A 57,671-nucleotide genomic window follows, 5' to 3' on the forward strand; every position below is an offset into this window, starting at 1 on the left:
GAGTATAATGAAGAAATGAAAAATGGTACTTTATTAGAAAACTCTCCATCTGTAAACGAATATGTTATGGATAATTTTACAGAAGAAGAACGTAAAAACTTAAAAGAGCCTAAATACTTTTATAGCATTACTTTCGATAAGCCAGGAGGACTAGTAATGCCAATTATTGTGGAATATACATTTGCTGATGGTACTACTAAAACAGAAACGTATCCAGCTCAAATTTGGAGATTAAACGATAAAGAAGTAAGTAAATCATTAGCTTCAGATAAAGAATTAGTTTCGATAACTGTAGACCCTAAATTAGAAACTGCAGATGTGGATACATCTAACAATTCTTGGCCTAAAGAAGTAAAACAAAGTGATTTCGATAAGTTTAAAAATGAAGTAAAAGATTAACACAAAACGTTAAATATTTAAAAGCCGACTATAAAAATAAGTCGGCTTTTTTTATTCTCATCAATCAACTCACTATATTTGCATCGTGATACAAGCAAGCATTCTTTTATTTATAGGTACAACCGAAATCATGTTTATACTATTTATAGTAGTTATGGTTTTTGGTGCAGACAAAATCCCTGAAATTGCCAAAGGCTTAGGGAAAGGGATGCGTATGCTTAAAGATGCTTCAAATGATATTAAAACGGAAATCACCAAAAGTGCTGAAAAGAATGGCATAGATACTAGTATCACTAAAGATGTGCAAGACGAACTCAATAAAGTAAAAGACGATTTAGAAGATTTTACAGGTTCTGTAAGGAGGAAGATGTAAAAATTCCTTAGAAGGCAGGAATCTCTTCGTTTTAAGATAATTATATTTTTATTTAAGATTTTTTACTAACTCAATAATATCTTCTTGAGTATATTCTCCACTTTTTTTCTTAAAATCTCCATCTTTATTAATTACCAGAATCCCAAAGCAGGATCGATTTTTAACAAAAAAATTCTCAAGAAAAAAGTTATTTATATCTGAAAAATAATTTTTAGAATCAATAACTGCTTTAGCTTTATTACTATCTGAATACACGAATATATTATGAATATTTTCGAGATCCATTTCAGAATAAAACTCAGTCCACCAATCTGAAGATTGTTTCAAGTTTTCATAATTATCGTAATGGCAACTACTTTTAGGCTGTCTAAAATTTATAATCATTACATCTTCAGAATTCCATTGATAGTTTTCTATGACGAATTTTAAATGTTCTTCAGATAATTTTTCATTTGTTTGACTTTTTGCATTACTGAAACTCAAAAGAGTGATAAAAAATATTAGAAGTTGAAAAGTTCTTATCATTTGATTTGGGTGCATTAAATTAAATTTATTTCTTTCTACTAATAGTTAATCCATCTCTTATAGGTAATATAACCGTATCAATTCTCGAATCTTCTTTTAACAATTTATTGTAAGCAATAAGAGCAGGTGTAGAGGTGTCTTCTTTTTTGAATGTAGTATCTAAAATCTTTCCACTCCATAAAACGTTATCAGATAAGATGATGCCTCCAGGATTTAATTTATCTATAACTAGTTGAAAATATTTAGCATAGTTTTCTTTATCTGCATCTATAAATACAATATCAAATGTATCTTCTATCTGAGGGATAATTTCTAATGCATTTCCTAAATGCTGATGAATTTGATTACCATATGGTGATTTATCAAAATACTTTCGCTGAAAATCTACTAATTCTTCATTTACATCAATAGTATGTAGGGTTCCATTTTCACGAAGCCCTTCAGCTAAACATAAAGCAGAATAGCCTGTATAAGTGCCAATTTCAAGAATGCATTTAGGGTTGATTAACTTCGAAATAATACTCAGCACACGACCTTGATAGTTTCCACTTAACATTCTAGGCTGTAATATTTTTTGATATGTTTCTCTGTGGAGTTCTTGTAATAATATCGGTTCGTCCTCCGAATGTTGAACTATATAATCGTCTAAATCTTCAGAAAGAAAATGCATTATCCTAAAATTCGGTTAACTAATTTTTGTTTTGCAACTTCATCATCTCCACACAACCATTTAATGACATTGTCTTCCCAAATGGCATCTCTTTCTTCTTCAGTAATAATACTACGTTCTATGGCTAAATCTAATATCTTTCCAGGGTAGGAGGATTGTTTAGCACTCTCCATTTCACCTAAAGGATATGGGTCATCTAATCCCATAATAACCTGTTTTGAGCCTTGATTTTTGATTAATAGTTGTAAACCTCCAGTATCGTGAACTAAGGTGTCAAAGAAGATATTTTTATGTCCTACAGCTTTTCTTGGATGGCTCTTCCCTTCAAATAAATCTGGTCTGCCATCAAAACCTTGAATACGTCTACCTAAATTTATTTGTGCCAATTGTCCTCCATGTGCAAAACAGGTACGCATGTTTGGATATTTATCTTGATAACCGTTTAATGTTAAGAAATGATAAGCATCAGCACATTGTGCTAGCATCCAGATCAAATGAAAACGCCAAGATGTGTTTTCTAGTTTGATAAATTTTTCACCATCGTATGGATGTATTTCTACTGCTAAATTATATTTATTCGCTAATTCGAAAATGGGCTCATTTTCTTCATCAAAAATACAACGCCAAGTACCAATAGTGTCCATGTAATGGGTTGGTAGACAAAGCAACTGCATGCCTAATTCTTCCACACAACGTTCTATTTCCCAACAAGCACCACGAACAAATCCAGGATGCACCACAAATCCACAAGTGAATTTACTTGGGTTTTCGCATTGGATTTTTGCATTGAAATCGTTTTGAAAACGTAATGCTTGTTTCATTTCCTCGACACGCAATCCATTTCCATATAATTGGGACAAGTTTAAAACTACAGCATGATCAATTTTAAAACGTTCCATCCAAGCTAGTTTTTCATCTAAAAAGAAACTGGAATCCGTTACTGGACGACTCCAATCTTTTTGAAGCATAAATTTTCTGTCTTTATCAACCCAAAAAATCCCTTTGTCTTTCATAAACTGAGGGATTTCTTCAGGATATGGAAGTAAATGAGAATGGCCGTTAATTCGAAGTTTAGGTTTCATAAATTAATCTTCTATTTGAACTTTTTTAGGTGGTTGCATGACTTCTCCACAGTTTGGACAGGTTCGTTTTTCTTTATCTCCATAATATTTGTCAAATATGCCTGGCATATCGGTTTCAATATTATCTAAGGTAAAGTCTTCTTCATATAATTTAGTTGTACAATTTTCGCAGAACCAAAGTAAAGCATCTTGAACGCCTTTATCTCGAGGATATTCTATTACTAAACCAACAGTGTTTGCTCCACGTTGTGGTGAGTGTGGTACTTTTGGAGGAAGAATAAATATATCTCCTTCTTTAATATGAATGTCTCTTGGCTTGCCTTCATCAATCACTTTTAAAACCATATCTCCTTCTATTTGATAGAAAAATTCAGGTGTTTCGTTATAGTGATAATCTTTTCTACTATTTGGGCCACCAACAACCATGACAATAAAATCGCCATCTTTCCAAACAACTTTATTGCCAACAGGTGGTTTTAAAAGATGTCTGTTTTCTTCAATCCAAGCTTTGAAATTTAAGGGTGATACTAATTTGCTCATGATTTTGTGTTGTTAATTTATTAAAAATATAAAGTTACAAACTTTTTGTTCTTCCACCATCAACAGGAAGATTAATTCCATTTATATAGCTAGCACGTTCACTCGCTAAAAAGGTAATAGCGTCTGCTAATTCTTCAGGTTTAGCAAAACGCTTGGCAGGAACTGCATTTTTCATAGCATTGGCAGCTTCTTCTTCTGTGTTTCCTGTCTTAGTAGATTTGTTTTTAATAATTTCTGTTAAGCGTTCTGTTCCTGTAGCTCCTGGAAGAACATTGTTTACAGTAATGCCAAAATGACCAAGTTCATTGGCTAAAGTTTTACTCCAATTTGCTACAGCACCACGAATAGTATTACTCACACCTAAACCATCTAGAGGCTGTTTAACAGAGGTTGAAATAATATTGATAATACGTCCATAACCAGTTTCTTTCATAAAAGGAACAACTGCTTGAGCTAATACGTGATTACATTTTAAATGTTGTGTAAACGCATTTTCAAATTCATTTAATTCTGCTGAAAAAACGGGTCCACCTTTTGGTCCACCAGTATTATTTACCAAAATATGAAAACCATGATTTTTAGAAATATATTCTGAAATCTTAGTTTTTAATTCATCAGGTTTTGAAAAATCTGCTACAATATAATCGTGATTTCTTTGTTGAGGTAATTCGTCTAAAACAGCTTTTAATTTATCTTCATTTCTTGCAATTAAGGTCACTGTTACACCTTCAGAAGCCAAAGACATGGCTGTTGCTTTTCCTATTCCAGCTGTGCTACCACAAACTAATGCGTATTTGTTGTTTAGATATAGATTCATATTAATTTTATGCTTTTTTTAAAGGCTTCAAATTCAATATCTGCTTTTTCGTTCATTTCTAAAGATTGATGACAACTAAACTGATAATATAAATTTTGATGTTCAAATTTAATGCTCTTTTGTTCTACTTTTATTGATTTTTCGAGTTCTTTATGTTCAAATAAATATTCTGAGTCATCTTCAAAAAACTGACAATTATTTAATGTATAGGGGTCATAAATATTAACAATTTTATAATCTTTTAAAACAGAGTTATCATTTTTTCTAGACATTTTAATTAATTCTTCAAAATTCTTATGGCCATAACTATCAAACTCTGATTTAGGTGTCATTTTAAGAATTATAGAAGGAGAAAACAAGCCATCATGTTCGGGAAGGTCTTCATAATATTTTGTAACAATACAAATTGGATTTCCTAAATCTTCATAAACCTCATTCTTTATCGATTCATAAAAACTATCAAGTATTTGTTCGTCTTTTATTTTACCAAAATCTTTAATTTTAACAAAACCCCATGATTTAGGAATGGTAAACATGATCCCTAATTTTTTATTTATATAATATTCATTATATGTCACGACTGCTTGAAGAGGATCGATTATTACACCTGTTAGTGCTAAACCAATTAATTTTGTAAATTCTCTTCTGCCAATTCCCATCTTTAATATTTTATACAAACATTCTTTGCTTCAGTAAAAAAGCGTAAGGCTTCAAAACCACCTTCTCTGCCAACTCCTGAAGCTTTAATACCTCCAAATGGCGTACGTAAATCACGCATCATCCAAGTATTTACCCAAACAATTCCAGCTTGTAATTGATTGCTCATTCTCATAGTTCGTTTAAGGTCGTTAGTCCAAAGTGTTGCTGATAAACCATATTTTACTTTGTTTGCCATTTGAAGAACTTCGTCTTCACGATTAAATGGCATGATGGTAACTACTGGTCCAAAAATTTCTTCTTGGTTGACACGACATTCATCGTTTGGAACTTCTATAACAGTAGGTTCTAAATAATAACCGTTTTCAAATCCTTCAATTGTAACTTTATTTCCACCACAAAGAATTTTTCCGTTTTCTTTTTTTGCAATGTTTATATAATCCATCACTTTTTCTAGATGAGGTTTGGAAACCAATGCCCCAATATTAGTAGATGATTCAGATGGATGACCTACTTTTAAGTCTTTAATTTTATTAACAAAATCTGCTTTGAATTTATCGTATATTGATTGTTCCACAAAAATTCTGCTACCACATAAACAAATTTGTCCTTGATTGGCAAAGGATGATCTAACAGTAGTTTCTAACATTACCTCATAATCACAATCTGAAAAAATGATGTTTGGGTTTTTTCCTCCCAATTCCAACGATAATTTCTTAAACATTGGAGCTGCAACTTTAGCAATATGAGCTCCTGTGGCAGTTCCTCCTGTAAATGAAATAGCTTTAATGTCTGGATGTTCGATAATGGCTTGTCCTGTTGAGGTTCCTAAGCCATGAACAATATTTAAAACCCCTTTTGGTAGTCCAGCTTCGTTGCATATCTCACCTAATAAATAGGCAGTCATGGGTGTGACTTCGCTAGGTTTGGCAACCACACAATTACCAGCAGCTAATGCAGGAGCAATTTTCCAGGTAAATAAATAGAGTGGTAAATTCCATGGTGAAATACAACCAACAACACCTAAAGGTTGACGTAACGTATAATTAACAGCATCTTGTCCAACACTTTCATGGCTTTCACTAGCAAATTGTGTAATGGCATTTCCGAAGAAACGGAAGTTATTAGCTGCTCGAGGAATATCAACAGATTTAGCTAAAGAAATGGGTTTGCCATTGTCTTTACTTTCGGCTTCTGCAAAACGTTGCAAATTGGTTTCAAGTAATTCTGAAATCTTAATTAGAATTCTACTACGTTCATCTAATGTAGTTTGTGACCAACTAGGGAATGCTGATTTTGCTGCTAGGTAGGCATTTTCAACATCGTCTTTTGAAGAGTTTGGAATTTGTCCGTAGATTTCACCATTGGCTGGACAATAGTTGTCTATCCAATTATCTTGAACAGGATTATGAAAGTTGCCGTTTATGAAGTTTTGGATGTTCATTTAGTAAATTTATAGTATTTTTATATTTTTATTTTCTTTGAATAGTGAATTCCATATTTGACAAAAGAAATTAATCATCTAATCTTTTGATTTCTTTATCAATACGATTATTCAAGCTGTCAATTTTTACTATTAGTTGTTCTTTAAATAACATACTATAATTTCTTAAAGAAATATTTTCACTGATAATATTTAGAAATTCAGCATCATCTAGTAGTGCATTATAATTAATAGGTTTAGCATATTCATCATAAAATTCATTAGTTGAATAAGGAAAGTATTTTTGGAAAAACTTCACATGATTTGGATATATAATGTTTGCCAAATAATCCTTTTCCCATTGCTCATGTTCATTTTTTATTTGTCCAAAAAAATCTTCAAATACATAAATCAATTCTTTTCTTAGTGAATTATTTGTAATAAGATCAAGACCATCATTTTTTAATTGGTCATAAGCTGCTGTAGTTAATTGAGCTTTTCCAGTCCAGTAATAAGTGCCAAAACAAATATCCAAGGACTTATCATAAGCTTTTTTATTCTCTAAATAATCCTTAATTTTAAAATTGTAAGATTGCCATCTTTTATTATTGTTTACAAGACTTATTAAGTTTTGTTTAGATATTTCTAAAGCTGATTTTAACTCTTTTAATGTGCTAATTTCTGTATTCTGAATTTTGCGTTGTTCATTCCAGTTATTAATCTGAAGTGCAATTAAAATTCCAATTACTACCAAAATTATTTCTCCAATGGCATAAAGTAAATACTTACTGAATTTATTTTCAGGAAGCATTTTAAATCTGATGCGTCGGAAAAATTTGAACATGATTTAAATTGGTTTATAAGCCATTACTTTAATCTCAACTACTAAATCTGGATGTGGCAATTGGTGTACAGCAACTGTGGTTCTGGTTGGGCCAGTTTCTTTATCAAAAAATTCTGCATAAGCTTTATTATAACCAGCAAAATCATTCATATTCACTAAAAAGGAAGTTACATCTACAACATCTTTTAATGTAGCATCTTCTTTAGCTAAATTCTTTTCAATATTTAGGATTACTTCACGAGTTTGTACTTCTACATTTAGTCGTTTGGTTCCCATTTCGTCAATAATATCTACTCCTGCAATGGTATTATCTGCTCTTCTAGAACTGGTTCCAGACACAAATATAAAATCTCCTACACGTTTTGTGTGTGGATAAGCTCCTCTAGGTGTTACTATTTTTTCACTCATAATATTTATTTTAATCCAGCAATTTTGTCATCTTCTAAAATGGCTTCGGTTGCTGCTTTTACTTTTTCTAAGGTGTTTTTTAATGCTTCATTTGTCAGATTATTAACATCTGAAATATCTCCATCAGCAAGCATATTTAAAATAGCTTTGTCTTGAGCACGACCTCTTAACATAGCTTCTCTATAACCAATATTCTCGTTAAAAGTAACTAATGAATATTTTGATGAATACTCATATGGGAAGGTTTTTTCAAAAGCCATTTCTAAGCTACGTTTCTCTCTGAAATTTGCATGGTTGACATGTCCTTTCATTTCATGGAAATTATCGATTGCTAAATCGGCTATAGCATCAGTGTCTTTTTTACGAGACTCTTCATATTGCTTGAAAACGGTTTCCCAATCTTTGTGCTTTTCGTCTAAAACTTTATCAAATTCCGTAACATCTTCAAAAGAAGCATTCATACCTTGTCCGTAAAATGGTACAATTGCATGTGCAGCATCTCCCATTAAAAGGGTATTACCTTTATAATGCCAAGGAGAACACTTAACAGTTCCAAGAGGAGAAGTAGGATTTTCGAAGAAATCATCAACAAGATTTGGCATCAATTCTAAAGCATCTTTAAAATATTTTTCAAAGAATTCTATAACTCTTTCTTTAGTTGTTAAATTGTTGAAATTATATTCTCCTTCATTGAAATTTAAAAATAAAGTGACAGTAAAACTGCCATCTAAATTAGGTAATGCAATAAGCATAAAAGCTTCTCTCCCCCAAATGTGAAGTGCATTTTTATAAGTTTTATAATCACCATTTTCTGATGGAAGAATACTTAATTCTTTATAACCATGAGTTAAATAATCTTGAGAAAAACTAAATAAGAATTTTTTACCTAAATAATAACTTTGTCGCATAGCAGAACCTGCTCCATCAGTTGCAAAAATGGCATCTGCATCTTCTATAAATTCTTTATTTGAGTTGTAATCTTTAAATAAAGCTGTGGTTTTTTCAAAATCAACAGATTTGCATTTTCTGTTAAAATATATTTTAACATTTTCATGTTTTTCAGCTTCATCTAATAATAACGCGTTTAATTGACCTCTGGAAATAGAGTTGATATATTCATTTTCACGACCACTATAAGGAGCTAAAACCGTGTTACCTTCAATATCATGAAGCATTCGTCCATTCATGGGAATACATAAGGGTTTTACCTTCTCTTCAAGTCCAACTAACTTCATGGCCTTGATACCACGATTTGAAAAGGCTAAATTTATGGATCGACCAGCAGAAATATCAGTAGTTCGTAAATCTGGACGCATTTCCATAACGGTAACATTATAACCTCTTTGTCCAAGTCGCAAAGCAAGAAGGCTTCCACAAAGACCAGCTCCAATAATGAGTATGTTTTGCTTTTTATTCACTTAAAATAGATTTTAAATTTTCAACCATTCTATACACATCTTCAAAAGTATTATAAAGTGGTACTGGAGCACAACGTATCACATCTGGTTCTCTCCAATCTGTTATTATATGGGCTTCGGTTAGTTTTTTATGTAAATTTTTATCAGCATCTTTTACCTGAATAGAAAGTTGACAGCCTCTCTCTTTAGGGTTTGAAGGTGTGATGATTTTTATTTTATCATTATTCAATTCTTTCAATAAGTATTCAAAATATCCTGTAAGTTTTTCAGATTTTGCTCTAAGCGCATCCATGCCAACTTCATTAAACATATCTAAGGATGCTTTTATAGCTGCCATTGATAGAATTGGAGGATTGCTAAGTTGCCAGCCTTCAGCTCCTGGAATGACATCTAAGGGTTGACGCATATTAAATCTCGTGGATTTATTATGACTCCACCAACCTGCAAAACGTTTTAGTTTTTTATTATGCGCATGTTTTTCATGAACAAATAAACCTCCTAAACTTCCTGGCCCAGAATTTAAGTATTTGTAGGTACACCAAGCTGCAAAATCGACTCCAGAATCATGAAGTTCTGGTTTGATGTTTCCTGCTCCATGTGCCAAATCTATTCCTACCATGCAGTTTTTAGCATGACCTAATTTGGCAATTTTTTTGATATCTAAATATTGTCCAGTGTAATAATTAACGCCTCCAATTAAAAGCAAAGCAATTTCATCTCCTTGTTCTTCAAGAATAGTTTCTAAATCTTTTATATTTAAAAGTTCTTCACCTTGTCTAGGTTTCCATTCAATCAAACCTTCATTAGCATCAAAACCATGAAATTCTAATTGGGTTTGTACAGCATATCTATCTGATGGAAAAGCATCACTTTCAATAACAATTTTATATTTCGTTTTTGTTGGTTGGTAGAACGATACCATTAACAAATGTAGATTGGTTGTTAAGGTATTCATTGTAACCACTTCTATAGGTTTTGCACCAACAATTTTAGCCATAGATTCTGTTAGGAATTCGTGGTATGGCATCCAAGGATTTTTGGCTTCAAAATGACCTTCTACACCAAAATTTGCCCAATCATCTAACTCTTGTTGAATGTATTTTTGAGTACTTTTAGGTTGTAATCCAAGAGAGTTTCCAGTAAAGTATAACCAATCATTTCCTGCTCTATCTTTTGGAATGTGAAATTGCTCTCTGTATTGAGATATAGGGTCGTTTTGATCTTGTTCTTTTGCGAATTCAAGACCTAATTTATAGTTAGACAAAGTGTGTTGTTTTTCTGTTTCAACAAAAATAAGAATTATAAGTTTAGGAATGAAGTCTTAAAACCTACTTATATTATACAGCTCCTTTTTTTGTATCTTTATTAAAAACAAAATGGTATGAGCAAAACTAAGGAATATTCAAATGGTGAAGTGACTATTGTTTGGAAGCCAGATGCATGCATTCATTCAGGAATATGTGTCAAAGGATTAGGTGATGTTTTTAAACCAAAGGAAAAACCTTGGATTAAAATTGATGCAGCTTCAACCGAAGATTTGGTGGATCAAGTTAAAGCCTGTCCTTCTGGTGCTTTGAGTTATTTTATGAATGCTGAAGGAGATAAAACTATTGAAACTTTAGAAACAAAAGTTGAGGTTTTGGAAAATGGGCCATTATTAATTTATGGAACTTTAAATGTAACACATAAAAATGGTAACCAAGAAGTGAAAAATAAAACAACTGCTTTTTGTAGATGTGGTTTATCCAATAACAAGCCTTTTTGTGATGGAACTCACGTAAAAGAAAATTTTGCTGGTTAAAGAAAAAGTGCTCCAACTTGTTAGATGAAGCACTTTGAATATATATAGACGCATATAGCGGAAAATTTATATAATATATACGTCTAATAAAGGTGTTTTGGATGTTTTCATTTTAGTTTGATAAAAAATTGAAAATCTCTTTAGTTTGTTCTCTAATTGGTCTAAAGGTTGTTTTAGAGTCTGGGAATTCAGGAAAAAAGTAAGTTATTACACCATTTTCATTCATTAGCATGTATCTAGGTACTACATGAAAGTGATTTGATTTTGACCAATCAGCAGTGTCTTTTAAGATAGGGAATTCTATTTTATTGAATGATGATTTATTTGCTTCTGAATTAACTATAAATGCTACCACATGGTATTGATTATTTTTGTTTAAAGCATTTAGTTTTTTAATCTCTTTTCTGGAAGGTTGAAACTTAGGATGTATAAAACAAACAACCGTTGGTTTCCCTAAGAAACGAGATTTAGCGTACCAATTATTGTTTAAATCTTGAAATTTAAAATCAGGAAACGGTTTGTTAAGTAACATTAAATAAAGATTTGAAGAAGTTGCTCTATTTTTGTTATTAATAACTGATCTAAAATTTTTTATAATAGAATCATTTCTATTTACTTCTTCAAAAATTTCAACACTTATATAATTTGGTTCATTTTCTTTTTTTACTATTTCTAAATCTGAATGGTATTCGTCTTCTGTCATCAGTTTATCTCCAACTTTATAATAATTTTGAGATAATGACAAAAAAAATGATAATAGGAAAATGAAAAGGAGTAGGTTTTTTTTCAAAGTAGTTGGATTAGAATCATAAAGCCATAAATATAAGGAGTCTTAATTAGATATGATATCTTCGTTTTTAAAAACATAGAACAATGAACAAATACGATTCTTATTTTAATACCAACAAAGCCACTTGGAATGAGAAAGTAAAAATTCATTCTAAGAGTAACATGTATCAACTTGAGGATTTTAAGAATGGTAAATCTTCTTTGATGCCTTATGAGTTAAAAGCTCTTGGGAATGTTGAAGGGAAAAACCTGTTGCATTTACAATGTCATTTTGGGCAAGACACGTTGAGTTGGAGCAGGTTAGGAGCAAATTGTATTGGTATAGATTTAAGTGATGAAGGCATTAAACTTGCTAAAGCATTGAATAAAGAATTAAAGCTTGATGCAGAGTTTGTATGTTGTAATGTGTTAGATACTTCTAAGCATGTTAAAAGTACTTTTGATATTGTTTTTACAAGTTATGGTGTAATAGGTTGGTTGCCAGATTTAAAGCCTTGGGGAAAAATGATTGCAGAAAGATTAAAAAAAGGTGGCATTTTTTACATGGTTGAATTTCATCCAATAGTTTGGATGTTCGATTACTTAGATGACAAACCTATTATGACATATGGTTACATGCAAGACGGAGTGATTTATGAAGAGTATGAAGGCACTTATGCCAACACAGAATCTAAAATGATAAGTAAGGAGTATGGTTGGAATCATGGATTAAGTGAGGTGATTAATGCCTTAACTGAAGCTGGATTGCATATTGAATATTTGAATGAATATGATGGAAGTCCATATAACGTATTACCAGATTTAATTGAAAATACATCAGGTATGTTTACAACAAAAGACAAACTCTATCCTTTGATTTTTGAGATAAAAGCGACTAAAATCTAAAGGCCATAAAATATTAGTGTTTATTATCCTTCAATAATTCCGGAAATTTAGATTTAAACTTGTTTAGCCTTGGAATAGATACATTTTGGACATAAGGATCTTCTGGGTGGAGTTTTTCATAGTTTTGATGATAGTCTTCAGCTACCCAAAATTTTTGAAATGGATACACTTCGGCTGCAATAGTTGCATTCAATTTTTTGGATAAATTCTCTTTTTTAGATTCTATAATCTGCTTTTGTTCTTCGTTTAGATAGAATATTATAGAGCGATATTGTGAGCCTGTGTCTGGGCCTTGACCATTTACTTGAGTTGGGTTTTGTGAACCAAAATATACATCTACCAAAGTAGAGAAATTAATTATATCTGGATTATAAATTACTTCAACGGCTTCTGCATGTCCTGTTTTTCCAGTATTACTTGATGCGTATGTTGGGTTTTTGGTATGTCCTCCAGCATAACCAGAAATTACTTCCTCAACACCAATAACACTTTCATAAACAGCTTCCACACACCAAAAACAACCACTAGCAAAATAGGCTTTTGCTAATCCATTTTGTATTGGAACTTCAACTGGTTTAGCATTTATTATGGATTGCTGCTTAGGGTTTTCTTGAGCTAAGTTGTTACAGCTAAATAGTAACATAATAATGATTGAAGAAAATATAGATTTTAGGTAAGGCATCTTATAATAATTTTGTTTGGTAAGTCGGAAGATGGTTGAATTCCTATCAAAAAGTATGAAAAAAAAGCCTTCATTTTTATGAAGGCTTTTAAATATATTGTTTGTTTGGTTTATAGTTTTGCAAACATTTTTTCCATTTTAGCTTTTTCTTCTTCAGCTAATTCTGCATCAACAAGAATACGTCCACTATGCTCATCTGTAATAATTTTTTTACGAGAAGCAATCTCCATCTGTACTTGTGGTGGAATGGTAAAGAAAGAACCACCAGAAGCACCTCTTTCAATAGCTACTACAGCAAGACCGTTTTTTACATTGGTTCTAATTCTCGTGTAAGCTTTTATTAAACGTTCTTCAATATTAGCTTTATAATCTTCAGATTTTTTAATTAAAGCAGCTTCTTCTTTTTCTGTTTCAGCTAGAATAGCATCAAGTTCACTCTTTTTGTGTTTTAAGTGAGTTTGACGCGCCTTTAAACGTTCTTTAGTTTCAGAAATAACCACTTTTTTCTGTTCTATTTGAACTTTAAACTCTTTAATGTGTTTGTCTGCTAATTCAATTTCTAATTCTTGAAATTCAATTTCTTTAGTAATCGAGTTGTATTCTCTGTTATTTCTAACATTTTTTTGTTGCTCGCTGTATTTTTTAATTAACGCTTTAGATTCTTCAATAAGATTCTTTTTGTCGCCAATTTGATTGTCTATAGAGTCTAAACTTGATTCAAGTTTCTCTAATCTGGTACTTAATCCAGCAACTTCATCTTCTAAATCACGAACCTCTAAAGGAAGTTCTCCACGAACATTTCTAATTTCATCGATACGAGAATCGACAAGTTGTAAGTCGTATAAATCTCTTAAACGCTCTTCTACAGTTGCTTCTTTCTTTTTTGCCATAGTTTAAAAATACTTAACAGGATTGGTGTTTGTCCTTGATAAAACGATTGCAAAATTAGTAATTTTTTTTGTAAGATATGCAACTAAAAGGTTTTTTGTGAATTGTTCGCTTTCATAATGTCCAATATCTGCCAAAACAATCTGATTTTCAGCCCTAAAAAAGTCGTGATACTTTAAATCTGAAGTAATAAAAACATCGGCATTTGCAGCTTTGGCAGCAGCAATAGCAAAACTACCTGAACCTCCTAAAACAGCAATTTTTTTAATGTTATTTTGAAGCAGTTTAGAATGTCTAATACATTCTGTATTCATGTTGGTTTTTAAAAGATTAAGAAACTCCTTTTCTGACATGTCATTTTCAAGCTCTCCAATCATTCCCATACCAATATGTTGGTTTTTGTTTTCTAGTGTTGTTATTTCATAAGCCACTTCTTCGTAAGAATGTGTTTTAAAAAGTGATTGAAGGATTTTAGACTCTAAATGTTTAGGAAAAGTGACTGAAATTTGTGTCTCACTTTCAAAGTGGGTTTCTCCTTTCTTTCCTTTTTTTGGATTGGAATTTTCGTTGCCTTTATATGTGCCAACACCTTCTGTGTTAAAACTGCAATTATTGTAATTGCCAATGCTTCCAGCTCCTGCTTTAAACAATGCACTTCTAAGTGTTTCAGCTTCATCCTTAGGAACAAAGGTGATGAGTTTTTTTATGGTTTGAGGTTGAGGTATTAATATGCTTTTATTTATTAAACCTAATTTTTCGCAAATCATGTGGTTAACGCCTTGATAAGAGTTGTCTAATGCTGTATGCATGGCATAAATGGCAATGTCGTTTTTTAAGGCTTTCATAACAACACGTTCTACATAAGTTTTACCAGTAAGTTTTTTTAGTCCTTTAAAAATAATTGGATGAAAACTCACAATCAGGTTACATTTAGCTTTAATAGCTTCATCAACAACACTTTCTAAAGTGTCTAAAGTTACTAATACGCCTTTTAATTTTGAATTTTTATCGCCAACAAGAAGACCAACGTTATCAAAATCTTCTGCGTAAGCCAATGGAGAAAGAGTTTCAATATGATCTATGACATCTTGAACAATCATAATTTTATGTTATTAAGTTTCAAACAAAGATAAAATTTTTAATTTCGCTTTAATGAAATTCTTACGTTACATCTTATTTCCTATAGTTCCAATTTATTTTGTAGTAACTTGGACTAGAAATATATTGTATGATTTTGGATGGAAAAAAAGTAAATCTTATAAGTTACCAATAATTTGTGTTGGGAATTTAAGTGTTGGAGGAACTGGTAAATCTCCAATGATTGAATATTTAATTAGATTATTAAAAACAGATTTTACGCTGGCAACTTTAAGTAGAGGTTATAAACGTGAAAGTTCTGGATTTAAATTAGCTAACAATTCGGATTCTGCAAAGAGTATTGGTGATGAACCTTTTCAGTTTTATAATAAATTTGGACAAGATATATTAGTTTCTGTTGATGCAAACAGACAACATGGTATTGAAAGTTTAAAAGATCTAAATGTAAAACCAGAAATTATATTATTAGATGATGCTTTTCAGCATAGAAAAGTAAAAGCTGGATTTAATATCTTGCTTACTACCTATAATAATTTATACTGTTTTGATATGGTGCTTCCTACAGGAAATTTAAGAGAACCAAGAAGTGGAGCAAAAAGAGCTAATATAATTGTTGTAACTAAATGTCCAGTTTCTATTACAGAACAAGAAAAGGAACGTATAGTTTCAAAGTTAAAACCAACTAATAAGCAACTGGTATTTTTTAGTACTATTAGCTATTCTAATAAGGTGTTTTCAATAGACAAGGAGTTAGAAGTATCTCTTTTAAGACACTTTACTTTGGTTACTGGTATTGCCAATGCTAACCCTTTAGTAGATTATTTAAAAACTAAAGGATTAGAATTTAAACACTTTAATTTTAAAGATCATCATGTGTTTACTGAAAAGGAGGTTGATGATTTATCTGATTTTGAATGCATAGTAACAACAGAAAAAGATTTTATGCGTTTAAAATCTGAAAGAAAATTACAGAACAAATTATATTACTTACCTATAGAAATTTCAATTGATAGAGCAGAGGTGTTTAATAATCTGGTTTTAGATTATGTAAAAAATTAAACAGTTTCAGAATCTTGTTTAATTAATGCTTCAAAAAGTTTCTTTTCAAAATCTTCTTGTTTAAAAGGTTTAGAGATAATATCGTCAAAACCAGCTTCATCAAACTCATGCATTTTATCTTCTAGAGTTACAGCAGTAAGAGCAAAAATGGTTATTTCTTTATTGAATGTTCTAATTATTCTAGTGGCTTCAAGACCGCTAATTCCAGGCATATGAATATCCATTAAAACAACATGGTATTTTTTGTTTTTAACCATTTCAACGGCATCTTCTCCATTGTCTATGACATCACAATTTAATTTCATTTTATTAAGGATTTTCTTAGTAATCATTTGATTGATTTTATTATCCTCAACAACTAGAATATTTATGTCTTTTAAATCTATCTCATTAATATCTTTAAAATAATTAACCTGTTTAACTTTTGCTACTTTTTCAGCATATTTAAGAGGTAATTCGAAAATAAATTTGGAACCTTTACCAAGCTCACTTTCTAAAGAAATGGTTCCTTTTAAAATTTGAATTAATCCTTTAACAATAGAAAGACCTAATCCAGTACCTCCATATTTTCTGTTAATTTGAATAGACCCTTGTGAAAAACTCTCAAACAATTGATTTTGCTTTTCTTGACTAATACCAATTCCATTATCTTCTATTTCAAATCTAACAGTAAATTGATCATTATTTTTTGCAATTTGATAAGCTCTAACCCAAATATCTCCATCTTTTGTAAATTTTATTGCATTACCAATTAAATTTATTAGAATCTGAGAGATTTTAATTTGGTCTGCAAAGAAATTCTCAGGAAGATTAGTGTCATATTCCAGATGAATATTAATATTATTATCTGTAGCAGAATTATTAAGTGCTGCAATAATATTGGTTATTTTCTTCTTAAGGCTAAAAGCTTCAGGTTCTATCTCTACTTTATTTGCTTCAATTTTATTAATTTGAAGTATATCGTTAATAAAAGTCAATAAATAATCACCTGAAAACTTAAGCGATTTTAAATGTTGTATTTGATTTGGTTTTGGGTTTTCTTCTAACAACATGTTTGTTAATCCAGTAACTGCATATAGAGGAGTTCTTAGCTCATGTGTAACAGTTGACAAGAAATTAGCTTTTGTTTTAGAAGCAAGCTCTGCTTTTTCTTTAGAAACAATTAATTCTGCATTTTTTTTGTGCAGCATATTATTTGTCTTTAACCTAATGTTATTGTTTTTATATAAAGACAAGGTTAATAAAGATAAAATAGTAATAAGTGCAATACTTAAAATAGTAGTAAGTTTATTTAAATTGTTTGCAGCTTTTTGTTCTTCTAGATTAGCAAGTTGTTCTTTTTGATACTCTGTTTGATTTTCAATAAGTAATTGCATTCTCTTTTCTTGAGACATATTACTTCTTTTAACCTCAATAAGCGAATCTGATAATGCAATATGTTTCTTTAAATATTCGTTTGCTAATTTATAATTACCAGTTTCTTGGTTTAAATTACTTAAAACTAAATATCCATTATTTATTACATTATTAAATTTGTTTTTTTTGGCTAGGGCTAAACCTTCATTTGCTTGATTGATAGCTCCAGTGGCATCATTTAAATAAAATAATGAAGTTCCTAAATTTATTTTAGCACTGCTTAAAATTTTATCTAAATCATATCTTCTTGCTACTGTAATGGATTTTAATAAATGCTGCTTTGCATTTTCATAATCTTTTAAGTGGATATATGTAATACCTTCATTTAATAAGACTTCAGCAACAAAATTATTTAAATCTTCTTGTTCAAAAAGAGTTTTTGAAGACTTATAATAATCAAGAGCTTGTTGGTATTGTTTTTTGCTTGTGTAAACGTTACCTAATGTTTTGTAGGTTTCAGCTAGATTGATATCGTCTTTTGCAAAACGTTGTACTTCATTTGCCTTAATAAGAGATTTAATAGCTTCATCAGGCTCTTCAATAATGTATTGTAGCTTTCCAATTTTGGAATAAATAATACCAATACTTTTCTTATTGTCTATTTTTATTGCAAGTTGTAGTGCCTCGTTATATTTTTCACGAGCCTCATAATAGGCGTTTTTGTCTATATCTTGTTGTGCTTGATCAATTCTAAAATTGATTGTGTTTTGGATTGTTTCTTCATCTTCATCAATAGTGGATTGAGATGAAGCACTAAAGCTCAACAACATTATAATAGCACATATGTAATTGTTGATTCGGGACATTTTTTAAATCAATAATAAAACAAATATAAATATTTATTCGATAAAAGTTACATTTTTATCGATAAATTGCAAATTAAATCAATAATTCTACTCGAATAGCCTGTTTCATTATCGTACCAACCAATTATTTTTACCATATTTCCTATAACAGAAGTCATTTGAGAATCGAAAATACAAGAATTAGTATTTCCTACAATATCAATTGAAACAATTGGATCTTGAGTATATTCTAAAATCCCCTTATAGTTGTTCAATGAAGCATATTTGAAAGCCTTATTAATATCTTCAATTGTAACTGTTTTTTCTACATTAAAGGTGATGTCTGTTAAAGATCCATTGGCAACAGGAACTCTAATGCCACAACCACCTATAACATCTGATAATTCTGGAAATATTTTTGTTAACGCTTTTGCAGCTCCAGTTGTAGTTGGTACTATAGATTGCCCTGCTGCTCTAGCGCGACGTAAATCTTTATGTGGTTGATCGTGTAAACTTTGATCTGATGTATAAGAGTGTATAGTTGTTATATATGCTTGTTTAATGCCACATAAATTATTTATTATATCAATCATTGGAGCAGCATTGTTGGTTGTGCAAGATGCATTTGAAACAATTGTTTCTTTTCCATTAAGTGAATTATCGTTTACACCTAATACTATGGTTTTAATATCATCTTCTAAAGGAGGAACACTTAAAACAACCTTTTTTGCTCCATTTTTTATATGAAATTCTAAATCTTCTCTTGTTTTAAATTTTCCAGATGCTTCAATTACAAAATCAACATCAAATGGTTTCCAGTTGATTTCTTTAGGATGAATTATTCTTGAAAATGGTATCTTTCTATTATTAACAATCACATGTTTCTCATCAAAAGAAATCGTTTCTTTAAATATACCATGTATGCTATCGTATTTTAATAAATGACTTAAGGTTTTAGTATCTGCAAGATCATTAACTGCAACAACCTGAATATTTTTGTTGTCTTGCAATAATCTAAAAACGCGTCTTCCAATACGTCCAAAACCATTTATAGCAATACGAATCATTAATTGATATGTTTTTGAGCTTTATAAGAAGATCTTACTAAAGCACTACTTTCCACATGTCTAAACCCTAAATCTAGTCCAATTTGTTTGTATTCATCAAATTGATCTGGTAGAATAAACTGCTTTACTGGTAAATGTTTTTTACTTGGTTGTAGGTATTGACCAATAGTAACCACATCTACATTACTATCTTTAAGGTCATGAAGCGTAGCAATAACTTCTTCACGAGTTTCCCCTAGACCTAACATAATTCCAGATTTTGTTCTGCGTTGTCCTTGTTCTTTTAAATATTTTAAAACACCTAGACTTCTATCATATTTTGCTTGAATTCTGACTTCTCTAGTTAATCTTCTAACAGTTTCAATATTGTGAGAAACAACTTCTGGAGCTACTTCAATAATTCGATCTATGTGTTGTTCAATACCTTGAAAGTCTGGAATTAAGGTTTCCAATGTTGTATCAGGATTCATTCTTCGAACAGCTTTAACAGTTTCAGCCCACATAATGCTGCCCATGTCTTTTAAATCGTCTCTATCAACACTTGTTAAAACAGCATGTTTAATATTCATTATTTTAATAGAGCGAGCTACTTTTTCTGGTTCATCCCAATCTACAGTTTCAGGCCTTCCAGTTTTTACTCCACAAAATCCACAAGAACGTGTGCAAATATTTCCAAGAATCATAAAAGTTGCAGTTCCTTCTCCCCAACATTCTCCCATATTTGGGCAACTTCCTGAAGTACAAATGGTATTTAGTTTATATTTATCTACAAGACCACGAAGTTCTGTGTATTTTTTACCAGTAGGTAATTTTACACGTAACCATTTAGGTTTTGCTTCTCTTTCTGGTAAAATATTTGAAGCTGTTTTAGTGTTCATTTACAAATTATTTTTGAAGAGCAAAGATACAAAAGTAATATGTTACTATTGCTTTAAGGTGTTAAAAATGAAAATGAGAAGATGTCTTCTAATTAAGAGGTTTTATTTTTAATAATTTCTGCTAACAGTTTTTTAGCTCTTAATAATTTAACTTTCACATTACTAATAGGCTCGTTAAGTTCTAATGAAATATCTTTATAACTTAATTCTTGAAAGTACCTTAGATTAATCACTTCCTGATAATGAGGTTTAAGCTTTTTAATATCTCTAAGCAATTTAGCTAAATTTTGTTCTGTAATTAATTTATCTTCAGCAGAAGGACTTTCATCTAAAATTTGATGAAAAGAATCTTCATCATCATTAGAAAGTGATTGAGACAATTTGTTTTTCTCTTTTCTAATTAAATCAATGTGAATATTTTTAGAAATAGTAATTAACCAAGTTTTAAAAGTGTAATTCTCATCAAATGTATCTATTTTATCAAAAGCTTTTGAAAAGGCTTGAATGGTAATGTCTTCAGCGTCATTTTCATTTTCAATACGCTTTAATTGAAAACCATAAACATAATCCCAATAAGTATCTAACAGGAAGTTAAATGCTTTTTGATCATTTTTTTTAGCTTTTTTAATAGCTTCTTCTATTTCCAATGTTTAGGTTTTGATATTAGGTTTGTTATAAAGATACTTAATTGGATTCCAATTAAAAAAAGTTCTAAGAAAGGAATGTAAGTTACTAAATCTCTTTCATTAAGTTTTGTTGAAGCTTTTCCAATTACTATAAATTGAACAATAATTCTTAATAAAATGAGACACGAAACAACTATCCAATTAAATAAAGTTATGAGAAGGATGATTGATAATAACCAAAATAGTAATTGTGTTATATAAAATAAGATTAATGGTAATTTATGTTTTGTTTTATAATGATTTGCTGTGGTTATGTGCCTTCTTTTCTGCTTAATCCATTTACTAAAAGTAGTTTTTGGTACAGATTCAGTAAAACTATCTGGAGAAATACAAATTTCAGTATTTTGTGAGTTTGCTATCTGATTTATAAACAAATCGTCATCTCCAGAACGTATATACATATGGTTCATAAATCCATTAGCCTCAAAAAATTCTTCTTTTTTGTAAGCTAAATTTCTACCAACTCCCATATAAGGTTGTCCAATTTTTGCAAAAGAAAAGTATTGAATGGCAGTTAAAAGAGTTTCAAAACGTATTAATTTATTTAGAAAAGAATTCTTTATTTTAGAATACGCACCATAACCTATAACTATGGATTTTTTGTTGTTAAAACAAGCACTCATTTCTGAAATCCAATGTTTTGAAATTGGTTTGCAGTCTGCATCAGTAAACAAAAGATGTTCGTGTTTTGCAGCTTTAATCCCTAGAGTTAAAGCGTATTTTTTATTTGCCCAAAAAGCTTCGTTATTTATTACGTTTACAATTTTGATGTTGTTATGCATACTGGCAAAATCTTCCATGATTTCTAAAGTATCGTCATAAGAAGCATCGTTAATTAATACAATTTGAAAATTTGGATAGTCTTGATGAATGATTGAAGGTAGAAATCTTTTCAAGTTTTCAGCTTCATTTTTTGCACATATAACAACCGAAATTGGAATATTATTTGTAGCTGATTTGTTTTCTTTTAAGAATACAAATTTTCCAAAAATTAAAAGATAATATAACACTTGAGCACATACTACAAACAGAAAGGTGTAGAATACCAAATCAAGTAAAACCATTAAATACTAGGAGTGTTTAGGTTCGTTACAATCGCTAAACTGGTCAGGCGTTTTACCACAAAAACCACATGCTTCACCATCTTTGTTAAGCATTGGGTTTTGACTGGCACAAGTTCCTGCAAATTTACCATCTTTTTTAGCCCAAAGTTTAATAGCAATTCCAGCTATTGCTAAACCTAATAAAATTAAAGTTATTAAAAGTAATTTCATGTAATTATAATGCGTTTTGAAAGTGTATTTAAAGCCTAAATGGGCTTCGATTTATTTTTGCAAATTTACGATTTATAAATGAGAATAAAATAATAAAGCCTCACTTTATAAACTTAAGTGAGGCTTTATAACTAATTAAGATTAATTAATTATTAGTTATGCTTTTGTAGAGAAACTTCTGCAACAGCATTTTCTTTTGATGCACTATTATTACCACCTTTTGGTTCTATGGTTATACTTAAACCTAGAGCATTTTCTGTATATGGAATTTGTTTTAACTCTCTATCTGTTTCGCTTAAAATACCAAGACTAACCATTTTGTCTTGAACTTCAGCCCAAATTTGATAGCATTGCTCTTCTGGGAGTTGTGGTAGAGAAACCACATCTATCATAGAAGTTTTTTCCTTAGGATTTATGTAGGCAACAGTTTTTAAATTTTTAGCTCTATAATTTCCTTTAATAATATATTTCTCAGTTTCAGGATTATTAAGCTGTTTAAACTGTTGCATAATATCATCTAACTTACTGTTGTTAGACGTAATATCATCTCTTAAATCGTAAATTTCGTCTACAATTTTCTGGTTTTCAGTTTTTAAATTTTGATTTTGTATATAAAACACAAAAGAACTTCCAGCAAAAATTAATGCAGAAACGCTTGCAGCAATACTAAAACGATACCATTTTTTATATCGTCTAGTTGGTTTTAACGTAACAACTGGAGTGTCATCAAGCGCATCTAAAATGTTATTTAGAATAGCTTTTGGAGCTTCAACAGCATTCTTTTTAGACACAATTTCTAAATTAGTTTGAATGGTGTTGTATGCTTTCTGTACTTCTGGGTATTTTGAAATGTAAGTTTCAACTGTTTCTGTTTCAGCAGAAGTAGTTTCACCTATAAGATATTTTTCTAATAGGTCAGAATTTAAAAATGTAGTTATTTTATCATTCATGACTTGTTTTATTCAGGATCGTAAATTTTTTTCAATTCACGTAATCCAATTTTTAATCTTGATTTAATAGTTCCAAGTGGAATTTCTAATTCATCACTTGCTTCTTGTTGTGTCATGCCTTCAAAAAAGAGAGCATTTATAACAATTTGATATTTTTTATCTATTGATTTTAGATGGGTTTTAATATCCATAACATCTTGGTTTAATCCTTCCGATGTTAACTTATATACGTTTGAAGCTTCTATTTGGATTTCCTTTTGATCTTTATTTGATTTAGATCTTACTTTATCTATAGCTGTATTGTAAGCAATTCTATAAAGCCATGTAAAAAGTTTTGCTTTATCAGCATCATAAGATTTAGACTTTTTCCAAACTTTTATAAAGGTTTCTTGTAATGCGTCTTGAGCGAGTTCTTCGTTGTTTAACACCTTTAAAATAACGCCATACAACGTGTCTGCATAATTTTCATATAGCAAAGAAATGGCTTTTTTATCTCCTTTTTGAAGTAGCCTAACTATTTCCTTTTCGATTGGTGTAGTCAAGGTTTGAGAATTAAATGTTTTAGTTGTCTATTATACCAAAGTTAGAGATTTCTTTTTAATTAAAGAATATTTACTTCAGCTTCAATGGTTATATTAAAGATCTGTTTAATGGTATTTTGGATTAAAATAGATAATTCTAAAATATCAGAACCTTTTGCATTTCCATAATTAACTAGAACTAAAGCTTGTGCTTTATGAACGCCATAATTACCAAATTGTTTTCCTTTAAAACCAGCTTTTTCAATTAACCATCCTGCTGGAACTTTAATTTCGGTTTCTGAAACTGGATAACCAGGAATGTCTTGAAAGTTTTCTTTCAATTTAGAATAAGCTGATTTTAAAATTACAGGGTTTTTAAAAAAACTTCCACTGTTACCTATTTTTTTTGGGTCAGGAAGTTTACTTTGTCTAATTTTAATAACAGCATTTGAAATATCTTGAATGGTTGGATTTGTAATATTCATTCCTGCTAATTCATCGGAAATGGAGCCATAAGATGTATGAAGAGTATGATTTTTCTTAGATAGTTTAAAAGTTACATTACAGATAATAAACTCGCCTTTCTCTTCCTGTTTGAAAACGGAATTTCTATAGTCGAATTTGCAGTCTGTTTTAGTAAAGGTTTTTAATGTTTTGGTAGCAATATGTAATGCTTCACAAGAAATAAAAGTATCTTTTAACTCAATGCCATAAGCGCCAATATTTTGAATTGGAGCAGTTCCTACATTTCCTGGAATAAGTGACAAGTTTTCAAGCCCACCAAAATCTTTTTCTAAACACCATAATACAAATTCGTGCCAATTTTCTCCAGCATTCGCTTGGACTAAAACGGAATCTTCATTTTCTGAAAGAATTGAAATTCCTTTTAAATTAACATGTACAACTAGTGTTTCAATATCTTTGGTAAGTAGCATATTACTTCCACCACCTAATATAAAAATATTTGAATATTCTTCTAATGATATTACTTGTTTAAGGGCATCAATGTTTTCAATAGAAATAAAATGTTTTGCAAGAACATCTATGCCAAAAGTATTAAAAGGTTTTAAGGATATGTTTTGTTTTATTTGCACTAATCTTTATATACTTTAAGAGCTTCTTTTAAAATGTTAACAGCCTTAACAAGACTATCTTTGTTTAGTACATAAGCTATTCTTATTTGATTTAAACCAACACCTGGAGTTGAATAAAAACCAGCAGCAGGAGCAACCATAACAGTTTCGCCATTAATATCAAAACTTTCTAATAACCACTGTGCAAAATTGTCTGCATTTTTTATAGGTAATTCAACAATGCAGTAAAAAGCTCCTTTTGGTTTAGCTACTTTTATACCTTCAATTTTTTCTAATTCAGAAATCAAGATGTTTCTTCTTTCAACATATTCAATAATTACATCGTCAAAATAACTTTGTGGTGTTTGTAAGGCAGCTTCACTTGCTATCTGTGCTAATGTAGGAGGACTTAATCTAGCTTGAGCAAATTTTAAGGCTGTAGAAATAACTTCTTTATTTTTTGATACTAAACAGCCTATTCTTGCGCCACACATACTATACCTTTTAGAAACAGAATCTATCATTATGGCATGCTCAGCTATTTCATCTTCTTGCATTATGGAATAGTGTTTTGCTCCATCATATGCAAATTCTCTATATACTTCATCCGAAATTAAAAATAAATTATGCTTTTTAACAATGCTAGCTAATTTTTTAATTTCTGCTTTAGAATATAAGTATCCAGTAGGATTTCCAGGGTTGCAAATTAAAATGGCTTTAGTTTTTGGAGTAATTAATTTTTCAAATTCCTCAATTGGAGGTAAAGCAAAATTATCTTCAATTTTAGAAATAACAGGAACAATATTTACACCTGAAGCTGTAGAGAATCCATTGTAATTAGCATAAAATGGTTCTGGAATAATAATTTCGTCATCTGTATCCATGATAGTTCCAAAAGCAAATAATAAAGCTTCACTACCACCAGTTGTAACAATAATATCATCTTTTATAACATGTATGTCATGAATATTATAATAATTGGCAATTTTATTTCTATATTCATCAGATCCTTCAGATCTAGTATAAGCTAAAATATCTAAAGAATGCACTTTAACAGCATCTAAAGCTATCTCTGGAGTTTTAATATCTGGCTGTCCAATGTTTAAATGATAAACGGTTTTACCCTGTTTGTATGCAGCTTCAGCATAAGGAACTAGCTTTCTAATTGGTGATTGTGGCATGTTAAGCCCTTTATTTGATATTCTTGGCATGATACTATTATATTAAGTAGCAAAGTTCCGAAAATTATCTTAAAGTTTTTTTAAAATACTTGACTAAATATAAAAGGTAGACTAAAGTTTTGTAAATTGATTAAGAATGCCAATTCTGTTGTTAATGAAAAAATATATCTGGATTATAATAATTTTTTTTTCTTTAAATAATCTAGGTTATTCACAAAGTAAATTTGTAATTCAGAACAAAAAAGGCTCTGATAAAATTCATTTTAAACTCATTAATAATTTAATTATAATTCCTGTTGAAATAAATGGTGTCGAGTTATCATTTCTATTAGATACTGGAGTTAATAAATCTATCATTTTCAATTTTTTAAACATTACAGATACACTTCAAATAAAAGATACTGAAACTATTTATCTAAGAGGTCTAGGCGAAGGAGAAGCCATTAAAGCTTTAAAATCTAAAAATAATATTCTAAAAGTAGGAGATGCTATAAATATAAGCCAAGAACTATATGCAGTATATAACCCAAATTTAAATTTTGCGCCAAGATTAGGGGCTCCTTTGCATGGTATTATTGGATATGATTTATTTAAAGATTTTGTAGTTGAAGTTAATTATACCACTAAAAAATTAACATTAACAAACCCTAAGGATTATATATATGAGAAGTGTAACTCTTGTGAAACTTTAAATATGCAATTTTATAAAAACAAACCTTATATCTATACAAATGTTAAAATAAATGATAAGCATATTCCAGTTAAAATGTTAATAGATTCTGGAGGGAGTGATGCTTTATGGCTATTTGAAGAAGATAGTCTTGGTATTCATCTAGATAACAAATATTTTGAAGATTTTTTAGGACATGGTTTAACAGGAAGTGTTTATGGTAAAAGATCCAGAATAGAAGAATTTTCAATAAAAAACTTCACTCTTAAAAATGTGAATGTATCGTTTCCAGAACCAACTTCTTTAATTTATGTTAAACAACATAAAGAAAGGAATGGAAGTATAGCTGGGAATGTTTTAAAACGATTTAATTTAATTATTGATTATCAAAACAGCTCAATTACTTTTGATAAAAATAGGATGTTTTCTGAGCCATTTAATTATAATAAAAGTGGTATAGAATTAGAGCAAGATGGAGTTAGGCTTGTTAGGCAAAAAGATTATAATTATGCAAATACTGGTGATTTTTTAGGAAGTGAAAGCAATACATCAAAAACAACTGTTGTTTTAAGTACTCAATATAAGTTAACTTTAAAACCTGCTTATTCAATAGTGGAATTAAGAAAAGACTCTCCAGCAGAAAAAGCAGGTTTGAAAGTTGGAGATTACCTGTTGTCTATAAATAATAAATCTACTGATAGATATAGTCTTCAAGAAATTATGCAAATGTTTTATGAGGATAAAGATGAACGAATTAAGATAGTAATAGAAAGGGATGGTATTCCATTAACTTTTGTTTTTTATTTAGAAGATATTTTTAAACAATAAAAAAGCCTTAAGAGTTTTCTTAAGGCTTAAATATATTTGTTTAGAAAAATAATTATTGTTCCATAACACTTTCGCTCTTTTTCTCAAGAACACTAGTTTTACTAGGGTCAATGACTTCTCCTTTAATTTTTAAAGCTACAGTAGGTGTGTCAGCATTAGAAATTACTGTAATTGTCTTTCTAATAGGATTTACTCTATTAGTGTCGTACTTAACTTCAATTTGACCAGTTTCACCTGGTTGGATAGGTCCTTCTGGTTTTTTAGGAACTGTACAACCACAACTTGAATTTACTTTTGAAATAATTAAAGGTGCATCACCTGTGTTTGTGAATTCAAAAACACGAACACCATCAGCTCCTTTTTCAATAATACCATAATCTATAGTATCAGTCTTAAATTCAATTTTAGCTACTTTTTCTTGAGCATTTACCGAAAAGCTTAATAATCCGATAAAAAATACTACTACTAAATGTTTCATAATTTTATTATTTAATACGTTGGTAAACATACTTACTTTTTATTCATTTTGCAAAATTATTAGCTATAATACACTTTCAAAATAATATAAAACCTAATAAAATGTATATTATACGCTCATATAATTTTCCTTAAAAAAGAAATATAAGTACTTTTGCATGTTATATTTCAAAAACTATTCCAAAGTATGCAAATTCCATCAAAATATGATGCCAGTCAAGTAGAGAGTAAATGGTACAACTACTGGATGAAACACAATTATTTTCATTCAACACCAGACGAAAGGGAACCATATACCATTGTTATTCCTCCGCCAAACGTAACTGGAGTCTTGCATATGGGACACATGCTTAACAATACCATACAGGATGTATTAATCCGTCGAGCACGTTTATTGGGTAAAAATGCTTGTTGGGTTCCTGGAACCGATCATGCTTCTATTGCTACAGAAGCTAAAGTAGTTGCTAAATTAAAGGAACAAGGAATAGATAAAAATGACTTGACTCGTGATGAATTTTTAGCACACGCTTGGGAATGGACTGAAGAATATGGAGGCGTGATTTTAGAACAACTTAAAAAGCTAGGGTGTTCTTGTGATTGGGACAGAACCAAATTTACGATGGATGACGATATGTCTGAAGCTGTAATAAAAGTGTTTGTTGATTTATACGAAAAAGGATTGATTTATAGAGGATATAGAATGGTAAACTGGGATCCTGAGGCAAAAACAACCCTTTCAGATGAAGAAGTTATTCATGAAGAACGTCAAGGAAATCTATATTATATCAATTATAAAATAAAAGGAAGTGATGAAACGTTAACAATTGCTACCACACGTCCAGAAACAATATTTGGAGATACAGCCATTTGTATTAACCCGAATGATGAGCGTTTTACGCATTTAAAAGGAAAAAATGCTATTGTGCCAATTTGTAATCGTGTGATACCTATCATAGAAGATGAATACGTAGATGTAGAGTTCGGAACGGGTTGCTTAAAAGTAACACCTGCACATGATGAAAACGATAAAAACCTTGGAGATAAGCATAAACTAGAAGTGATTGATATCTTTCATGAAGATGCAAGTTTAAATAGCTTTGGAATGCAATTTGAAGGGCAAGACCGTTTTGAAGCAAGAAATAACGTAGCTAAAGAATTAGAAGCAACTGGTGTTTTAGTTAAAACCGAAACACATTTAAACAAAGTTGGTACTTCAGAACGTACCAAAGCAGTCATCGAGCCAAGATTAAGTGACCAGTGGTTTTTAAAAATGGATGAATTGGTAAAACCTGCAATAAAGGCCGTTTTAGGTGAAGAAGCAGAAATTAAGTTGTTTCCTAAAAAATTCGAAAACACTTATAGACACTGGATGGAAAACATTCGCGATTGGAATATTTCCAGACAATTACTTTGGGGACAGCAAATCCCTGCTTATTTCTATGGCGAAGGAAAAGAAGATTTTGTAGTTGCTGAAACTATCGAGCAAGCCCTTAAACTTGCAAAAAAGAAAACCAACAACCAACAACTAACAGCCAACGACTTAAAACAAGATACTGATGCTCTTGATACTTGGTTCTCTTCTTGGTTATGGCCTATGAGCGTGTTTGATGGCATTCGTAATCCTGAGAATGAAGACATAAAATATTACTATCCAACCAACGATTTGGTAACTGGTCCAGATATTCTATTCTTTTGGGTAGCACGTATGATTATAGCTGGTTATGAATACAAAGGTGAAAAACCATTTAACAATGTTTATTTAACTGGTTTGGTTCGTGATAAGCAACGAAGAAAAATGAGTAAATCCTTAGGGAATTCACCAGATGCTTTAAAACTTATTGACGATTATAGTGCAGATGGTGTTCGTGTAGGTTTGTTGTTAAGTTCTGCTGCTGGAAACGATTTGATGTTTGATGAAGCCTTATGTAACCAAGGAAAAGGCTTTGGAAACAAAATTTGGAATGCATTCAACTTAACCAACTTATGGGAAGTTAATGAAACTATTGAGCAACCACAGTCTAGTAAAATAGCCTTAGAATGGTATGAAGCCAAGTTTCAAGAAGCATTAGTAGAGATTGATGATCATTTTAGTAAATACCGTTTAAGTGATGCTTTAATGAGTATCTATAAATTGATTTATAATGATTTCTGTGGCTGGTTATTAGAGATTGTGAAACCAGCTTACCAACAGCCTATCGATGCTAAAACATATCATTCTGTGATGGCTTGTTTTGAAAATAATTTAAAAATTCTTCATCCGTTTATGCCATTTTTAACTGAAGATATTTGGCAATATATTACTGAACGTACTCCAGAAGAAGCATTAATTATTGCTAAATGGCCTGAAGCGAAACCAATTAATAAAGATTTAATTTCTCAGTTTGAATTTGCTTCTGAAGTCATTTCAGGAATTAGAACATTTCGTAAAGAAAAGAACATTGCTTTTAAAGATGCTATTGGTTTTTCAGTAATAAATAATGAAAATACGATTAAAACTTTTGATGCCGTTATTGCTAAACTAGGAAATCTTGAAAGTATTAATTATACATCAGAAGCTATAGAAGGTGCTTTAACTTTTAGAGTGAAATCTAATGAATATTTTATTCCAATGGCTGGAGCGATTGATGTTGAAGCAGAAATCACTAAAATTTCTGAAGAATTAAAATACACAGAAGGCTTTTTGAAATCTGTTCAAAAGAAATTATCAAACGAACGTTTTGTAGCAGGAGCTCCAGAACAGGTTATAGCTAACGAACGTAACAAAGAAGCCGATGCATTGGCTAAAATTGAAACTTTAAAAGCTAGTTTAGCTTCTTTAAAGTAGAATGAAGAGAAAAACCCAATATATAATAATTGCAGTTTTGCTTATAGGAGGTATTTCTTTTTATGAGATTTATTTAGAGGACAAAGAACAACAAGTAGTTGTAGATTCTGGTAAAACAGTTAAAAGTAATACCAATGAATTCTTTTTACCAACAAGCACCACAGGACAAATTGTTCATCATAATAGCTATTCTTTGTCTTATAGTGAGCCACATGAACAGGCAGAATGGGTTGCTTACGAATTAAAAAAAGAACATCTTTCAAATTCCAATTTTAAACGGCCTTATTTTGAAATAGATCCAGCTGTAAAAACTGGAGCTGCACATTGGCGAAATTATAAAAAGTCTGGTTTCGATAGAGGACATTTATGTCCAGCAGCAGATAGAGCTTATAATCAAAATGCATATAATGAAACCTTTTTAACTAGTAATATCAGTCCTCAAAGACACGATTTTAATTCAGGAATTTGGAATACTTTAGAGCAGAAAGTGAGATATTGGGCAGATAAATATAATGGTGTTTATGTTATTACAGGAGGTGTTTTGGAAGATGATTTAAAAACTATAGGTGAAGAAGAAGTTTCAGTTCCAAATCAGTTTTATAAAATACTGATAGAATACAATTCAGGAAAAACAAAAATGATTGCTTTTTTAATACCTCATGAGAATTCTAGTTTTCCTTTATATGAATTTGTGGTTTCTGTAGATTCTATTGAAACACTTACTGGAATAGACTACTTTCCAGAATTAGAAGATAGTTTAGAAGATAAACTTGAAGCTTCCTCAGATTATAAAAATTGGAGTTTTAATTGACGAAGTCATTTCCACGAAGGTGGAAATCTCATCATTTAAATTTAAAAAAGATACCCTTCCAACGTAAATTCCTAATAAATTCACCCTGTTCTTCAGAAACTAAAAACGGAAGTTTTTCTTTTTTCGCTTTAAAAAAGCCAATCATATAATCTTTAAATAAACCGAAACTTTCTTTTTTGTAAGCTAATTTTAAAGCTGAAATTAAAGTGATTATAAATCCATAACGCATTTTGTACATAGCTTCACCTTGAAGGTGTTTAGATGCTTTATTATAACTGATTCCTGTAGGTTTCAGATGTTTTACTTGAAGAGATTCATCTGTTGTAATTTTCCAACCATAAAATTTGGCTAGAAGCTCGTCAATGGTATCCCAACCCATGGATGGTTTAAGTTTGCCTATTTCAAGAAAGCATTCTTTTCTATAAGTTTTTAAAGCGCCTCGAATATGGTCTTTTCTGGTCAAGTTTTCTAAAACCCATTCCTTGTTTTTTTCAATGTAGCAATACCCTGAAGCCATCCCAAGTTTATCATTTGCCTTAAAATGAAAAGCTAGCTTTTCTAAATAATTTGTCGGAAATATTAAGTCTGCATCAAACTTACAGATGACGTCATAGTCTTCATCTAAAATTTCAAATCCTTTATAAAAAGCATGGATAATTTTAGAGCCTGGTAAATGTGTATCTGATGAGGTGGTGTTTATTAAAGAAATCCATTCATATTTTGAAGTAAATTCTTCAACAATTTGCTTTGTCTTATCTGTAGAATTATCATTTACTACCACTACTTGTTTTGGTAATAAGGTTTGAGCAACCAAAGAATCTAAAGTCTGCTTGATGTAAGCTTCTTCGTTATGTGCAGGAATGATAATGTAGAAATTCAAAGTTTAAAAGTTTAAAATTCAAAGTTAAACTCTTTCAGCGTAAACTATATAATATCTTGGCGTAAACCAACGTAGAATTGGTCGGAATCCAATTTTTTTTGTTGGATTGGTCCATTTTTGTCTATCTATTATTTTCCAACCAGATTTTTCTAAAAGCCAATCGAATTGCCAGTCTTCAAATTCGTGATAATGTCTATCTAACATATCTGTTTTACTTCTATAAGCTGAGGAAAACCATAATTTTAATGGAATACTTGCAACAAGTTTATCAGCCTTAATAGATTTTAAAACAGTAAAAGGAGAGAGAAGATGTTCAAAAATTTCAAAAGCTGTAACAACATCAGCATTTGAATTTTTTATAGTTGTTGTATCTAAATCTAAATCTTCGCCTTTGGTGTTTTCAACATTAAAACCGTGTTGTTTCATGATTTTTGTAAAAGGATTTTCAACACCTAAATCTAAAATTTTAGAATCTGTCGAAATATGCTTATTTAAAAATAGTGCTGTGTGTTTAAAGCGTTTATTTGGAAAAGTGTTTTCGTACATAATATTTCCTGCGAAAGCAGGAATCTCAGTTTAATATTCTATAATTACATCAAGCCTTACTTCAATATTTATAAATAATAGCATTGATGTTCATTCCAGCTCCAACACTAGCAAACATAATCACATCACTTTTATTTATGATATGACCTTCAAGCTCGCCTTTTAAAATTAAATCGTATAAAGTTGGAACTGTTGCAACACTGGAGTTTCCTAACTTGTTTATAGTCATTGGCATAATATCTTCAGGCATTTTCATTTTGTAGAGTTTATAAAAACGTTGCACGATTGCTTCATCCATTTTCTCATTTGCTTGATGGATAAGTATTTTCTTTAGATCGCTTATGTCATAGCCACTTTTATCTAAACAAGATTTCATAGCTGCTGGAACGTTATTTAAAGCAAATTCATAAATCTTTCTGCCATACATTTTAATGTATCGTCGCTGATCTGTTATTTCAGGATGATTCGTTTTACCGAAATATATAAAGTGAGCTTCATCTAAAGCATACGTAGCACTTTCATGAGCTATAATACCACCTTCTTCTGTAGATTCTTCAACAATTACTGCACCAGCTCCATCGCTATAAATCATAGAATCTCTATCATGTTTATCCACGACACGAGATAAAGTTTCAGCACCAATAACTAAACATTTTTTAGCAATTCCAGATTTAATAAAAGCATTGGCTTGAATAACTCCTTCAATCCAGCCTGGACAACCAAAAAGAATGTCGTATGCAACGCATTTAGGGTTTTTAATTCCAAGTAAATGCTTCACTCTTGAAGCTATGCTTGGAACTGTATCACTTTGTTCTGTATTGTGTTTTACATCACCATAATTATGACCAACAATAATATAATCGAGATCTTCTTGATTTATCTTAGCATTTTCAATAGCGTTTTGTGCTGCATAAAAAGCAATATCGGAAGTGTTTAAATTGTTTTCTACATAGCGTCTTTCACCAATTCCAGTAATAGCTTTAAATTTCTCTATAATGACTTCATTATGATGATTTATTGTTGAGCCATCTTCATTTAGAAATTCATGTTGATTAAAATCTTCATTCTTCTCTATATTGCTTGGAATATAACTGCCAGTTCCTGTAATTCTTATTGCCATTAGGTTGCTATTAAATATTAGGCTAGTGCTAAATTAATCATTATAAAATTGTTTACGTATTCATTTTTAAAATATTAGCTATTATTTGTCAAATTCGTATTATAAATTTAAAATATTAATAATTTAGCAATAAAAAAACCCTCATTTTGAGGGTTTTAAAATTTGTGAAAATATAATTATGCATCCATATATTCTTCAATAGGAGCACATGTACAAATTAAATTTCTATCTCCAAAGGCATCATCTACACGTCTAACACTAGGCCAGAATTTATTCTCTTTCACATATTCTAATGGAAATGCTGCTGTTTCTCTAGTATAAGGCATCAACCATTCACTAGATGTTAGCATTTCTAGAGTATGAGGTGCATTTTTTAAGACATTATTTTCATCATCTTTTGAAGCCATATCAATTTCTTTTTTAATTGAAATCATTGCATCACAAAAACGATCCATTTCTGCTTTACTTTCGCTTTCTGTTGGTTCAATCATTAAAGTTCCAGCTACAGGAAACGATACTGTTGGTGCGTGAAAACCATAATCCATTAAACGTTTTGCTATATCAGTAACTTCAATACCATTGGCTTTAAAAGGTCTGCAATCAACAATCATTTCGTGAGCAGCACGACCACATTCTCCAGAATATAAGGTGTCGAACTGTCCTTGTAAACGATGTTTGATATAATTGGCATTTAATATGGCAATTTTAGTAGATTGTGTTACGCCTTCAGCTCCTAACATTTTAATGTATGCATAAGAAATTAAACATACCAAAGCTGAGCCAAAAGGAGCCGCAGAAATAGCTGAAATTGCTTGATCTCCTCCAGTTTTTATAATTGGGTTACCAGGTAAAAAAGGCACTAATTGTTTTGCCACACAAATTGGTCCAACTCCTGGTCCTCCTCCTCCATGAGGAATTGCAAAAGTTTTATGTAAATTTAAATGACAAACATCTGCTCCAATATTTCCAGGATTTGTTAATCCAACTTGGGCATTCATATTTGCTCCATCCATGTAAACTTGACCACCATTATCATGGATTATTTTTGTAATTTCTTTGATAGCAGATTCATAAACTCCATGAGTTGAAGGATATGTAACCATGATACAAGACAGGTTGTCTTTGTGTAATTCGGCTTTTTCACGTAAATCTTCAACGTCTATATTTCCTTTTTCGGTAGATTTCGTCACAACCACTTTCATGCCAGCCATAACAGCACTAGCAGGATTTGTTCCATGAGCTGAAGAAGGTATTAAACAGATGTTTCTATGATGATCTCCTCGAGATTCATGGTACGCTTTAATAACCATTAATCCAGCATACTCACCTTGAGCTCCAGAATTTGGTTGTAAAGATGTAGCAGCAAATCCGGTAATTTCTGTTAATTGATCTTCAAGTTCTTTTAATATGGTTTGGTATCCTTGAGCTTGTTCTATAGGAACAAAAGGGTGAATACTTCCCCAATTTGGTGAACTTAATGGCAACATTTCGGCAGCTGCATTTAATTTCATTGTACAAGAACCTAAAGAAATCATGGAATGATTTAATGATAAATCTTTACGTTCTAATTTTTTAATGTAACGCATCAACTCTGTTTCAGAATGATGTGAATTAAAGATGTCTAAGGTTAAGAAATCTGAAGTTCTTTGAAGACTTTCAGAAATATGATTATCTTCAGAAACACTATTAATTTTAATAGTTTCTTTTCCTGCAGATTCAGCAAAAATGGCAACAATTTGATTCGCGTCTTTTAAATTAGTTGTTTCGTTGATAGAAATAGTAACTGTATTTACATCAGGATAAAAGAAATTGACTTGATGTTTTTCAGCAATTACTTTTATTTTTGATGCATTAGCTTTAACGCTTAACGTATCGAAATAAGATGTGTTTGTTTGTGTAAAACCTAACTTGCTTAAAGCATTTGACACAGTCGAAGCTGTGTTATGAACTTTATTTGCTATAAATTCTAATCCTTTAGGACCATGATACACAGCATACATTCCAGCCATAACAGCTAATAATACCTGAGCAGTACAAATATTTGAAGTTGCTTTGTCTCTTTTAATATGTTGTTCACGAGTTTGTAAAGCCATACGCAAAGCTCTATTGCCATTTACATCTTTAGTAACACCAATAATACGTCCTGGAATGTCTCTTTTATAGGCTTCTTTAGTGGCAAAATAGGCTGCATGTGGTCCACCATAACCCATTGGAATTCCAAATCTTTGTGTGGTTCCAACGACAACATCTGCACCAAATTTCCCTGGAGCTTCAAGCTTAACTAGACTTAAAATATCTGCTGCAACTGCTACTTTAATTTGAGCGTTATTAGCTTTTTCAATAAATGATTTAATATCTGTTACTTGACCATTTTTTCCAGGATATTGAAGAATTGCTCCAAAATATTCAGAAGAAAAATCAAAAGACTCTTCATTACCAACCACTAATTCTATTCCAATTGGAGTAGATCTAGTTTGTAATAAAGAAAGAGTTTGAGGTAATATGTTTTCAGAAACAAAAAATTTATTGACATCATTTTTTTTCTGGTCACGTTCTCTAACTGCAAATAATAAGCTCATAGCTTCAGCAGCTGCTGTACTTTCATCTAAAAGAGAGGCGTTGGCAATTTCCATTCCAGTTAAGTCAGTAACCATGGTTTGGAAATTTAATAAAGCTTCTAAACGTCCTTGAGCTATTTCAGCTTGATAAGGTGTGTAAGCAGTGTACCAACCTGGATTTTCCAAAATATTACGTTGAATAACTGGAGGTAAAATGGTTGGATGATACCCAAGGCCTATATATGTTTTGAAAGTTTTGTTTTGCTTAGAAAGCTCATGAATATGGGTTAAATATTCATATTCGCTCATTGGTTCATCCAAATCAAGTGGTATTTTTAGCTTGATATCATCTGGAAGCGTTTCATAGATTAGTTGGTCTAATGAGTCAACACCAATAGTTTTTAACATTTGGTTTTGGTCTTCTTCTCTAGGACCAATATGGCGAAGTGCAAAATTAGTTGTGTTCATTAAATGTATTGTTGTGTTTTAAGGCGCAAAATTACGTAATAATTCACTTTATATTGTTAATGAAAACTAAAGTTTTTAACCAATTAAATGGGTTATTAACACTTTATGTACTTTTGCTTTATGGGTTTGTTAAAGAAGATATTAGATTTTTATCTGGATAGTAGTATTCATGTAGCTTTAGCTGTGTTTGCTTTTTCTTGGATGACACTTATTGAATTCAACATTCCTTTTGATGAAGAGATACTTTATTTTATTTTTTATGCATCAATTATTGGCTATAATTTCGTGAAGTATTTTGGACTTACTAAATTTCATTATAGAAGTTTAACTACTTGGCTTAAGGTTATACAGATATTTTCATTGATATGCTTTATTCTCATGTGTTATTATGCAATTCAATTAGAAATTATAACTTTAATTTACATTCTAGCTTTTGGGATTGTTACTTTTTTATATGCTTTTCCTTTTTTGCCAAGTAAAATGATTTACGACAGCAATAAGAATTTGAGAAATATTAGTGGTTTGAAAGTGTATATTATTGCTTTGGTTTGGGCTGGAGTAACTGTATTTTTACCTTTAATAAATAATAATCACATAATAAACACTGATGTGATTCTTACGATATTTCAAAGATTTGTTCTTGTAATTGTTTTAATGTTTCCTTTTGAAATTAGAGATTTAAATTACGATAGTTTAAAACTAGCAACCATTCCACAACAAATAGGTATAAAACAAACTAAGATAATTGGAGCATTGTTGCTATTGGTTTTCTTTTTAATGGAATTTTTTAAAGATGAAATTAATGGCTTTAGTATTTTAGCAACACTTATAATAACAATTATAAGTTTACTGTTTTTAGTATTTTCAAAACAAAATCAAGGAAGATATTATAGTTCTTTTTGGGTTGAAGGAATCCCAATTTATTGGTTGCTTTTATTGATGTTGATTTTCTAGTTCTTCCTGAAAAACTTCTTTTAATTGCTGTTTTTCAGAATTTTTTAAGCAAGTGATTTTTGAAGATTTTACTGTTTTAGTTAGCTTCTTATTTCTATTAACATAAGTTCTGGTAATATGACACCAAATATAGCGTAGATTTAATTTGAATTTCTCCCAAAAGGAAGCTTCATTATATTGTGCCTTATCACAAATATGTTTTGCTTCTTCGCATGAAATAAATAAAAAAGATTTATTTTTCATTGTTATTTAAACCAGTTTTTTTCCATACACTCTGCCATTGCTATCCTTGCTCTGTGAATAATTACCCAAAGGTTAGACGCAGTGATACCTAATTCATTACAAATAGTTTCAGTTTCAAGTCCTTCTATAGTTTTCATTCTAAATACTGTGGCTTGTTTTTCTGGTAATTTTGCTAAACAATTATATATGGCTTCACCAAGTTCTTCATTTACTAAAGTGTCTTCAGCTGTTTTATATTGATGATCTGCCACTCGTTCTTCTAGCCAATTACTGTCATTATCATCTTCAGTTTTAAAATCCATTCGAATTTCAGCTTTTCCTTTTTTCGAATTTATTTTTCTGTAATGATCAATTATTTTTCGTTTTAAAATTGAAATAAGCCATGTACGTTCACTAGCTTCACCTTTAAAATTTTTCATTGATTTTAAACTTGCAAAAAAAGTGTCCTGAACCAAATCCTTAGCAACTTCCCTGTCATTAACACGAGTAATGGTGAAATTGTATAAATAGTCTGAATAACGATCAACCCACTTATTCGGATCTAATTGGTGTTTGGACATTCTTTAACTAGCTTTTTTTTCAAAAATAAGTTAAATTATTTGTTTTCTATTAAACCTGCACGTTTTAATAAGGCTTCAGGCTTTGGTTCTTGACCTCTAAAGCGTTTATAAAGTACCATTGGGTCTTCAGTTCCACCTTGAGACAAAACATTGTTTTTAAATTTTGTAGCGACTTCTTTGTTAAAAATGCCTTTTTCTTTAAATAATTCAAAAGCATCTGCATCTAAAACTTCAGCCCATTTATAACTATAATAACCAGATGAATATCCTCCTTGAAAAATATGTGAAAAAGACGTGCTCATACAGTTTTCTGCCACATCTGGATATAATAGGGTGTTTTCGAAAGCTTCTTTTTCGTGCTCTTTTACATTTGTTATTGTCTCTGGAGAATCTCCAGAATGCCAACTCATATCAAGTAATCCAAAACTTATTTGACGTAAGGTTTGCATACCTTCATGAAAAGTTGAAGAAGCTTTTATTTTTTCAATTAAATCCATAGGAATCACTTCTCCTGTTTCATAATGAGTAGCAAATAATTCTAAAGCTTCTTTTTCGTAACACCAGTTCTCCAACACCTGACTTGGTAATTCTACAAAATCCCAAAACACACTAGTTCCTGATAAACTTGGATAGGTTGTGTTTGCTAACATGCCATGAAGTGCATGACCAAATTCATGAAACAAAGTAGTCACTTCATTAAAAGTTAATAAAGAGGGTTTGCTTTTTGTAGGTTTGGTGAAGTTGCAAACTATGGAAATATGTGGACGAGAGTTTTCCCCATTTTTAAGATATTGAGGTTTGTAAGATGTCATCCAAGCACCATTTCTTTTTCCTGGTCTTGGGAAAAAATCTGCATAAAAGATGGATACTAAATCACCTATATTGTTTGTTACTAGATAAGTTAATACATCTTCGTGGTATTTATCAATGGTTGAAATCTCTTCGAAATGCAAACCATATAGTTTTTCGGAAATATTAAAAACCCCTTGAATTACGTTTTCAAGTTTGAAATAAGGCTTTAGTTTTTCATCATCTAAATTGAATAATTTCTGCTTTAATTTTTCAGCATAATAAGATGCATCCCATTTTTGAAGTTGATCAATATGGTCTAATTCTTTAGCGAATGCTTCAAGTTCTTTAAATTCCTTTAATGCTGCAGGTTTTGCTTTCTCAAGAAGTTCGTTTAGAAAAGAATCTACTTTTTTAGGAGTTTTAGCCATGCGTTCTTCCAAAACAAAGTGAGCATGTGTTTTATAACCTAATAAATTGGCTCTTTGATAACGAAGTTTTGTAATTTTCAAAACGTTTTCCTGATTGTCTAAAGCATCGTTATTAAAAGCTTTGGCTCCTGAAGCGATGGCTAGTTTTTTACGTAACTCTCGATTATCTGAATAAGTCATAAATGGAATATAACTTGGGTAATCTAAAGTAATTAACCAACCCTCTTTACCTTTAGATTCTGCTAATTGTTGTGCAGCTTCTTTGGCGCCTTCAGGTAATCCAGATAAATCTTCTTCATTGGTTAAAAGCATTTCAAACTTGTTAGTTTCTGCTAAAACATTTTCACCAAACTTTAATTTTAGTTTGCTTAATTCTTTATCGATTTCTCTTAATTTCTGTTTTTTATCTTCAGGCAGATTGGCACCATTTCTAGAAAAACTTTTATATTTTTTATCTAATAAGGTTTGTTGCTCTGTTGAAAGGTTCAATGAATTTCTGTCATTATAAACAGTTTTAATTCTTTTAAATAAATTTTCGTTTAAAGTTATATCATTACTGAATTCAGATAATAGAGGAGATACTTCTTGAGCAATTTTCTGTATTTCATCATTGGTTTCAGCTGAGTTTAAATTGAAAAAAATACTCGAGATTCTATCTAATTCTTCACCTGAAAAATCTAGAGCTTCAATCGTATTTTCAAATGATGGTTTTTCAGAATTATTTGTAATGACTTCGATTTCTTTTTTTGCCTTTTCTATGGCTATTTTAAAAGCTGGAAAAAAGTTGTCGTTATTAATTTTAGAAAATGGTGCAGTTTGAAACTGAGTATCAAATGGTTTGTTAAGAATGTTCATTTATAGTATGAGTGTATCTAAAAATCCGTGTCTTATTTTTCTTACTAAGAGATTGATTTTCTGATTATTAACTTTATTTTAAGAGTTTATTTGAATTTAAATTCTACTTTTGCATCAGATTTTTCATGAGAGTTTTAAGTGACTCTTTTAAATAATTGATTAATAGCGTTAAAACCTCGGCTCCAAGTCGAGGTTTTTTATTTTAAATCTTTTGCAGATTCAATAACTTTTGCTTTTAATCCTTCTTTATAAAGAACAATTTTGTCTAAAACGCATGTGTCTGAACTACCAATTATTTGTGCTGCTAAAATGCCTGCATTTTTTGCTCCATTTAGCGCTACTGTAGCTACAGGAACACCACCAGGCATTTGAAGTATTGATAAGATAGAATCCCAGCCATCTATAGAATTACTGCTTTTTACAGGAACTCCAATAACTGGAAGAGGAGATAAAGAGGCAATCATTCCTGGTAAATGTGCTGCTCCACCGGCTCCAGCAATAATTACTGAAAATCCACGAGTATGAGCATGTTTTCCATAATCGAATAATTTTTCTGGTGTTCTATGTGCAGAAACAATATCTACTTCTATTTCTATGTCAAAACCAGTTAAAATATCTATGGCTTCTTGCATCACTGGTAGGTCGCTTTTGCTTCCCATAATAATTCCTACTTTGCTCATAATTATTCGCTTATAACTTTAATTGTGTTTTTTACTTCTTCTGCAATCCGCCTGGCTTCGCTTAAATCTTTATTAACAATGGTTACATGTCCCATTTTTCGAAAGGGTCTGGTTTGTTTTTTGCCATAAATATGTGGAGTAACACCAGGCATTTTCATAATATTCTCAATATTTTGATAAACGACATTTCCAGTATATCCTTCAGCACCAACCAAATTTACCATAATTCCTCCAACTTTACTATCTGTTTTTCCTAATGGTAAATTTAAAATGGCTCTTAAATGTTGTTCAAATTGAGATGTATAACTTGACTCAATAGTATGATGACCTGAGTTATGAGGTCTAGGTGCAACTTCATTAACAAGTATATCATCATTTTTTGTCTGAAACATTTCAACTGCTAATAAACCAACATGGTTAAAGGCTTGAGACACTTTTAAAGCAATTTCTGTTGCTTTTTTAGCTACTTTTTCATCTATTCTGGCAGGACAAATTACATATTCAACTTGGTTAGCTTCCGGATGAAACTCCATTTCCACAACTGGATATGTTGCAACTTCACCTTTAGAATTTCTTGCAACTATAACCGCTAATTCATTTTTAAAAGGAATCATGTCTTCTGCAATACATTCCACATTTGGTAAGCCTTCTAAATCGGCTTCCGTTCTAATAATTTTCACTCCTGTTCCATCATAACCAAATTGAGCACTTTTCCATACAAAAGGGAATTCCAATCCACCATTGTGTATTGCGTCTATAATTTCTGAAGCATAAGCAAATCTTGAAAAATCTGCTGTTGGAATATCGTGATCTCTATAAAATAATTTTTGAGTAGCCTTATTTTGAATGGTTCTCAAAGTTTTAGCCGATGGATATACTTTAATACCTTCTTTTTCTAAAGCTTCAAGTGCTTTTGTATTGACGTTTTCAATTTCGAATGTAAGAACATCTACATGTTTGCCAAAGTTATAAACAGCATCGAAGTCCATTAAATCTCCCAAGTGAAATTCATTACATGCAATCTTACAAGGAGCTTCATCACTTGCGTCTAGAACAGAAGTGTAGATGTCAAATTTTCTGGTATCATTAAGTATCATTTTACCTAATTGTCCACCCCCAAGAATGCCTAGTTTAAATGTTGAAGAGAAAAAATTCATTGATTCAATTTTCTACAAAAGTACAAATCAAAACCCTTTGAAAAAACTAAAACCTAAACAATCTAAATTAGAATTCGTAAAACGATAATCAAATGATTATCTTTGCATTTCTAAAATTAAAACAAGTGGTAAAGCTACACGATTTACAATTTAAGCCTTTTATTTCTGAAGAAGAGATACAAAAGACGGTTCAACGTATGGCAAATGAGATTGCCAAAGAATTAAAAGATGAAGTTCCAGTATTTATTGGCATCTTAAATGGCTCTTTTATGTTTGTAAGCGATTTTGTTAAAAAGTATCCGAAACCTTGTGAAGTTACTTTTATAAAGTTAGCTTCTTACGAAGGAGTTAAATCTACCGAAGACATTCAACGTTTAATTGGTTTGACACAAGATTTAAGCGGAAGAACAGTAGTAATTTTAGAAGATATAATAGATTCTGGAAATACACTTGAAGAAGTTCATAGAATTTTTAAAAGTGAAAATGTAAAGCAACTCATTATTACAACACTTTTTTACAAACCAGAAGCTTATAAAAAAGATTATAAATTACATTATGTAGGTATTGAAATTCCAGATAAATTCATTGTAGGCTATGGCTTAGATTATAATGGTTTAGGAAGAGATTTGCCTTCAGTATATCAATTAAAAACAACACAACACATGACAAATTTAGTGCTATTTGGCCCTCCAGGAGCAGGTAAAGGAACACAAGCTAATTTTTTAAAAGAAAAGTATAACTTAATTCATATTTCAACAGGAGATGTGTTTCGTTTTAATATTAAAAATGAAACAGCTCTTGGTATGATTGCTAAATCATACATGGATAAAGGCGAATTAGTTCCAGACCAAGTAACTATAGATATGTTAAATGCTGAAGTTGAAAAAAATGCTGATGCTAACGGATTTATCTTTGACGGTTTTCCAAGAACAAATGCTCAAGCTGATGCTTTAGATAAATTAATGAACTCTAAAGATTCTCAAATTAATGCTATGGTTGCTCTTGAAGTTGCCGATGAAGTATTGGTAGAGCGTTTGTTAGAAAGAGGAAAAACAAGTGGTCGTGCTGATGATGCAGACGAAAGTATAATTAGAAATAGAATTAAAGAATATTACACAAAAACAGCCATATTAAAAGATTATTATTCAGCTCAAAATAAATATTTTGGAGTAGATGGTGTTGGTAGTATTGAAGATATTACAAAACGCTTAAGTACTGTAATAGATAAAATTTAAACATTATTCCTTTTAAACTGGAATCCAAGCAATAAGTTTCATTAAAAATAGTTCCACTTGAGTGGGATATAATTATGACTGAGGGAAATTTTGTAGACTACGTAAAACTTCATGTGTCTTCTGGAAAAGGAGGTAAGGGTTCAATGCACTTACATCGTGAGAAATTTATTGAAAAAGGTGGTCCAGATGGTGGAGATGGTGGACGTGGAGGTCATGTTATTATGAGAGGGAATTCTAATCTATGGACACTTTATACTTATAAATTTAAAAGACATTTTAGAGCTGGTCATGGTGAGCATGGAAGCAAAAGTAGAAGTACAGGAGCAGATGGAGAAGATGTTTATATGGATGTGCCTTTAGGGACTTTGGTAAGAGACAGAGAAACTAATGAGATTATCTTTGAAATAACAGAAGATGGTGAAGAAAAAATTATTGCTAAAGGTGGCATGGGAGGACGTGGTAATTGGCACTTTAAAACTTCTACAAACCAAACACCTAGATATGCGCAACCTGGAACTCCTGGCGAAGAACTAGATATAGTTTTAGAACTTAAAGTATTGGCTGATGTTGGTCTAGTTGGATTCCCTAATGCTGGAAAATCTACGTTGCTATCAGTTGTTAGTGCTGCTAAACCAAAAATTGCAGATTACGAGTTTACAACCTTAAAACCCAATTTAGGAATTGTAGAATATCGAGATTTTAAAACCTTTGTGATGGCAGATATTCCTGGTATTATAGAAGGAGCAGCAGAAGGAAAAGGTCTTGGTCATTACTTTTTACGACATATTGAAAGGAATTCGGTTTTATTATTTTTAATTCCTGCAGATGCGCCAGATATTAGAAAACAATATGATATTCTTCTAGACGAATTAAAGCGATATAATCCTGAGATTTTAGACAAGGAAAGATTGATTGCTATTTCTAAATGCGATATGCTTGATGATGAGTTAAAAGCCGAATTAAAAGCCGAGTTAGATAAAACTCTTCCAGTAAAATATATGTTTATATCGTCTGTTGCTCAACAAGGAATTACTGAGTTGAAAGACAAACTTTGGATGATGTTAAACGAATAATTCTTTCAAAAAATATGTAAGAATGTCATTTTTCATATCTTTAAAAGAAAAATGAAAAAGTTAGCCTCAATATTTTTTCTGTTATTTTGTTTATCCTGTGGAGTAACCGTGAATTACGATTACGAGAAAAACACCGATTTTTCTAAGTACAAGTCATATAGTTATTTTACCAATATGAATCTAGGATTGAGCGAATTGGATACCAACCGATTTTTTAATGCCTTGGATGAGACCATGTCCTTAAAAGGATTTGTACTTGCTGAAGATTCCGATTTTATTATCGACATTGAAAGTTCTACTTATCAAGAAGTACAAAGTGGATCTTCTGTTGGAGTAGGCGTTGGTGGAGGCAATGTTGGAGGAGGAGTTTCTGTTGGAATTCCTATTGGTCAAGCTAATATAACTAGGCAAATAAAATTCGATTTTGTAGATGCCAAAACCAACAAATTATTTTGGCAAGCCATTAGTAGCGAATCAGATGTTCTAACAGATAATCCTAGCGAACGTGAAGAACAGTTTAAAGCTGTGGTAACTAAAGTTCTTGAAGGATTTCCTCCGAAAAAATAAAAATCTCCTAAAATATTATTGTATCGTTAACTCTCTGTTAAATAATATTGAGCTATGATTTTCTTTACTTTAATTTGATAAAACTAAAACCAATTAAAAATGAGAACATTAGCAAAAATACTTGCCTTAATTATTGTTTCTATTACTACTCACGCTCAAAACATGATTGGTCCACAAGAAGGATTTTCTCCAGAAATTGGGACTATGGTTTCTATGCTTAACGATTTAAGCAATAGAGTAGAATACACAGTTAAAGATCTTGATGTCGAAAAATTAGACTTTTTAATGGATGATAAAGCCAATAGAATTGGTTCTTTAATTATGCATTTGGCTGCAACAGAAGCTTTTTACCAAGTGTATACGTTTGAAAATAGAGAATTTAACAAAGAAGAAAAAGCACAATGGAAAGTTGCTATGGGACTTGGAGATGAGGCTAGAGAAGAATACCAAGGACTTGATGTAAACTACTATTTAGACATTTATAAAGGAGTTCGTGAAAAAACAATTGCTTTGCTAAAAGAAAAAGACGATGCTTGGTTTCAAAGTGTTCCAAAAGGTTATAATATGAATAATCATTGGGCTTGGTTTCATGTAATGGAACATCAATCCAGTCATTTAGGACAAATACTATTAATTAAAAAACGACTTCCTGTTGAATAAAAAAAGAGGCTAGTTAGCCTCTTTTTTTTATAAAATATGTATGTAATTATTGGAGCAGTATTTTATACTTATTCAATAAGTATATGTTTTTTGTCGTATTATTATCCAAATACTAACAACTAATCATTATTAACTTGAATTCTAACCCCTTCACTATGACTACTAAATTCTGGAGCATACATGCTTTGAATGGTTGTTATACCATTACTCATAGTTCCAGCATTGCTTACACGTAAATCGTATTCAAAAACATATACTCCTTTTGGTAAATAGTCGAAAAAGAAATTGGTGGCAGCATCTTTGGTGCTTTCATAATAACCCAAACCATCTTGCCATTTGTATTGAGATAATACGTTAACTGGTTCCAAGCCACTGGCTCTCATGTCTTTCATATGAAGGAATTCCATATTTCTATCGCTTGTTAATTCTATACGAACACGTACTAAATCGCCAATGTTTAATTGGGTTTCAGAGGTTATTTCTGAAATCTCTTCACCTAAATCTGTATTGGTTTTTAAGAAGAGTTTTTTCTTAAGAGTTAATGGCGTTTCAGCTGAAGTAATCTTATCTAAATCTTCAAAATACTGCCAGTATAAAGCTCCCCAAGCAATGCCTTCACCTTTTTTAGTTAAAGTAACTTCTGCCATCTCTGGTTTGATATCTCCTCCAGTCCAAGCAGTTTTATAATAACCTGTTCCAGCTTCTACTTTTACATCTTCCAGTTTAGAAGCTTCTATTTTGTTTTCTCCTATTACTACATCTACCATGTCTGTAACAGAAAGCCAATCACTACCTTGAAGTAACAAGGCATAAACAGCTTTAGTAGTTGCTTTGGTTGTGCTCCAACGATTGGTTTGCTTGTTTTTTAATAACCAGATTTTTAAATTATCAATAACTTTGAGATTCTTCGCTTCACTCTGAATAACAGTTCCAACCTCTGCAAAAGATTCAATCATCAATGCTTGGGTTTCTATAGGAGCCTGATACCAATACCAAGAAGCGGTGTTTTCTTTCCAATACATGCCTAATTCATCATTAGTAATACTATTTTCTTTTAAAGATTTTAAGATTTTTGATGCTGTTACGTCATCATTAGCTCTAAGAGACACCAAAGCCATCAAGCCTTTCGAGTACAGGTTACGAGATTTCCAATATTTTTGAATTTGCGTTTGATAGTAAGCAATAATATTTTCAACTTCTTCCGATTTTTTAATCTCTGGAAAAAAACTTCGCATGTATAAATAATGCAGTTGTATGTGTCTTAAATGGTCTGAGTTTAAATCTACTTTTTCGTTATATTTAGTAATGTCTTTGTATGTATCTACAAACTCCTTATCTAAATAGGAAATAGCACTTTTAATCATAGATTCCTCACTGTCGTTCGGAATGACATTCAGTTTATCCAAATGTCCAAACCCAGAAATAATATGTTGTGTGATGTAACGATTTGGTCCACCACCTTGAAACCAAGCCCAAGACCCATTACCCATTTGGTTTTGTTCTAGTTTTCTAATATTAGCTTGTAGTTCGTTGCTCATTTTATTTAAATCGAAAAGCAAACCAATACGCTTCTTTTGTTCGGTTTCACTTTCAGCATCTCGTAACCAAGGTGTTTCTTCAATAAGAATGGATTTTAATTCTTGATTCTTTTCTAAATTTGAAAGAAGCGCATCTGTGTTTTTCCACTGATTAAAAACCTCCTGAATTTTTGGATTCGAATTGGCTATATGGCTTGCCAAAGCATTCGCATAATATCTACTAAATATCTGCTCATTACACTCGTAAGGATACTCCATTAAATAAGGTAACGCTTGAACAGCATACCAAGCTGGATTGGACGTCATTTCCAATGTTAGTTTATGGTGTTTTAAAGTGGTTGAAGTATTTGTCTTCAGTTTGTCTAAAGTAAAGGTTCTGGTTTCGTTAGAACGTATCCACATAGGCAAGGTTTCAGTTACTAACATTCTGTTAGATAATACAGGAAGCGCATTTTGCTCGCCATCGCTATAATCTCCTGCTTTAGCAATTATTTTATACTGAACGGCATCTATATGATCTGGAATGGATAAGCTCCAGGAGACTTCGGTGTTTCCTTTTTCTACAACTGTAAAAGCCTTGGTGTTTTTAATGTTATTTAATACAGTGTCAATAGGTTTTCCGTTTATCGCATCAAACAATTGTAAAACGGCTTGTCCAGAAAGATCTTTTTTGCTCAGATTAGAAATCTTAGAACTAATAGTTATTTGGTCTCCTTGACGTAAAAAACGTGGTACATTTGGAATGACCATCAATTCTTTTTGGGTAACAGTTTCCAACGTAGTTGTTGCAGATTCCAAAGTTTTGGTATGAGCTAACAATTGCAATTTCCATTTGGTTAAGGCTTCTGGTGTGGTGAAACTAAAACTAACATGCCCTTTTTCGTCTGTTTGTAACTGTGGAAAGAAAAATGCTGTTTCCTGAAGGTTTTTACGAATTTTAACTTGGGAGAAGTCTTCTTTTTTAATATTAGTTACCTCTCCATTTTCACCGATAACCTCTTCATTTTCCAAAGCATCCATTTCTGCACTTTCAGATTTTGAAACAGCATAACCGATGGCTTGTCTGTCTCTCTTAATTCCCATTGCAGTAATCACAACTTCATCAATAGCAGCTTGGTCTGGAAACATATTAAAATTAAGAACATTGTCTTTACCAATTAAAATCTCTTTTCGAATATATCCAACAAAGCTAAAAGATAAAACATCTCCTTTATTTACTTTAATTTCAAAGTTGCCTTCAAAATCTGTTTGAGTGCCATTTATAGCTCCTCTTTCTGAGATATTAACTCCAGGCAAAGGCAAACCATTTTCATCAGTGACTTTACCTTTAATAAGTCCCTTTTCCAAAGAAGCATCATAGAAATAAGATTCTTTTGACTTTTTTTTGTTTAAATATTGGACTCTAATCCAAGGATTAAATAAATTGAATCCAAACCAATCTATATTATCATAATCCCTATCATAATAAAAGCCATAATATATTTTTAAATTATTAACTTTAAAAGCTTCACTTGAAAAACTCTTACTTCCATATTTTCTATTATAAGCACCATAAGTATTTTTATTAATTGGATCAAACCTCCAATTACGTAATTTAAACTGGTCTAAAGACATATCGTACATGCTTGCCAATAACTCGGCAGTCACTTGTTCGCCTTTTGGACCTTTAATTTTAAAGCTCCAAGTCTCCTCTTGTCCTGGTTGCAATTTGTCTCTAAACGTCGTGGTTTCAATCTCTAAATCGGTTTTAGGATAAGGTACTGAAATAAGTTTCGTGCCAGACTCAAAACTATTTTGGTAAGCAAAACTATAATGGACTGCAAAACCTCCTAAATCTGCTTTAGTTACAGGAATGCTTAGGGTTTTCTTATTGTTGTTTAATTGAATGATGTAGGTGTTTACAGTTTCTATGTTCTTTTCTATTTCAACAGTAACTGTTATATGTTCTGCTGAAGCCCCTAAAGTCAACTCTGCCGTGTCGTTAATAAAGTAATCTTCTTTGTTTGTTTCGATACTAAAAAGCTGGTTGTCTGCGAGTGTTTTATCTGTATTACTATACAAAGTAGTTCTGGCTTCGTCTTTCACTTCCTGCCCAAATTTATCTTTGCTTTCCAAGACAACCACGTACTGTCCAGATTCCCATTTCTTGATGTTTCCCAATTCAAGTTCTTTAGACTTTTCCGTATTAAAGGATTTTTCTAAAACAAGCTCGCCTTGTTTCCAATTATTTGGGTTGTTTTCATTAGTATAAGCTTCAAATGGAAACTTACTTTTAAATTCAGATTCAGGGATTACTTGATAATCTGGCGCTTCCCATGATCTTGGTCGTAATACATATTCTGGTGCTTGAAGCTTGTATATTTTGATGCTTCCTTGGGCTGGAACAAATTCACCATTCAGGTTTTTTGTGTCTATTTTTATTGTGTGGTCTTTCTTTAATTTGTCCAAACTTGCATCTACAGACACACTTGCAATTAAAGCATGATACCCAATATGTACAGTAGTTGTTGCTGAACGTGTTTCGCCATTTAAATCGGTGACATCTGCAGTTATTTCATATAGAAAATTTGGTAAAAAGTTTTTGTTAACACTAGTGTCTGGGATGGCTTTAAAAGTGATTTCAAATTCGCCTTTCTCGTTTGTGGTAGCTTCACCATGTGAGATTTCCTGAATTTCCCTATATGTATAAGGTCTATACCAATAATACCAATGTGGAAATTGCACCATTCTATATACACGGTAAACCACTTTGGCATGGGTAATGTTGCTTCCTGCATATGCTAAAGCATTCCCTTTTACAGTAACAGAATCGTTTACCTTGTAGGTGTCTGTTACTGGTTTAAATTGGACTTCAAACTTAGGACGTTTGTATTCTTCTACGGAAAAGTAAGTTCTTGCTTTTAAAGAAATATTATTAGTATTGGACGATATTTCAATTCGGTATTGTCCATTTAATCCTGAATTAGGAAGAATAAATTCTCCAGAAACAGAGCCAAACTCATTTGTAACTAATTCTATTTTTTTAACTTCTTCATAATTCACATTGTATAAAACTGCTGAAACTTTATGATTTGCGAGAACCTCCGTTTTATTATCAATTGTTTGAGTGACAATCCCTTTAAAATATACTGTTTGACCAGGTCTGTAGATACTTCTGTCTGTAAATAAAAATCCTTTATATGTTTCTTTGTAACTATTTTGCTTGTAAAATTTATTGATACGATATTCACCAAAATAGGCATGGTCGTTTTGGTATGTTACTTCAAAATTGGCTCTAGAAGATTTATTTACGTCTTTTTTTATTTCTATTTCTCCAAAGTTGTTTGTGGTAAAATGCTTTTTGTAATTAATTACAGGTATATTTTTTAATGGAGATCCAGAGAGTCTATCAATAAACTGATATAAATATCGTTGTTCTTCCCATTTCTCAACCACTGCTATGTTGGTTACTTGAAAGTTACTGTAAGCATAGGTGTTTTCTTTGTTCTTAACTTTTGCAACTATTAAGTATCTGCCATTATCTAATTTTGGCAAGAGGAGCTCAGTGCTGTGTTGTTGAAAATCTAAAATGTTTTTTAATTCACTATTCCAAGTTGCAGTAGCTTTTAGTTTATTAATAAAATGAAGTTTCTCATCGTTTTTATGTGTTTCATTGAAAAAATGAAATTGTTTTTCTGATAATTTATAAATGCTAAAATCCAATGCGCTTATGTTCTTATAAGTCAATAATACTTTAGCATCTTTTTGAATAGGAATGTAAGTTTCAGCAAGAATATTTAAGGACTCTTGATAGATTTGTTTTAATAGAATCTCGCATTTTTCTGCAGCGATACTTTTAGGGAAATATTTAATAATGCTTTTACAAAGTAATTCCGCATCTTTTATTTTCCAACGATTCTGTTCATTTGTTATTGGCTGATAATCCTGCCCTTGTTGAAAATATAAGTCTGCAATTTCAAACGTATATAAACCAGAAACTTCATGTGTTTGTATACGTGCAGCTTCTGTTTGATACGCTTGTATTAATAAACTGTCCTTGTTTTGGAACGTTGCATGTTCTTTTACAAAGTTGTATCGTAAAATATTAACATCTGTTAAGGCGTCCGAATTGTTGTCTTTTAAATGAAACTGTATTAAATCCTGATACACTTTTAAAGCTTGTAATTCCAAAGAAGTCGAATCTTTAGATTCAATGTTTAAATTAGAAAACCTCTTGGAATCACTTAAATAAATCTCATCATCTATTTCAAATTTATAAGCAGGTTTGGTAATGCTGTTTTCAGTTGTTTGATAAAACTCCAAAGCATTATGGGCTAGTAAATCATATAAAGTAGGTCTGTATATTTTAGAGTTTTTTTGTTCATTTAATATACTGGAATAAGAGTTTAAATCTTCCTTTTGAAGCAACTCTTTGTTCTTTAAGGAATTCTCATAATGTAATTGGATTTCATTAAAAAGAGTTTGTAAGTCCCAAGTTCTAAAATCGGTTGCAACCGTTTTGTCTTCAACTTTGGTTCTGTTGTAAAATTTATATCTGTTTTTCTGAAAATATTGCCAGTATATAGTGGCTAGCATATTTTCTATCACATTTTTTATGGGAGCTTCGTTTTTTGAAATAGCAGCTTTAAAGTCGTTTATAATCTTTAGCTGCGCATTTTCCTCTAAAATTAAAGCAAACTTGCTTTTAAAAAGCAGCGTTTTTATTTGCTGAGGTTTGTTTTGTTCTCTTATTGCCAAAGCTTCAATTTGTTCTACAACCTTTAAAGCCGATTTCGGCAAGTCATCCATTTCAAGAACTTCCACTTGTTTCCAAAGTGTTTCATAATCCGTATTTTGAGCTTCAGAGAATTGAGCGTACAGTAAAACCATCAATAGGGTAGCGTAGTATTTCATTTGTAAAAATTTGTATCAGTAGCAAATCAAAAGCTGTTCCAAAAAAATATACAGAAACAAAATTTGCAATTCCTTAGGTGAAAATAGACATTTTTTAAGTCAATAAGAAAGGTTACTTTTGTTATTCAGACAAATATGCCATGAAAAAGTTGGTTTTACTTTTATTGCTCCCTTTGTGGAGCTTTTCTCAAACATCTCACCAAGAACTGGAATGGTTGTTAGAGCAAAAAAACTATGCCAAAGCCGAGAAATCTGCAGCCATGTTTGTGACTAATAATCCAACCGATTTAAAAGCCATTGAGTTGTTGGGAGATGCTTATGGTTATCAAGAAAAGTGGGATGAAGCCATGGCGCAATACAAAAAGCTGGTAGATTTTAAACCAAAAGTAGCTAACTATCATTACAAATATGGTGGTGCTTTAGGTATGAAAGCTCTTTCTGTAAATAAACTTTCGGCATTAACCTATTTAGGCGATTTAAAAGATGCTTTTTTAACTGCAGCAAGATTAGACAAAAACCATATTGAAACCCGTTGGGCTTTGGTAGAATTGTACATGCAATTACCTGCCATAGTAGGAGGAAGTAAAAATACCTCTTTAAAATATGCTAATGAATTGGAACAACTCTCTCAGGTAGATGGTTATTTGGCAAAAGGTTATATTTACGAATATGATGACGAGCCAGAGCTTGCCGAGTTATATTATAAAAAAGCCATTACCATAGGAGGTTCTCTAACCTGTTATACCAAACTAACGGAGTTTTATGAAAAACAAAAAAAACCTGAAAAAGCGATTTCAAATATAGAAGAAGCCCAAGATAAACTACAACGCAATGCCTTGCATTATCAGCTTGGTAAAGTCTCAGCCGAATATAATATGCAGCTGGAAAAAGGGGAAGCCTGTTTAAAAAACTACATCAAAAATTATTCGCCAGAAGATGGCGTTCCCATTGCTTGGGCAAATTATAGATTGGCTCAAATTTACAGGCACAAAAACAATAAAACAGAAGCTTTTAAGTATATAAACCTTGCAATTAAAGAGCTACCAGAAATTAAAGTGTTTCAAGAAGAAAAGGAGCTTATTTCTAATCGCTAATTTGTAGAAGCTTTTCTATTAAATCATTCTTGAGTTTCTTTCAAAAAAAGTATCTTTGAAACCTTTACAATTCACGACTATGAACGTACATTTTATAGCTATTGGTGGTTCTGCTATGCATAATCTGGCTTTAGCTTTACACAATAAAGGATACAAAGTAACAGGAAGCGACGATACTATTTTCGAACCTTCAAAATCTAGATTACAAGTTAAAGGGTTACTACCAGAAACCTTTGGTTGGTTTCCAGAAAAGATAACAACCAATCAAGATGCTATTGTGCTGGGTATGCATGCCAAAGCAGACAATCCAGAACTTTTAAAAGCTCAGGAATTAGGACTTAAAATATACAGCTATCCAGAGTTTTTGTACGAACAATCTAAAAACAAAACACGAGTAGTCATTGGTGGAAGTCATGGAAAGACTACCATAACCTCTATGATTCTTCATGTTATGCATTATCACAATCGCGATGTGGATTATATGGTTGGAGCCCAATTAGAAGGTTTTGATGTCATGGTAAAACTAACAGAAGACAACGACTTTATGGTTCTTGAAGGCGACGAATATTTAAGCTCTCCCATAGATAGACGGCCAAAATTTCATCTCTACAAACCAAACATCGCTTTATTAAGTGGCATTGCTTGGGACCATATCAATGTGTTTCCAACTTACGAAGGCTATGTGGAGCAGTTCCGTATTTTTATAGATAGTATTGTAAGGGGTGGAAGCATTACTTATAATGAAGAAGATCGCGAAGTGGCTAGAGTGGTAGAGGCCAGCGAAAACACCATTAGAAAACTGCCTTACCACACACCAGAATATACGGTTGAAAATGGACAAACCCTTTTGGAAACACCTGAAGGACCTTTACCAATAGAAGTATTTGGAAAACACAATCTAAACAACTTGGCAGGAGCCAAGTGGATTTGTCAGCATATGGGAATTGATGAAGACGATTTCTACGAAGCCATTGCTACCTTTAAAGGAGCCAGTAAACGCTTAGAAAAGATTGCCGAAAGTAAGCATAGTGTGGCTTATAAAGATTTTGCCCACTCACCTTCTAAAGTGGAAGCAACTACTAAGGCCGTAAAAGAGCAATACCAAAACCGAACTCTGGTGGCCTGTTTGGAACTACACACCTATAGCAGCTTGAATGCCGAATTTTTAAAAGAATACAAAGGCGCTTTAGATGCAGCCGATGTGGCTATGGTTTTTTATTCACCACAGGCTGTGGAAATTAAAAAGTTAGAGGAAGTCACGCATGAACAAATTGCCAATGCCTTTCAACGTGACGATTTAATTATCTACACCAATCCAGACGATTTTAAAAACTTTCTCTTTTCGCAAGATTTTAAAAACAAAGCCTTATTGCTTATGAGTTCTGGAAACTATGGAGGTTTGGATTTTGATGCCGTGAAAGGGTTGATTAAATAATTACTGTCATTCCTGCGTAAGCAGGAATCTGTTTGAGGCTTTTACTTTCATTTGTTTTATATGTTAGAAAACAACTTGTTATTCTCTAATACTCCATATTTCATGAATAGGGTCTCCTTTACTAGACAGACCTGAGTGATGCCATTTGCCATCAATTAATTCGTAATTAAATTGCAAACTAAGTCCTGCTTTAGAATCGTCTCTTGAGAAGAATTCAATGTTTTCAGTGTATTTGCCATCTTTGGTAGTATAGGTACCACCACCAGTTCCCATAAATTGTTTGGTTTCTGCATTATAGGCTATCCATTGAAATCGCGTGCCAGACAATACTTTCATGGTTTTTCTTGGGCCACTGGTGTCACGCAATTGTTCTTTTCCATCTCTTATTCTACCAGACATTAACCAAGCTCCTTGAAGTTTACCTGGTTTGCCAGAGTCTATTCTTTTAAATTTTAAATGACTATCAACAATTTCAATGTCGTTATCAGTAATTCGTACTTGATAACTTATTTCAGTACCTACAAGCTCAGGAGAGCTAGTATTAAACTCTACCTTTTCTGTCATGGTATCGCCATCTAATTTCCAGCTGCCACCATTGGTATGTATCCATTTGCCAGAGCTTGCGTGATAACTACTTAATACCTGATAGCCATCAGCCAAAATAAGTACATTTCTTTGTGGCTCTCCCTGTTCGGAAGTAGTAATAGCTTCCCAAGCACCTATAAGGTTTTGCGCTTTGATAGTAAAAGATAAAATTGTGCAGAAGAATAAAATAAGATATTTTAACATGAAATTATTTATTACTGTTGTTCAATATTTTTGGTGACAACTATGGCTAGCTATGTGTTTTTTAACTCAGTTTAATACTAAAGTAATATATTTTTAGCTTCTTGACACAGGTTTTTTAAGTATGCTTCGAGAATTCTTCGAGAACCTCCCCTAAAAACTCCATTTTTAAAACATACAGCAAAGTTTTTCTCGAACAAGTCTCGAACAAGTCTCGAACAAAACCCCCTAAAAATGGCCTTCGTGTTTCAAATTGTTTCAATCTGTTTCAAATTGTTTCAATCTGTTTCAATTTGTTTCACAGATGCCTAATTATGATATTTTTTGCTAATTTTAATATGGCAGAAGTTAAAAGATTGTATAATGAGATATCAGGATTTAGTTAATTATCTGTATAGTATTTTAGGACGAGTCATACTAAAGAGCTACTGTATAGCTTAAGTATGGCTTAAGTATAGATAGTGTATGGATAGTGTATGGGAGCAAGCGATTTTTCTTACAAAAGATGAAATCACCTTTCATCAGCATGTTTTTATTAAAAAACACCCTCTTAAAACACCTTATCTAAAAATGCTCTTATGTTTTCTTGGTTGGACCGAATCAGTTCAGCTTTGGCATTCTCCTTATCTTGTGGCTTTTTGTCCTGCGAGAGCTTAAATTTCCCTTCCCAATGCGTAATGGTAATTTCGAACATTTTAATGTAATTAAGATTTGCTACCATTCTAGGGTTATCAGCATCTAAAACATATTTATGGGCTGGTTTTTCCAAAAACTCTGTCATAATAATTAAAGATTGCTTTAAAGCCTCTTTACTTTCAATAGCTTCTACAGTAGCTTGTAGATGGACTTTAATATAATTCCAGGTAGGTAATTGTGTTGTGGTGTAAATACTTGGTGAGATATAGCATTGTGGCCCTGAGAAAATCACTGTCAGCTGATTATTGTCTTTTAATAAATTAGCTTGTGGATTATAAATATCTATATGTCCAATAAGCTTTCCATCTTCTTCTCTATAAATTAAAGGTAGATGTGTAATAAGTGGTTTATTATCTGTTACCGAAATAATAGTAGCAAGTGGATAATTTTTAATAACTTCAATCATATGGAGTTTGTCATTATCTTGGTGAAGTTTTGGAGGATAGTTCAATGTATTTATAGAATTTAGATAAATGATTATTGATTTATAAAATTACAATATTTATATTTACTAGATGCAGGAAAAATCACCATCATTTTCTATTAAAAACTGGAATCAAATAGATCAGCCTAGAGAAAAACTTCGAGACAAGGGGAAATCTAGTTTAAGTGATGCTGAATTGGTTGCTATTCTTATTGGTTCTGGGAACAGGA

The 57,671-nt window shown here is 31.3% G+C and carries 54 protein-coding genes (2 of these 54 only partly in view); 16 read left to right on the forward strand and 38 right to left on the reverse strand.

The window, feature by feature from the left end:
- Window positions 1-399 carry the end of a M1 family metallopeptidase gene (locus tag FVF61_RS11235; RefSeq protein WP_148456450.1) on the forward strand. 1,908 nt of this gene lie to the left of the window's left edge, so 399 of the gene's 2,307 nt are visible here — the last part of the coding sequence; the start codon falls outside the window, past its left edge; it ends in the stop codon at window positions 397-399.
- A gap of 88 nt (window positions 400-487) precedes the next feature.
- Window positions 488-772: a Sec-independent protein translocase subunit TatA/TatB gene (locus tag FVF61_RS11240; RefSeq protein ID WP_394348927.1), complete on the forward strand. Its 285-nt coding sequence runs from the start codon at window positions 488-490 to the stop codon at window positions 770-772.
- 48 nt (window positions 773-820) lie between these two features.
- Here FVF61_RS11240 and FVF61_RS11245 read toward each other — a convergent pair whose 3' ends face one another.
- From FVF61_RS11245 to kynU, 11 genes are all read right to left on the reverse strand, one after another.
- Window positions 821-1,297: a hypothetical protein gene (locus FVF61_RS11245; RefSeq protein WP_148456454.1), complete on the reverse strand. Its 477-nt coding sequence runs from the start codon at window positions 1,295-1,297 to the stop codon at window positions 821-823.
- 25 nt (window positions 1,298-1,322) lie between these two features.
- On the reverse strand, window positions 1,323-1,967 hold the full coding sequence (locus tag FVF61_RS11250) for an O-methyltransferase (RefSeq protein WP_148456456.1): 645 nt from the start codon (window positions 1,965-1,967) through the stop codon (window positions 1,323-1,325).
- The gene (locus FVF61_RS11255) at window positions 1,967-3,049 is read right to left on the reverse strand and encodes an amidohydrolase family protein (protein WP_148456458.1); all 1,083 of its coding nucleotides are present in this window, start codon (window positions 3,047-3,049) and stop codon (window positions 1,967-1,969) included. The genes FVF61_RS11250 and FVF61_RS11255 overlap by 1 nt, the downstream gene beginning before the upstream one ends.
- Before the next feature lie 3 nt (window positions 3,050-3,052).
- The gene (locus FVF61_RS11260; RefSeq protein WP_148456460.1) at window positions 3,053-3,589 is read right to left on the reverse strand and encodes a 3-hydroxyanthranilate 3,4-dioxygenase; all 537 of its coding nucleotides are present in this window, start codon (window positions 3,587-3,589) and stop codon (window positions 3,053-3,055) included.
- 34 nt (window positions 3,590-3,623) lie between these two features.
- Window positions 3,624-4,406: an SDR family oxidoreductase gene (locus FVF61_RS11265; RefSeq protein ID WP_148456462.1), complete on the reverse strand. Its 783-nt coding sequence runs from the start codon at window positions 4,404-4,406 to the stop codon at window positions 3,624-3,626.
- A complete protein-coding gene (locus tag FVF61_RS11270) occupies window positions 4,403-5,065 on the reverse strand; it encodes a hypothetical protein (protein ID WP_148456463.1) in 663 nt (220 codons plus the stop codon). Before FVF61_RS11270 ends, FVF61_RS11265 begins: the two co-directional genes overlap by 4 nt.
- Before the next feature lie 2 nt (window positions 5,066-5,067).
- On the reverse strand, window positions 5,068-6,507 hold the full coding sequence (locus FVF61_RS11275; protein WP_148456465.1) for an aldehyde dehydrogenase: 1,440 nt from the start codon (window positions 6,505-6,507) through the stop codon (window positions 5,068-5,070).
- Between the two features lie 70 nt (window positions 6,508-6,577).
- A complete protein-coding gene (locus tag FVF61_RS11280) occupies window positions 6,578-7,330 on the reverse strand; it encodes a DUF6090 family protein (RefSeq protein WP_148456467.1) in 753 nt (250 codons plus the stop codon).
- A gap of 3 nt (window positions 7,331-7,333) precedes the next feature.
- The gene (locus FVF61_RS11285; RefSeq protein WP_148456469.1) at window positions 7,334-7,738 is read right to left on the reverse strand and encodes a RidA family protein; all 405 of its coding nucleotides are present in this window, start codon (window positions 7,736-7,738) and stop codon (window positions 7,334-7,336) included.
- 5 nt (window positions 7,739-7,743) lie between these two features.
- Window positions 7,744-9,156 carry an FAD-dependent oxidoreductase gene (locus tag FVF61_RS11290; protein WP_148456471.1) on the reverse strand — a complete coding sequence of 471 codons (1,413 nt, stop codon included), beginning with the start codon at window positions 9,154-9,156 and terminating at the stop codon, window positions 7,744-7,746.
- A complete protein-coding gene (gene kynU, locus FVF61_RS11295) occupies window positions 9,149-10,420 on the reverse strand; it encodes a kynureninase (RefSeq protein WP_148456473.1) in 1,272 nt (423 codons plus the stop codon). Before kynU ends, FVF61_RS11290 begins: the two co-directional genes overlap by 8 nt.
- 117 nt (window positions 10,421-10,537) lie before the next feature.
- Between kynU and FVF61_RS11300 the strand changes: the two genes are divergently transcribed.
- Complete coding sequence (locus FVF61_RS11300; RefSeq protein WP_148456475.1) at window positions 10,538-10,957, forward strand: (4Fe-4S)-binding protein; 420 nt, start codon at window positions 10,538-10,540, stop codon at window positions 10,955-10,957.
- Between the two features lie 112 nt (window positions 10,958-11,069).
- On the opposite strand, the gene FVF61_RS11305 is transcribed toward FVF61_RS11300, so the two are convergent.
- Window positions 11,070-11,660: a TlpA family protein disulfide reductase gene (locus FVF61_RS11305; RefSeq protein ID WP_158635209.1), complete on the reverse strand. Its 591-nt coding sequence runs from the start codon at window positions 11,658-11,660 to the stop codon at window positions 11,070-11,072.
- 170 nt (window positions 11,661-11,830) lie between these two features.
- Here FVF61_RS11305 and FVF61_RS11310 point away from each other — a divergent pair, with 170 nt between their 5' ends.
- On the forward strand, window positions 11,831-12,631 hold the full coding sequence (locus FVF61_RS11310) for a class I SAM-dependent methyltransferase (protein ID WP_148456479.1): 801 nt from the start codon (window positions 11,831-11,833) through the stop codon (window positions 12,629-12,631).
- Window positions 12,632-12,644: 13 nt separating this feature from the next.
- Here FVF61_RS11310 and msrA read toward each other — a convergent pair whose 3' ends face one another.
- The 3 genes from msrA to FVF61_RS11325 form a co-directional block, all read right to left on the reverse strand.
- Complete coding sequence (gene msrA, locus FVF61_RS11315) at window positions 12,645-13,313, reverse strand: peptide-methionine (S)-S-oxide reductase MsrA (protein WP_148456481.1); 669 nt, start codon at window positions 13,311-13,313, stop codon at window positions 12,645-12,647.
- A 110-nt stretch (window positions 13,314-13,423) separates the two neighbouring features.
- Window positions 13,424-14,203: a zinc ribbon domain-containing protein gene (locus FVF61_RS11320; RefSeq protein WP_148456483.1), complete on the reverse strand. Its 780-nt coding sequence runs from the start codon at window positions 14,201-14,203 to the stop codon at window positions 13,424-13,426.
- A 3-nt stretch (window positions 14,204-14,206) separates the two neighbouring features.
- Complete coding sequence (locus FVF61_RS11325; protein ID WP_148456485.1) at window positions 14,207-15,301, reverse strand: Nif3-like dinuclear metal center hexameric protein; 1,095 nt, start codon at window positions 15,299-15,301, stop codon at window positions 14,207-14,209.
- A 52-nt stretch (window positions 15,302-15,353) separates the two neighbouring features.
- Between FVF61_RS11325 and lpxK the strand changes: the two genes are divergently transcribed.
- Window positions 15,354-16,358 (forward strand): tetraacyldisaccharide 4'-kinase, encoded by a 1,005-nt coding sequence (gene lpxK, locus FVF61_RS11330; protein ID WP_148456486.1) that lies wholly within the window; start codon window positions 15,354-15,356, stop codon window positions 16,356-16,358.
- Here the strand turns inward: lpxK and FVF61_RS11335 are convergent.
- The 10 genes from FVF61_RS11335 to FVF61_RS11380 form a co-directional block, all read right to left on the reverse strand.
- Window positions 16,355-18,580 (reverse strand): ATP-binding protein, encoded by a 2,226-nt coding sequence (locus tag FVF61_RS11335; RefSeq protein ID WP_199757301.1) that lies wholly within the window; start codon window positions 18,578-18,580, stop codon window positions 16,355-16,357. The two genes, lpxK and FVF61_RS11335, sit on opposite strands and share 4 nt — an antisense overlap.
- Before the next feature lie 47 nt (window positions 18,581-18,627).
- Window positions 18,628-19,626 (reverse strand): type I glyceraldehyde-3-phosphate dehydrogenase, encoded by a 999-nt coding sequence (gap, locus tag FVF61_RS11340; protein WP_148456488.1) that lies wholly within the window; start codon window positions 19,624-19,626, stop codon window positions 18,628-18,630.
- On the reverse strand, window positions 19,626-20,504 hold the full coding sequence (gene lipA, locus FVF61_RS11345; RefSeq protein ID WP_148456490.1) for a lipoyl synthase: 879 nt from the start codon (window positions 20,502-20,504) through the stop codon (window positions 19,626-19,628). The genes gap and lipA overlap by 1 nt, the downstream gene beginning before the upstream one ends.
- Window positions 20,505-20,596: 92 nt before the next feature.
- Window positions 20,597-21,151, reverse strand: a complete 555-nt coding sequence (locus FVF61_RS11350) for an RNA polymerase sigma factor (RefSeq protein WP_148456492.1) — start codon at window positions 21,149-21,151, stop codon at window positions 20,597-20,599.
- Window positions 21,142-22,254: a glycosyltransferase gene (locus FVF61_RS11355; protein ID WP_148456493.1), complete on the reverse strand. Its 1,113-nt coding sequence runs from the start codon at window positions 22,252-22,254 to the stop codon at window positions 21,142-21,144. The genes FVF61_RS11350 and FVF61_RS11355 overlap by 10 nt, the downstream gene beginning before the upstream one ends.
- A 6-nt stretch (window positions 22,255-22,260) precedes the next feature.
- The gene (locus FVF61_RS11360; RefSeq protein ID WP_148456495.1) at window positions 22,261-22,464 is read right to left on the reverse strand and encodes a membrane or secreted protein; all 204 of its coding nucleotides are present in this window, start codon (window positions 22,462-22,464) and stop codon (window positions 22,261-22,263) included.
- A 152-nt stretch (window positions 22,465-22,616) separates the two neighbouring features.
- Window positions 22,617-23,414, reverse strand: a complete 798-nt coding sequence (locus FVF61_RS11365) for an anti-sigma factor (protein WP_148456497.1) — start codon at window positions 23,412-23,414, stop codon at window positions 22,617-22,619.
- 8 nt (window positions 23,415-23,422) lie between these two features.
- Window positions 23,423-23,956, reverse strand: a complete 534-nt coding sequence (locus tag FVF61_RS11370; protein WP_148456499.1) for an RNA polymerase sigma factor — start codon at window positions 23,954-23,956, stop codon at window positions 23,423-23,425.
- A gap of 59 nt (window positions 23,957-24,015) precedes the next feature.
- Window positions 24,016-25,029: a UDP-N-acetylmuramate dehydrogenase gene (gene murB, locus FVF61_RS11375; protein WP_148456501.1), complete on the reverse strand. Its 1,014-nt coding sequence runs from the start codon at window positions 25,027-25,029 to the stop codon at window positions 24,016-24,018.
- On the reverse strand, window positions 25,029-26,219 hold the full coding sequence (locus tag FVF61_RS11380; protein WP_148456503.1) for a pyridoxal phosphate-dependent aminotransferase: 1,191 nt from the start codon (window positions 26,217-26,219) through the stop codon (window positions 25,029-25,031). The genes murB and FVF61_RS11380 overlap by 1 nt, the downstream gene beginning before the upstream one ends.
- A 124-nt stretch (window positions 26,220-26,343) precedes the next feature.
- On the opposite strand from FVF61_RS11380, the gene FVF61_RS11385 reads away from it, so the two are divergent.
- A complete protein-coding gene (locus FVF61_RS11385; protein WP_148456505.1) occupies window positions 26,344-27,687 on the forward strand; it encodes an aspartyl protease family protein in 1,344 nt (447 codons plus the stop codon).
- Between the two features lie 52 nt (window positions 27,688-27,739).
- Here the strand turns inward: FVF61_RS11385 and FVF61_RS11390 are convergent, their stop codons facing one another.
- Window positions 27,740-28,165 (reverse strand): DUF1573 domain-containing protein, encoded by a 426-nt coding sequence (locus tag FVF61_RS11390; RefSeq protein ID WP_148456507.1) that lies wholly within the window; start codon window positions 28,163-28,165, stop codon window positions 27,740-27,742.
- A gap of 186 nt (window positions 28,166-28,351) precedes the next feature.
- On the opposite strand from FVF61_RS11390, the gene FVF61_RS11395 reads away from it, so the two are divergent.
- Both FVF61_RS11395 and FVF61_RS11400 read left to right on the forward strand, forming a co-directional pair.
- Window positions 28,352-30,988, forward strand: a complete 2,637-nt coding sequence (locus FVF61_RS11395) for a valine--tRNA ligase (RefSeq protein WP_148456509.1) — start codon at window positions 28,352-28,354, stop codon at window positions 30,986-30,988.
- 1 nt (window position 30,989) lies between these two features.
- Window positions 30,990-31,799, forward strand: a complete 810-nt coding sequence (locus FVF61_RS11400) for a DNA/RNA non-specific endonuclease (protein ID WP_148456510.1) — start codon at window positions 30,990-30,992, stop codon at window positions 31,797-31,799.
- Between the two features lie 31 nt (window positions 31,800-31,830).
- Here FVF61_RS11400 and FVF61_RS11405 read toward each other — a convergent pair whose 3' ends face one another.
- From FVF61_RS11405 to gcvP, 4 genes are all read right to left on the reverse strand, one after another.
- A complete protein-coding gene (locus FVF61_RS11405; protein WP_148456512.1) occupies window positions 31,831-32,679 on the reverse strand; it encodes a glycosyltransferase family 2 protein in 849 nt (282 codons plus the stop codon).
- Between the two features lie 24 nt (window positions 32,680-32,703).
- The gene (locus FVF61_RS11410; protein ID WP_148456514.1) at window positions 32,704-33,225 is read right to left on the reverse strand and encodes a methyltransferase domain-containing protein; all 522 of its coding nucleotides are present in this window, start codon (window positions 33,223-33,225) and stop codon (window positions 32,704-32,706) included.
- A gap of 61 nt (window positions 33,226-33,286) precedes the next feature.
- Window positions 33,287-34,345, reverse strand: a complete 1,059-nt coding sequence (locus FVF61_RS11415) for a 3-oxoacyl-ACP synthase III family protein (RefSeq protein WP_148456515.1) — start codon at window positions 34,343-34,345, stop codon at window positions 33,287-33,289.
- A 176-nt stretch (window positions 34,346-34,521) separates the two neighbouring features.
- Window positions 34,522-37,371, reverse strand: a complete 2,850-nt coding sequence (gene gcvP, locus FVF61_RS11420) for an aminomethyl-transferring glycine dehydrogenase (RefSeq protein ID WP_148456517.1) — start codon at window positions 37,369-37,371, stop codon at window positions 34,522-34,524.
- A 120-nt stretch (window positions 37,372-37,491) separates the two neighbouring features.
- Between gcvP and FVF61_RS11425 the strand changes: the two genes are divergently transcribed.
- Complete coding sequence (locus FVF61_RS11425; protein WP_148456519.1) at window positions 37,492-38,325, forward strand: UbiA prenyltransferase family protein; 834 nt, start codon at window positions 37,492-37,494, stop codon at window positions 38,323-38,325.
- Here FVF61_RS11425 and FVF61_RS11430 read toward each other — a convergent pair.
- The 5 genes from FVF61_RS11430 to FVF61_RS11450 all read right to left on the reverse strand — a co-directional run bounded on the left by FVF61_RS11430 (window position 38,305) and on the right by FVF61_RS11450 (window position 43,040).
- Window positions 38,305-38,568, reverse strand: coding sequence for a hypothetical protein (locus tag FVF61_RS11430; RefSeq protein WP_148456521.1), 264 nt, complete (start codon window positions 38,566-38,568; stop codon window positions 38,305-38,307). The two genes, FVF61_RS11425 and FVF61_RS11430, sit on opposite strands and share 21 nt — an antisense overlap.
- A 2-nt stretch (window positions 38,569-38,570) precedes the next feature.
- Window positions 38,571-39,128: a sigma-70 family RNA polymerase sigma factor gene (locus FVF61_RS11435; RefSeq protein WP_148456522.1), complete on the reverse strand. Its 558-nt coding sequence runs from the start codon at window positions 39,126-39,128 to the stop codon at window positions 38,571-38,573.
- 35 nt (window positions 39,129-39,163) lie between these two features.
- The gene (locus FVF61_RS11440; RefSeq protein WP_148456524.1) at window positions 39,164-41,203 is read right to left on the reverse strand and encodes a M3 family metallopeptidase; all 2,040 of its coding nucleotides are present in this window, start codon (window positions 41,201-41,203) and stop codon (window positions 39,164-39,166) included.
- A 197-nt stretch (window positions 41,204-41,400) separates the two neighbouring features.
- Window positions 41,401-41,883, reverse strand: a complete 483-nt coding sequence (purE, locus tag FVF61_RS11445; RefSeq protein WP_148456527.1) for a 5-(carboxyamino)imidazole ribonucleotide mutase — start codon at window positions 41,881-41,883, stop codon at window positions 41,401-41,403.
- A gap of 2 nt (window positions 41,884-41,885) precedes the next feature.
- Complete coding sequence (locus FVF61_RS11450; RefSeq protein ID WP_148456529.1) at window positions 41,886-43,040, reverse strand: 5-(carboxyamino)imidazole ribonucleotide synthase; 1,155 nt, start codon at window positions 43,038-43,040, stop codon at window positions 41,886-41,888.
- Between the two features lie 92 nt (window positions 43,041-43,132).
- Between FVF61_RS11450 and FVF61_RS11455 the strand changes: the two genes are divergently transcribed.
- The 4 genes from FVF61_RS11455 to FVF61_RS11470 all read left to right on the forward strand — a co-directional run bounded on the left by FVF61_RS11455 (window position 43,133) and on the right by FVF61_RS11470 (window position 46,575).
- On the forward strand, window positions 43,133-44,275 hold the full coding sequence (locus tag FVF61_RS11455) for an adenylate kinase (RefSeq protein ID WP_233586810.1): 1,143 nt from the start codon (window positions 43,133-43,135) through the stop codon (window positions 44,273-44,275).
- A 74-nt stretch (window positions 44,276-44,349) separates the two neighbouring features.
- Window positions 44,350-45,348, forward strand: coding sequence for a GTPase ObgE (obgE, locus tag FVF61_RS11460; RefSeq protein ID WP_148456531.1), 999 nt, complete (start codon window positions 44,350-44,352; stop codon window positions 45,346-45,348).
- 108 nt (window positions 45,349-45,456) lie between these two features.
- Window positions 45,457-45,915, forward strand: a complete 459-nt coding sequence (locus FVF61_RS11465) for a DUF4136 domain-containing protein (protein WP_233586811.1) — start codon at window positions 45,457-45,459, stop codon at window positions 45,913-45,915.
- 99 nt (window positions 45,916-46,014) lie between these two features.
- Entirely contained in the window at window positions 46,015-46,575 is a 561-nt protein-coding gene (locus FVF61_RS11470; protein ID WP_148456535.1) for a DinB family protein, read from the forward strand.
- Window positions 46,576-46,694: 119 nt separating this feature from the next.
- Here the strand turns inward: FVF61_RS11470 and FVF61_RS11475 are convergent, their stop codons facing one another.
- Window positions 46,695-53,006, reverse strand: a complete 6,312-nt coding sequence (locus FVF61_RS11475; protein WP_233586812.1) for an alpha-2-macroglobulin family protein — start codon at window positions 53,004-53,006, stop codon at window positions 46,695-46,697.
- 140 nt (window positions 53,007-53,146) lie between these two features.
- Here FVF61_RS11475 and FVF61_RS11480 point away from each other — a divergent pair, with 140 nt between their 5' ends.
- Together FVF61_RS11480 and FVF61_RS11485 are read left to right on the forward strand one after the other, a co-directional pair.
- On the forward strand, window positions 53,147-54,100 hold the full coding sequence (locus FVF61_RS11480) for a tetratricopeptide repeat protein (protein WP_148456537.1): 954 nt from the start codon (window positions 53,147-53,149) through the stop codon (window positions 54,098-54,100).
- A gap of 79 nt (window positions 54,101-54,179) precedes the next feature.
- On the forward strand, window positions 54,180-55,535 hold the full coding sequence (locus FVF61_RS11485) for a UDP-N-acetylmuramate--L-alanine ligase (protein WP_148456539.1): 1,356 nt from the start codon (window positions 54,180-54,182) through the stop codon (window positions 55,533-55,535).
- A 78-nt stretch (window positions 55,536-55,613) separates the two neighbouring features.
- Here FVF61_RS11485 and FVF61_RS11490 read toward each other — a convergent pair whose 3' ends face one another.
- Together FVF61_RS11490 and FVF61_RS11495 are read right to left on the reverse strand one after the other, a co-directional pair.
- A complete protein-coding gene (locus tag FVF61_RS11490) occupies window positions 55,614-56,324 on the reverse strand; it encodes a membrane or secreted protein (protein WP_148456541.1) in 711 nt (236 codons plus the stop codon).
- Between the two features lie 547 nt (window positions 56,325-56,871).
- Window positions 56,872-57,468, reverse strand: a complete 597-nt coding sequence (locus FVF61_RS11495; RefSeq protein WP_148456543.1) for an FMN-binding negative transcriptional regulator — start codon at window positions 57,466-57,468, stop codon at window positions 56,872-56,874.
- Between the two features lie 64 nt (window positions 57,469-57,532).
- Between FVF61_RS11495 and radC the strand changes: the two genes are divergently transcribed.
- Window positions 57,533-57,671: the beginning of a RadC family protein gene (gene radC / locus FVF61_RS11500; RefSeq protein ID WP_148456545.1), read on the forward strand. The gene runs 560 nt beyond the window's last position; only the first 139 of its 699 coding nucleotides appear in the window; its start codon is at window positions 57,533-57,535; its stop codon lies off the right edge, out of view.

This window comes from Xanthomarina maritima, assembly GCF_008084905.1.
GTDB classification, from domain to species: domain Bacteria; phylum Bacteroidota; class Bacteroidia; order Flavobacteriales; family Flavobacteriaceae; genus Xanthomarina; species Xanthomarina maritima.

Coding starts and splice junctions, on each gene's coding strand:
- FVF61_RS11485 (WP_148456539.1), top strand. CDS start 54,180: ATGAACGTACATTTTATAGCTATTGGTGGTTCTGCTATGCATAATCTG.
- obgE (WP_148456531.1), top strand. CDS start 44,350: ATGACTGAGGGAAATTTTGTAGACTACGTAAAACTTCATGTGTCTTCT.
- FVF61_RS11265 (WP_148456462.1), bottom strand. CDS start 4,406: ATGAATCTATATCTAAACAACAAATACGCATTAGTTTGTGGTAGCACA.
- FVF61_RS11440 (WP_148456524.1), bottom strand. CDS start 41,203: ATGAACATTCTTAACAAACCATTTGATACTCAGTTTCAAACTGCACCA.
- msrA (WP_148456481.1), bottom strand. CDS start 13,313: ATGCCTTACCTAAAATCTATATTTTCTTCAATCATTATTATGTTACTA.
- FVF61_RS11360 (WP_148456495.1), bottom strand. CDS start 22,464: ATGAAATTACTTTTAATAACTTTAATTTTATTAGGTTTAGCAATAGCT.
- lpxK (WP_148456486.1), top strand. CDS start 15,354: ATGAAATTCTTACGTTACATCTTATTTCCTATAGTTCCAATTTATTTT.
- FVF61_RS11310 (WP_148456479.1), top strand. CDS start 11,831: ATGAACAAATACGATTCTTATTTTAATACCAACAAAGCCACTTGGAAT.
- gcvP (WP_148456517.1), bottom strand. CDS start 37,371: ATGAACACAACTAATTTTGCACTTCGCCATATTGGTCCTAGAGAAGAA.
- FVF61_RS11470 (WP_148456535.1), top strand. CDS start 46,015: ATGAGAACATTAGCAAAAATACTTGCCTTAATTATTGTTTCTATTACT.
- FVF61_RS11250 (WP_148456456.1), bottom strand. CDS start 1,967: ATGCATTTTCTTTCTGAAGATTTAGACGATTATATAGTTCAACATTCG.
- purE (WP_148456527.1), bottom strand. CDS start 41,883: ATGAGCAAAGTAGGAATTATTATGGGAAGCAAAAGCGACCTACCAGTG.
- FVF61_RS11260 (WP_148456460.1), bottom strand. CDS start 3,589: ATGAGCAAATTAGTATCACCCTTAAATTTCAAAGCTTGGATTGAAGAA.
- FVF61_RS11285 (WP_148456469.1), bottom strand. CDS start 7,738: ATGAGTGAAAAAATAGTAACACCTAGAGGAGCTTATCCACACACAAAA.
- lipA (WP_148456490.1), bottom strand. CDS start 20,504: ATGAACACTAAAACAGCTTCAAATATTTTACCAGAAAGAGAAGCAAAA.
- FVF61_RS11450 (WP_148456529.1), bottom strand. CDS start 43,040: ATGAATTTTTTCTCTTCAACATTTAAACTAGGCATTCTTGGGGGTGGA.
- FVF61_RS11275 (WP_148456465.1), bottom strand. CDS start 6,507: ATGAACATCCAAAACTTCATAAACGGCAACTTTCATAATCCTGTTCAA.
- FVF61_RS11425 (WP_148456519.1), top strand. CDS start 37,492: ATGGGTTTGTTAAAGAAGATATTAGATTTTTATCTGGATAGTAGTATT.
- FVF61_RS11435 (WP_148456522.1), bottom strand. CDS start 39,128: ATGTCCAAACACCAATTAGATCCGAATAAGTGGGTTGATCGTTATTCA.
- FVF61_RS11410 (WP_148456514.1), bottom strand. CDS start 33,225: ATGTACGAAAACACTTTTCCAAATAAACGCTTTAAACACACAGCACTA.
- FVF61_RS11335 (WP_199757301.1), bottom strand. CDS start 18,580: ATGTCCCGAATCAACAATTACATATGTGCTATTATAATGTTGTTGAGC.
- FVF61_RS11390 (WP_148456507.1), bottom strand. CDS start 28,165: ATGAAACATTTAGTAGTAGTATTTTTTATCGGATTATTAAGCTTTTCG.
- FVF61_RS11255 (WP_148456458.1), bottom strand. CDS start 3,049: ATGAAACCTAAACTTCGAATTAACGGCCATTCTCATTTACTTCCATAT.
- FVF61_RS11385 (WP_148456505.1), top strand. CDS start 26,344: ATGAAAAAATATATCTGGATTATAATAATTTTTTTTTCTTTAAATAAT.
- FVF61_RS11305 (WP_158635209.1), bottom strand. CDS start 11,660: ATGACAGAAGACGAATACCATTCAGATTTAGAAATAGTAAAAAAAGAA.
- FVF61_RS11475 (WP_233586812.1), bottom strand. CDS start 53,006: ATGAAATACTACGCTACCCTATTGATGGTTTTACTGTACGCTCAATTC.
- FVF61_RS11325 (WP_148456485.1), bottom strand. CDS start 15,301: ATGATTGTTCAAGATGTCATAGATCATATTGAAACTCTTTCTCCATTG.
- FVF61_RS11320 (WP_148456483.1), bottom strand. CDS start 14,203: ATGGCAAAAAAGAAAGAAGCAACTGTAGAAGAGCGTTTAAGAGATTTA.
- FVF61_RS11280 (WP_148456467.1), bottom strand. CDS start 7,330: ATGTTCAAATTTTTCCGACGCATCAGATTTAAAATGCTTCCTGAAAAT.
- FVF61_RS11455 (WP_233586810.1), top strand. CDS start 43,133: ATGATTATCTTTGCATTTCTAAAATTAAAACAAGTGGTAAAGCTACAC.
- FVF61_RS11245 (WP_148456454.1), bottom strand. CDS start 1,297: ATGATAAGAACTTTTCAACTTCTAATATTTTTTATCACTCTTTTGAGT.
- FVF61_RS11380 (WP_148456503.1), bottom strand. CDS start 26,219: ATGCCAAGAATATCAAATAAAGGGCTTAACATGCCACAATCACCAATT.
- FVF61_RS11400 (WP_148456510.1), top strand. CDS start 30,990: ATGAAGAGAAAAACCCAATATATAATAATTGCAGTTTTGCTTATAGGA.
- FVF61_RS11490 (WP_148456541.1), bottom strand. CDS start 56,324: ATGTTAAAATATCTTATTTTATTCTTCTGCACAATTTTATCTTTTACT.
- FVF61_RS11355 (WP_148456493.1), bottom strand. CDS start 22,254: ATGGTTTTACTTGATTTGGTATTCTACACCTTTCTGTTTGTAGTATGT.
- gap (WP_148456488.1), bottom strand. CDS start 19,626: ATGATTCGTATTGCTATAAATGGTTTTGGACGTATTGGAAGACGCGTT.
- FVF61_RS11480 (WP_148456537.1), top strand. CDS start 53,147: ATGAAAAAGTTGGTTTTACTTTTATTGCTCCCTTTGTGGAGCTTTTCT.
- FVF61_RS11415 (WP_148456515.1), bottom strand. CDS start 34,345: ATGGCAATAAGAATTACAGGAACTGGCAGTTATATTCCAAGCAATATA.
- FVF61_RS11270 (WP_148456463.1), bottom strand. CDS start 5,065: ATGGGAATTGGCAGAAGAGAATTTACAAAATTAATTGGTTTAGCACTA.
- FVF61_RS11395 (WP_148456509.1), top strand. CDS start 28,352: ATGCAAATTCCATCAAAATATGATGCCAGTCAAGTAGAGAGTAAATGG.
- FVF61_RS11365 (WP_148456497.1), bottom strand. CDS start 23,414: ATGAATGATAAAATAACTACATTTTTAAATTCTGACCTATTAGAAAAA.
- FVF61_RS11300 (WP_148456475.1), top strand. CDS start 10,538: ATGAGCAAAACTAAGGAATATTCAAATGGTGAAGTGACTATTGTTTGG.
- FVF61_RS11430 (WP_148456521.1), bottom strand. CDS start 38,568: ATGAAAAATAAATCTTTTTTATTTATTTCATGCGAAGAAGCAAAACAT.